The organism is Vannielia sp. ABF1_015 (genome assembly GCF_056160745.1).
In genome coordinates, this window is record NZ_JBSWXT010000003.1 from 1 (window position 1) to 55677 (window position 55677).

The following is a 55677-nucleotide window of genomic DNA, read 5'->3' on the forward strand; positions in this document are numbered from 1 at the left end:
AGATCTACATTTGTCTGGGATTGGGGGAAGGGGAGGGTGGGTAGAAGAGAGGGGGGGGGGGGGGCGCGCCGCCCCCCCTGCGCCGCACGACAATCTTCACCAACCGCGCCACACCCCCTTGCCCCTGCCCGCGCCATCCCTATAACCCACGACAATTTGCACCGACCCGGGGATGACCATGCCGAAGAGAACCGACATCAAATCCATCATGATTATCGGTGCAGGCCCCATCGTTATCGGGCAGGCCTGCGAGTTCGACTACTCCGGCGCACAGGCCTGCAAGGCGCTGCGCGAAGAGGGCTACCGGGTCATCCTGGTCAACTCCAACCCGGCCACCATCATGACCGACCCGGAACTGGCCGATGCCACCTACATCGAGCCAATCACCCCCGAGGTCGTCGCCAAGATCATCGAAAAAGAGCGCCCCGACGCACTGCTGCCCACCATGGGCGGCCAGACCGGGCTGAACACCTCGCTCAAGCTCGAAGAGATGGGCGTGCTCGAAAAATTCGGCGTCGAAATGATCGGCGCCAAGCGCGAAGCCATTGAAATGGCAGAAGATCGCGCGCTCTTCCGCGAAGCGATGGACAGGATCGGGCTGGAAAATCCCAAGGCCACCATCATCACCGCGCCGGAGCGCGAGGGCAACAGCCGCGACCTTGAGGCCGGGGTGCAAATGGCCCTCGCCGAGCTGGAGCACATCGGCCTGCCCGCCATCATCCGCCCCGCCTTCACCCTTGGCGGCACCGGCGGCGGCGTGGCCTACAACCGCGAAGATTACATCCACTACTGCCGCACCGGCATGGATGCCTCCCCCGTCGGCCAGATCCTCGTCGACGAGTCGCTGCTCGGCTGGAAAGAGTTCGAGATGGAGGTGGTGCGCGACAAGGCCGACAACGCCATCATCATCTGCTCGATTGAAAACGTCGATCCGATGGGCGTGCACACAGGCGATTCTATCACTGTCGCCCCCGCCCTCACCCTGACCGACAAGGAATACCAGATCATGCGCAACGGCTCGATCGCCGTGCTGCGCGAGATCGGCGTCGAAACCGGCGGGTCGAATGTGCAATGGGCGGTGAACCCCGAAGATGGCCGCATGGTCGTGATCGAGATGAACCCCCGGGTCTCCCGCTCCTCCGCGCTGGCCTCCAAGGCCACCGGCTTCCCCATCGCCAAGATCGCCGCCAAGCTGGCCGTGGGCTACACGCTGGACGAGCTCGACAACGACATCACCAAGGTCACGCCGGCCTCCTTCGAGCCGACCATCGACTACGTTGTCACCAAGATCCCCCGCTTCGCCTTCGAAAAATTCCCCGGCGCCAAGCCCGATCTCACCACGGCGATGAAATCCGTTGGCGAGGCGATGAGCATTGGCCGCACCATCCACGAGTCGATGCAAAAGGCGCTCGCCTCGATGGAAACCGGCCTCACCGGCTTTGACGAGATCGACATCCCCGGCGCACCCGACGCCGCCGCCGTGACCAAGGCGCTGTCGGAAAAAACGCCCGACCGTATCCGGGTGATCGCCCAAGCCATGCGCCACGGCCTCTCGGATGATGATATTCAGGCCGCCACCGCGTTTGACCCGTGGTTCCTCGCCCGCATCCGCGAAATCGTCGAAGCCGAAGAACAGCTGCGCCGCGACGGGCTGCCTTTGGATGAGGCCGGGCTGCGCCACATCAAGATGATGGGCTTCACCGATGCCCGCCTCGCCAAGCTGACGGGCCGGGACGAGGCCAACATCCGCCGCGCCCGGCTCAACCTCGGCGTGGTGGCCTCGTTCAAGCGGATCGACACCTGCGCCGCCGAGTTCGAGGCGCAGACGCCCTATATGTATTCCACCTACGAGCACCCGGCGATGGGCGAGGTGGAATGCGAGGCGCGGCCCTCGGATGCCAAAAAGGTGGTGATCCTCGGCGGCGGCCCCAACCGCATCGGCCAAGGCATCGAGTTCGACTATTGCTGCTGCCATGCCTGCTTCGCCCTCACAGGGCAGGGCTATGAAACCATCATGGTCAACTGCAACCCGGAGACGGTGAGCACCGACTATGACACCTCCGACAGGCTCTACTTCGAGCCCCTCACCTTCGAGCACGTGATGGAGATCCTGCGCGTCGAGCAGGAAAAGGGCACCCTGCATGGCGTCATCGTCCAGTTCGGCGGCCAGACCCCGCTGAAGCTGGCCAACGCGCTGGAGGCAGAGGGCATCCCGATCCTCGGCACCACACCCGACGCCATCGACCTGGCCGAAGACCGCGAGCGCTTCCAAGACCTCGTCAACCGCCTTGGCCTCAAGCAACCCAAAAACGGCATCGCCCATTCCGACGCCGAGGCCCTCTCCATCGCCGCCGACATCGGCTTCCCGCTGGTGATCCGCCCCTCCTACGTGCTGGGCGGCCGCGCCATGGAGATCGTCCGCGATCAGGCCCAGCTTGAGCGCTACATCAAGGAGGCCGTCGTCGTATCGGGTGACAGCCCCGTCCTGCTCGACAATTACCTCTCCGGCGCCACCGAGGTTGACGTGGATGCGCTCTGCGACGGCGAAAACGTCCATGTCGCCGGCATCATGCAGCACATCGAGGAGGCCGGGGTCCACTCGGGCGACAGCGCCTGCTCCCTCCCGCCCCACACCCTGAGCGCCGAGGTCGTTGACCGGCTGATCGAGCAGACCAAGGCACTCGCCGTGGCACTGCACGTCGTCGGGCTGATGAACGTGCAATTTGCGGTCAAGGCCAACGCGCAGGGCGAAAACGAGATCTACCTCATCGAGGTCAACCCCCGCGCCTCGCGCACCGTGCCCTTCGTGGCCAAGGCCACCGACAGCGCCATCGCCTCCATCGCCGCCCGCCTCATGGCCGGCGAGAAACTGGCCGATTTCCCCCTCGCCGCGCCGCACAAACCGGTCGATGACAGCACCCCCATCCCGATGGGAGACCCGCTCTCCCTCGCCGATTTCCGCACACCGTGGTTCTCGGTCAAAGAGGCCGTGCTGCCCTTCGGCCGCTTCCCCGGCGTCGACTCGCTGCTGGGGCCAGAGATGCGCTCCACCGGTGAAGTGATGGGCTGGGATCGCTCCTTCCCCCGCGCCTTCCTCAAGGCCCAGCTCGGCGCAGGCACCATCCTGCCCCAACCGGGAGCGGGAAAGGTGTTCCTGTCGATCAAGGAAGACGACAAGACCGACACGCTGATCGAAACCGCGCAAACCCTGCACGACCTCGGCTTCCCCCTCATCGCCACCCGCGGCACCGCCAGTTTTCTTGCCGAGCACGGGTTGGAGGCCGAAGTGGTGAACAAGGCCTACGAAGGCCGCCCCCACGTGGTCGACGCGATGAAGAACGGCGAAATCTGCCTTGTGATGAACACCACCGAAGGCGCACAATCCGTCGAAGACAGCCGCTCCATGCGCGCCGTCTGCCTCTCCGACCGCATCCCCTACTTCACCACCCTCGCCGCAAGCCACGCGGCGGCGCTGGCAATGAAGTCGCGCGGCGAAGGCGACATGGCAGTGCGCTCGCTGCAAGAGGCGTGACACGATCCAAATGAGCGCCTTCGGCGCACACTATCTATTTAGTGTGCCTCCGGCGGGAGATATTTGAAGCAAGAAAATGGGCGGGGTGCGCGGTTTGGCGGGCCGGGCGGCACTCGCTTCACACCCCCTCCTCACTATCCCCATACCGCACCCGTCGGCGGGTCTTGAAGGCCACCACCTTCTCGGGCCGCAGGATGTAGTCGTTCACGTCCGGCCCCTCGATCACCTTGGCCAGCCGCATGTGCATGAAGGCGCGCAGCACCCGGTTGATGCGGGGCTGGTAGCCCTGCCCCAGCGCCTTGAAGAACTTCACCACATCCGCATCCAGCGCAATCGTCACCCGCGTTCGCTTCGGGTCGCGCCGGTCTTCGTCCTGCCAGATCTCGTGCCATTCGGGCGGGCAGCCGCGGATGTCCCAGAGGTGGTCGTGGATGTCGTGTTCGATCATCCTCAAGGCATCGACACCATAAAAGAAGTTCTGGCGCTCGGTCTTGGTCATCTTGATCGGATCAATCGGCATCGGGCATCTCCTTTGCCCGCCAGTTTTGCGGCAAATGGTTAATTCCGATTCGAGGGGCCGCGCGGTGAATTCTCGTAGGTATCGGATGTGCATGGGTTGTGCATGGGATGTGGCTGTGATCTTTCCGCCACTGACCCCGTCAAATGCCAATGGTAAACGAAGCGCATGGCAAAGCTGTATTTCCATTACTCCACCATGAACGCCGGCAAGAGCACCATCCTGCTTCAGGCCTCCCACAACTACATCGAGCGTGGGATGCAGACTTACCTGCTAAATGTGGCCTTCGATGACCGCTCCGGCACGGGCACCATCGGCAGCCGGATCGGGCTGGAAGCGGCGGCCGATACCTTCACCTCCGATGAAGATCTCTACACCAAGATAGACGCCCGCCTCGCCAGCGGCCCCTGCGCCTGCATCTTCGTCGATGAAGCGCAGTTTCTGACGACCGAGCAGGTTTGGCAGCTGGCCCGCGTAGTGGATGATCTCGGCGTGCCCGTCATGTGCTACGGGCTGCGGGTGGATTTTATGGGCAAACTCTTCCCCGGCTCCGCCGCCTTGCTTGCCCTGGCCGACGAGATGCGCGAGGTGCGCACCATCTGCCACTGCGGCCGGAAGGCGACGATGGTGGTGCGCATGGGCGAAGATGGCGAGGTGCTGCGCGAGGGCGATCAGGTGCAGATCGGCGGCAACGAAACCTACCTCAGCCTCTGCCGCCGCCACTGGCGCAGCGCGATGGGCCGCTAAAACATCCGCCCGCCGATGGGCACATCCTTGTCCGGCCCAAGCAGCACAACCTCGCCCTCGGCATCCGGAATCCCCAGCACCAGCGCTTCCGACATGAAGGGGCCGATCTGCCGGGGCGGAAAATTCACCACCCCGATCACCTGTTTGCCCAACAGCGTCTCCGGGTCGTAATGCACGGTGATCTGGGCCGAAGATTTCTTCACCCCGATCTCCTCGCCGTAGTCGACCCACAGCTTGATCGCCGGTTTGCGCGCCTCGGGAAAGGGCTCCGCCTTCACCACGCGCCCAACCCGGATATCCACCTTCATGAAGTCGTCGAAAGAAATTTCACTCACGATCTCAAATCCTTGGCCCGTTTCGTCGCCGCGTTCACGGTGCGCTGCATGAGGTCTTGCAGCTCTCCCATCAGCACCTCAAGCCCGGCCTGTGTGGTGCCATTGGGCGAAGTCACATTCACCCGCAGCTGCTCGGCGCTCGCCGCATCCTGATGGGCCAACTCCCCTGCTCCGCACACCGTCGCACGGGCCAGTTTCATCGCCATCTCCGGCGCAAGCCCCTGCGCTTCGCCCGCAGCCGCCAGTGCCTCGATCATGTGAAACACATAGGCCGGCCCCGAGCCGCTCACGCCGGTGACCGCGTCGATCTGGTCTTCGTTCTCCAGCCGCACCACCTCGCCCACGGCGCTCAGCAAATCGCAGGCCATGTCGAGTTGGGCCGTGCTCACCCTTCCATTGCCGATCACCGCCGAAATGCCGCGCCCCACGGCGGCAGGGGTATTGGGCATCGCCCGCACCACCGGCACATCACCCAGCGCATCTTCGAAAGCTGCAATCGGTGTGCCCGCGGCGATGGAAACAAACACCGTATCCCCGCCCAAGGCCTTGAGCGCAGGCAGCGCATCGCCCATCATCTGCGGCTTCACCGCGATGATAGCCACCGCCGGGCTGGCAGGCAAATCCGTGTTGAGATTCACGCCCTTGAGCGATTTCAGCCAGTCAGAAGGTGCGGGGTCCAGCACAGTGACGGCCTCTTGCGGCAGCCCGTCTGCCAGCCACCCGGCCAGCATCGCCCCGCCCATCTTGCCACAGCCCAGAAGCACTAATCCGCGCGCGTTGAGATCTTCCGTCATGTTACGGCCTCGCTGATGTGTGGCGCGAGACTACTGCGCAACAGCGGGGGTGCAACCGCGTTTAACGCCCTTGGTAGTAGGGGATTGCCCAGGCGATCAACAACCCGATCGCAATCACGGCGTTACCGGCGACCCAGAGCAGCTGGGAGAGTATCAGGTGGATATCTTCTCCGAAGGGGAAGGTATTGCGTGGAGGCGTGCCAAAGCCGCGTAGCCTGAGCCATTCTATGAGCATCCAAGCCAGGACCGGCAGATTGAAGAGGGCCAGAATGCACCCTGCAATGAACCGGAACCTTTTGCGCCTTCGGGTCGCGTCAGGCGCGTCCATAGGCCTCCGCAATCGCCACCTGCATGGCGTCTTTCGCGGGGCGGTCGCCCCAGACAACAAGCTGCATCGCCGGGTAGAAGCGCTCGGCCGCGCTCACCGCAGCACCGATCAGCTTGTCGATCTGCTCGGGATGGGCCATCTGCCCGCCGCCCATGACGAGGCCATAACGGTAAACCATCAGCTTTTGTTCGGCCCAGAAGGTGAAGGCCCCGGCCCAGCACATGTCGTTCACGCTGTTAAGCACTTCGTAAAGGGCACCGTGCTTATCTTCCGGCGGCTCCATCTCGAAGGTGCAGATCAGGCGAAGGGTTTCATCATAGCCGGACCAGGCGAGGGTGATCGAGTAGGTGCGCCACTGGCCTTCGACCGCCATGGCGATCTGATCGTCAGCGATGCGGTCAAAATCCCAGGCGTTGTGCTCCGCCAGCGTCTCGACGATGTCGATCGGGTGAAGATCCTCGGATTCCAAGTAAGTTTCGGAAAGTGACATGCCCGGCCCCTTCTATGGTTCGTTCTGCTAGCTCTGCGGCTGCCAGAACTTGTTGCCTGCTCTAGGTCCGGTGGGGCTCCCCACCGCCCTTACTAGATATCGTGCGCGGGATCACTTGCCTGTGTAAAGCCAAATCTTGCGGCATACGGCAATAAGTTGTGGACAACTCTTGAGCAGACACGAAATGCAGGGAGGTGCCCCTGCGGAACGCGGGTCGGGCAAACAAAAACGGCGCCCCGAGAGGCGCCGCTCATCATCAAAGCTGAGGCCTGTGCTACTTCGAAGCCGCTTCCAGCGCGTCGAGCCGGGCCTTGAGCGCCTCGTTCTCCTCGCGGGCCTTCTGCGCCATGGCACGCACGGCATCAAATTCTTCGCGGGTCACAAAGTCCCGATCCACCAGCCACCGGTCCATCCAGCCGCGCAGCGCCGTCTCCGCTTCATCCTTCGCGCCCTGGGCCACACCCATGGCATTCGTCATCAGTTGCGAAAGGTCGTCGAAAATCTTGTTACGGGTCTGCATGGGGCCTCCTCTTAGGGCTGGGTCGCAGGTGCCCCTCATATGGGGGGCCTTGGGCCGATTAGCAAGGTTGACACTGCCCGCCCGGCGCGGCCAATTGCGCCCATGCAGGCGCTTATCCCCTTCCCCGAGATCGACCCGGCGATCTTCACGCTTGAGCTCTTCGGCTTATCCTTTTCGCTCCGCTGGTACGCACTGGCCTATATCGCCGGCATTCTGGCGGGCTGGCGCATGGGCATTGCCCTCGGCACCCGCGCAACCCTCTGGCCCGGCAACACCGCTCCGCTCACCCGTGAAAAGGGTGACGACATGGTTACATGGATCGTGCTGGGCATCATCCTCGGCGGGCGCATGGGCTACGTGCTGTTCTACAAGCCCATGTTCTATTGGGAAAACCCCGACCAGATCATTCGGCTCTGGGATGGCGGCATGGCCTTTCACGGCGGGCTCTTGGGCGTGGTCATAGGGGTCTGGATCTTCTGCGCCCGTCACGCGATCCCCAAGATGAATATCGCCGATCTGCTCGCCGTCTGCGTGCCGCCCGGGCTGTTCTTCGGGCGCGTCGCCAACTTCATCAACGCCGAGCTCTACGGGCGGCCAACCGATGTGGCCTGGGGCGTAAAGTTCCCCTCCATGTGCCATGATCCGATCCGGCAGGGCTGCGAGGTGGCGGGTGAATGGTTCTACTACGGCACCGAAGTCGCGCGGCACCCTTCGCAGCTTTACGAGGCCGGGCTGGAAGGGCTGCTGCTTGGGCTGATCTTGCTGATCATGGCGCTGCGCGGCTCCTTCAAGATACCGGGGCTGACGGTGGGCGTCTTCTTCCTTGGCTATGGCGTTTCGCGCTTCATCGTCGAGTTCTACCGGCTGGCGGATGAGCAATTCATGACGCCTGACAACCCGGCAGGCTACGTGATGCGGCTGGGCGAATGGGGCATCACCAAGGGCCAGCAACTCAGCCTGCCGATGGTGGCGCTGGGGCTCGGCCTCATCCTCTACGCGCTTCTCCGCCAGAGGCGCACTGCCCCGGCATGACGCCGCTCGCCGCAAAGCTGGCCGCCCGGATAGAGGCCGACGGGCCAATCGGGGTGGACGCCTTCATGCAGGCCTGCCTGACCGATCCCGAGCACGGCTATTACACCACCCGCGACCCTCTCGGCGCGGCGGGTGACTTCATCACAGCGCCGGAAATCTCCCAGATGTTCGGCGAGCTTATCGGCCTCTGGCTCGCGCAGGTCTGGACAGATCACGGCGCCCCCGGTGCCTTCGTGCTGGCCGAGCTGGGGCCGGGCCGGGGCACCTTGATGGCCGACGCCCTGAGGGCTGCCAGCCGCGTGCCGGGCTTCGCCGAGGCCGCACAGCTCGTGCTGGTAGAGGCCTCGCCACAGCTGCGCCAAGCCCAGGCGGAACGGCTTGAGCCCTACACCCCGCAATGGGCCCCGTCCGTCGACGCCCTGCCCGAAGGCCCGCTCTTCCTCGTTTCCAACGAGTTCTTCGACGCGCTCCCTATCCGCCAGTTCATCCGTACCGAGGCGGGCTGGGCCGAGCGCTGCATCGGCCTGCAAGACGGCGCGCTCAGCTTCACCTCCCGCCCGGCTGAGGCCCCCGAGCTTGCCTTCCGCGAGGCCGACACCGCCCCCGGCGAGATCGTCGAAACCTGCGCGCCCGCCACCGAGATCATCAGCCAGATCGGCCAACGCCTCGCCCGTCACCGCGCCGGGGCCGCGCTGCTAATCGACTACGGCGCGCCCCTCTCGCGCGGCGACACGCTGCAAGCCCTCAAGGCCCACCAGCCGATCTCCGCGCTGGCCACACCCGGCGAGGCAGACCTGACGGCCCATGTCGACTTCGGCTCACTCGCCGCCGCCCGTGGCTCCGCCGAAGCCGCGCCGCTCACACCGCAAGGCGTGTTCCTTGAGCGGCTCGGCATAACCCAGCGCGCGCAGTCCTTGGCGGCCCGCTTGACCGGCGAAGCGCTTGCTTCCCACATCGCCGCGCATCGCCGCTTGACCCACCCCGACGAAATGGGGAGGCTCTTCAAGTGTCTCGCACTTCATCCCACCAGCACGGCGACGCCGCCGGGGTTCTGAGCAAATGACCCTCGAAATCATCACCGCCCCTGCCCTCGCGCCCGCGGCCCATGGCTTCTTCACCCGTAAGGGCGGGGCCTCCTCGGGCGTGTTTGAAGGGCTCAACTGCGGGGGCGGCTCTTCTGACCTCTCCGATGCTGTTGAACTCAACCGGTCTCGCGTGGCCGGGGCGATGGATGTACCGCCCGACAACCTGTTGACCGTCCATCAGGTGCATTCGCCCGATGTGGTCACGGTCACCGAGCCGCTCTCGGGAGACAAGCCGAAGGCCGATGCCCTCGTTACCGCCACCCCCGGCCTCGCCATCGCCATCCTCACGGCCGATTGCCAGCCTGTCCTGTTCTGCGATGCCGAGGCGGGCGTTGTCGGCGCGGCGCACGCAGGCTGGCGCGGGGCGCTATCCGGGGTGCTCTCGGCCACTGTCGAATCCATGGAGGCGCTTGGAGCAAAGCGCAAAAACATCGCCGCCGTCATCGGCCCTTCCATCAGCCAACGCGCCTATGAGGTTGGCCCGGAGTTCTTCGAAGACTTCATGGCAGAAAGCCCGGAGTTCTCCCGCTTCTTTGCCGGGGGCCAAGGCGACCGGATGCAATTCGACCTGCCCGGCTTCGGCCTCCACATGCTGCGCGAAGCGGGCGTTGGCGCGGCAGAATGGACAGGGCACTGCACCTATTCTGACCCGGGGCGATTCTACTCCTACCGCCGCACGACCCACCGGGGCGAGGCCGATTACGGGCGACTCATTTCCGTGATCCGCCTCTGATCGGGGCATGATTGGGGCAGCCCCCGCCAAGCGCTCGCCACAATAGCGAACCGAAACAATGCCCGCCGTGCCGCGCCACTGTTTCGCCACCTCGCCAGACCCCAATTTTGCATAGGCAGAGCACACTCGGCTCGTCCTGCCAGATTTCACTCTTCAAGCGCCCAAAACTTTCTGAAAATTCTCCAATGCCGCCCAAACAACGCCCCAGTTGCGGGTGAGATTGTTCTCAATCGGGCAACAAGCCCACAGGCACAGAGCGACAAGACGAGCAGGAGTTGAAGACAGATGAAGATGCGTTGGATCAAGCAATCGACCATGTCAGCCGAGGCGCTGAAGGTGCAGATGCCTTGGGAACGTGGCGCACGCCGCGCCAAGATGATCGCCCGCCGCGAGGCGCGGATGAGCCGGCTTAATCTTCTTACGGCCTGATCGCCGCTTAACGAGTTTCCCTCGCCGGGTCGTTTCCCCCCCGGCAAAAAGACAGCCCGCCGGTCCTCCCCCGGCGGGCTGCCTGATTCTGGGCGCGTGCCATCCGCGATGGAATCAAAATGTGGCAAGCCGCGCCACGGAGCCGAAACAGTTGCGCCGATCTCGCCCGATTGGCCCGCGCGCCGCGCCAAATCGCTCCCTTTCTTTGACAGTACGCGCCTTTTGTCGCCACTTTCCTCCTCAAGACAAATCCTTCTGCGCTCTTTGGTGGGGGCCAGGCAGATGTGATCGAACCGAAAGGTGCTATCGCATGGTGTACCCTCGCCATCCCGTCGCTGGCCTCGCGACGGACGCAACGCGCCCTCAGAGAGAAATCTCGGGGCAAACCTCCTGGGCGTCCCAACCGGACGCTCGCTCGAAACCTCGGCGGGTGATGCCTCTCACCCGCCGCTTCGAGGTTTCCTATCTCGCTTCCAACGGTGATGTAGACGAGTTTCAGCGGGTGGCCCCGGCCACCCCACTATTTGAAGATGCATTCTCGGCGCTTGGCCGGGGAGCGCTGATCTCCACGGTCGATGGCCTCACGGCCGTGGAAGACCTCTTGCCCGGCACCTTCGTGGAAACCTCGGATGGCCCGCAAAAATTGCTGTGGGTCGGCTCGATGATGGTGTTTCCCGAAAGCGGCGAACTGGCCGCACGGGCACCGGGGCGCGAGCCTCAGAAGATGGTGCGCGTGGCCACCGATACCTTCGGCCTCGGCCGCCCCGCACCCGATCTGATGCTCGGCCCAAGGGCGCGCCTGCTCTACCGCAGCTCAGCCTGTGTGCACATGGTCGGCACCGAAGAAGCCTTCGCCCCGGCCCATGCCTTTATTGATGGCGTCAACGTCATCGAGATTTCTCCGATGTCGCCGCAAAAGGTCTGGCAGCTGTGCTTCGACGGCCAGCAAACCTTCTATGCCAATGGTGTGGAGGTGGAGAGCTTCCATCCGGGGCTGAAGTCAGAAGCCATGCATGACCGTGAGATGGCCGCACTTTTCCTCGCGCTGTTCCCCCACATTCAGCAGTTCGACGACTTCGGGCAAATGCGGGTGCCGCGCCTCACCGCTTTTGAAGTGGAAAACCTACGCGCCGCCTGACCAGCCGCCCGCACACCATCAAGCATTCGGCCTCGTCTTCCCGGCGGGGCCGTTGCCGTTTCAGGGGTCAGGCGGTTTTGGCCAGCCGCTCTTCGAGCACGTCAAACGGCACACCCGGGTCATCCTTGGCGCAGCGGATCACCAGCGAGGTCTTCACGCTGGCCACATTCGGCGCGGTCAGCAGCTGCCCGGTCAGAAAACTCTGGAAGCTGGAAAGATCGGGGGCGACGCACTTCAGGATAAAGTCGATCTCCCCATTGAGCATGTGGCACTCCCGCACCAACGGCCAGTCGCGGCAGCGCTGCTCAAAGGCGGCCAGATCGGCCTCGGCCTGGCTGTTGAGGCCAACCATCGCAAAGACCTGCACCTCAAAGCCCAGCTCCCGGCTGTCGACATCGGCATGATAGCCCTTGATGTAACCCGCCTCTTCCAACGCACGAACACGGCGCAGGCAGGGCGGAGCCGAGATGCCCACCTTCTCGGCGAGGGCAACATTGGTCATTCTCCCGTCGGCCTGAAGCTGAGCGAGGATGTTCCGGTCGATCTCATCAAGTTTCGATGTGGCCATCTTCTCCCCCGATTTGCGGTTTTGTATGCTGAGGCGGGAGAACACGCAAGAATGTTTCATGTTTGCGCAAGAAACAGAACAGCTGTCCTTGCAGAGCGCGCCTGCCCTTTCTCTCCGCCCCGCTGAGGCCTATATGCCCTGAGGCATTCGATTCCACACCAGCAAGGGGGCCGCGATGAGCGAGACGCGCCACACCAAAACCCTGATCATCGGCTCCGGCCCGGCGGGCTACACGGCGGGGGTCTATGCCTCCCGCGCGATGCTTTCGCCGATCCTGGTGCAGGGCATTGAGCCCGGCGGGCAGTTGACCACCACCACCGAGGTCGAAAACTGGCCCGGCGATACCGAGGTTCAAGGCCCCGACCTGATGGTGCGGATGGAGGCCCACGCCAAAGCGATGGGCTGCGAGATCATCGGCGACATCATCGTTGAGCTGGACACCGAGAGCCGCCCCTTCGTGGCCAAGGGCGACTCGGGCAACATCTACACCGCCGACTCGGTCATTCTTGCCACCGGCGCACGCGCCAAGTGGCTGGGGCTGGAGAGCGAGGAGAAGTTCAAAGGCTTTGGCGTTTCCGCCTGCGCCACCTGTGACGGCTTCTTCTATCGTGGTCAGGAGATCGTGGTGATCGGCGGCGGCAACACCGCCGTGGAAGAAGCGCTCTTCCTCACCAACTTTGCCAGTAAGGTCACGCTGATCCACCGCCGCGACGAGCTGCGTGCCGAAAAGATCCTGCAGGACCGGCTGCTGAAGAACCCCAAGATCGAAACCCTGTGGTTCCATGAGCTTGAGGAAGTTGTTGGCGAGGACAACCCGCTGGGCGTGGAGGGCATCCGCGTGCGCCACACCAAAACCGGTGAGATCACCGAGATCCCGGCCAAGGGTGTGTTCGTGGCCATCGGCCATGCGCCCGCGACAGAGTTGGTGAAGGGCAAGCTGGAGCTGCACAACGGCGGCTACGTCAAGGTCACGCCCGGCAGCACGGAAACCTCGGTGCCCGGCATTTTCGCCGCTGGCGACCTAACCGATCACAAGTATCGTCAGGCTGTGACCTCCGCTGGCATGGGCTGCATGGCCGCACTGGACGCCGAGCGTTGGCTGGCCGAACAGGGCGAGGCCGCCGAGCCTGACCCGCAAGCAGCAAACGAGCCTGCAAGCGCCTGACGCTTTTCAGAGACGCATCAAACAAGGGCGCGGTCCGGAAACGGGCAGCGCCCTTTTCTCTAGGCGGGCCGCCAAGTTGTTGTCGCCGTGTTAACCCGGATTTTACCCCGCTCACGCAAGATGCCCTCAAGCGATGGGCAAGGCTCTCCTCCGCAGCAGCGCAGCAATTCGGCAACAACCTGTCCGTGCGACAACTTGGGCCTTTCGTGAACAGAGAAAGAGTGACATGTGTTCATCGTTGAACACACCTTGAGTCGCCTGCCTCCGCCATGACCGCGCAAACGGATAAGCCCCAACTCCCAAACGAGGACCAGCTGTTCTTGCTGCTGCGTCAGCTCGAACGGGCACCGGACGCCAGCCAGCGCAGCATTGCCGAGGCGCTCAAGGTCTCTCTCGGCAAACTCAACACCCAACTGCGCGCCACCGCCGCCGCAGGCCTCATCACCATGGAAGAACGCGCCGGCCCCGATCGTCGCCAACGCTTTGCCTATGCCCTCACCAAAGCCGGGCAGGCCAAGAAAGAACGCCTGATTGATGCGTTCCTCTCTCGAAAATTCGCTGAATACACCGCTCTTCACGCCGAACTCACGGGTTCGGTGAGCGACCTGATACCACTGAAATACAGGAGCACCCTGATGCAGAACAACCTCGCCCCGATTCCGGAGCTCTACGTCTCTTACGAATCCGCCCAGAAGCTGAAGGTCGAAGCCGCCGAGCTGACCTCGCATGACCTCACCCCGCGCCAGATCTGCGACCTTGAGCTGCTGATGAACGGCGGCTTCAACCCGCTCAAAGGCTTCCTCTCCGAAGAAGATTACAACGGCGTCGTCGAAAACATGCGCCTCGCCGATGGCTCCCTGTGGCCGATGCCGATCACGCTGGACGTAAGCGAAGCCTTCGCTGACACCATCGAACTCGGCCAAGACATCGCCCTGCGCGACCAAGAGGGCGTGATCCTCGCCACCATGACCGTGACCGACAAGTGGGAGCCCAACAAGGCCCGCGAAGCCGAGAAGGTGTTTGGCGCCGATGACTCCGCCCACCCGGCTGTGAACTACCTGCACAATCAAGCTGGCAAGATCTATCTCGGCGGCCCCGTCACCGGCCTGCAACAGCCGATCCACTATGATTTCCGCGGTCGCCGCGACAGCCCCAACGAACTGCGCGCCTACTTCCGCAAGCTCGGCTGGCGCCGCGTGGTTGCGTTCCAAACCCGCAACCCCCTACACCGCGCCCACCAAGAGCTGACCTTCCGCGCCGCCAAGGAAGCCCAGGCCAACCTGCTGATCCACCCGGTCGTCGGCATGACCAAGCCGGGCGACGTCGATCACTTCACCCGCGTGCGCTGCTACGAGGCCGTGCTCGACAAATACCCAGGTGCCACGACCACGATGAGCCTGCTCAACCTCGCCATGCGCATGGCTGGCCCGCGTGAGGCCGTGTGGCACGGGCTGATCCGCGCCAACCACGGCTGCACCCACTTCATCGTGGGCCGCGACCACGCCGGACCCGGCAAGAACTCGGCTGGCGAAGATTTTTACGGCCCCTATGACGCGCAGGAGCTGTTCCGCGAGCACCAGAGCGAGATCGGCATCGAAATGGTCGACTTCAAGCACATGGTCTGGGTGCAGGAGCGCGCGCAATACGAGCCGATGGACGAGATCACCGACAAGGACAAGGTGACCATCCTCAACATCTCCGGCACCGAGCTGCGCCGCCGTCTGGCCGAGGGCCTCGAAATCCCCGAGTGGTTCTCGTTCCCCGAGGTGGTCAAGGAGCTGCGCCGCACCCGCCCGCCGCGGGCCAAGCAGGGCTTCACCGTGTTCTTCACCGGCTTCTCCGGCTCGGGCAAGAGCACCATCGCCAACGCGCTTATGGTCAAGCTGATGGAAATGGGCGGCCGCCCGGTGACGCTGCTCGATGGTGACATCGTGCGCAAAAATCTCAGCTCCGAGCTGGGCTTCTCCAAGGAGCACCGCGACCTGAACATCCGCCGCATCGGCTACGTGGCCAGCGAGATCACCAAGAATGGCGGCATCGCCATCTGTGCGCCCATCGCACCCTATGCCACCACCCGCCGGGCGGTGCGTGAGGATGTGGAAGCCTATGGTGCCTTCGTCGAAATCCACGTGGCGACCAGCATCGAAGAGTGCGAGCGGCGCGACCGCAAAGGCCTCTACAAGCTGGCACGCGAGGGCAAGATCAAGGAGTTCACCGGCATCTCCGATCCTTACGACGTGCCCGAAAACCCCGAACTGCGGGTCGAGACAGAGGGCACCGATGTGGACAACTGCGCCCATCAGGTGCTGTTGAAGCTCGAACAGATGGGCCTCGTCGCCGCAGTCTGATCGACAGAAAACCCGATGAAGCCCCCGGCCTATGGCGCGGGGGCTTTTTCATGCCGTTCGATGGTGCGATTGCCCTGCGGCGCAGTCTGATAGGGGGGCCGACAACCCTACAGCCAAAGTCAAATGTGCGGAGTTGATGCGCGATCAATATGGGGTTTGGGCACCCTGAAGGCTCAGTGCACCGGCACGGGGGCCATGTCGTGCTGTCGGGCCAGAACAAAGGCCAGCTCGCGGCCCTGAACCAGCGCCAGACGCTCGCCCTCATCGTTATGCACGGCGTAAATGTCGCCCGCAGCCTGCGCTTGGTCGCGCACCTCGTCAGGCAGGTCTTGTACCTCGACCTTGCGCACGTAAACGATGGGCCGCTCGCCATCTTCCATGATTTGTTCAGCAAACTTCGTGTCCATCACACGTCTCCTTTGCAGGTTGTCCGTCCCTCGGACCAGCCCGGTCAGCCGCGATCTATCTTGATCGTCTGAACCACCGTTTCGGGCGCGGCGCGGTTGAGATCCACGTGCAAGAGCCCGTTTTCCAGCTTCGCCCCAGCGACCTCCACGCCTTCGGCCAGCACGAAACTGCGCTGAAACTGCCGGGCGGCGATACCACGGTGCAAAAACACCCGCCCGTCATCGTCGTCCGCCTGACGGCCGCGAATGACAAGCTGTGAATCCTCAACCGTGATCGACAGATCCTGTTCCGAAAAACCTGCCACCGCGAGCGTGATCCGATAGGCGTTTTCCCCGGATTGCTCGATATTGAAGGGAGGGTAGCCCTCGTTGCCGGTCTTTGCCGTGCGCTCGACCAGCCTTTCAAGCTGCTCGAAACCGAGGAGAAACGGGTGAGACCCGAGTGTGAGTTTGCTCATCTGGCACTGCCCTTTTGCTCAAGCGACGATGCGGAATGCGGCCCCATGCTGGCGACCACAGAGGAAATATGGGGATTGAAGCCGCTTCGGGCAAGGGCTGGCCATTGAGCGAAGCCGGAAAATGCATATGATCGGCGCACTTGCCACCAATTTGAAGATCCAGCCCGATGAACGCTCCCGGCGAAATGAGCCATGAAGAGGTGCTCCGCGTAAAGCTGGAGGTGCTCAAACGCGAGCATCGTGAGCTCGACGAGGCGATCAAGGCGATTCAACTCAAGGGCACGGGAGATACCTTCACCCTACAGCGGCTGAAGAAGAAGAAACTGGCGCTGAAGGATGAGATTTCGCGGATCGAAGACGAGCTTTACCCCGACATCATTGCGTAAGCCTGCGGCGCGGCTATAAAGGCCGCTCTTTAGCCGGAAGAGGAGCCTTGAAGCATGGCAAATCCAGTAGTTGGCATCATCATGGGCAGCCAGTCCGACTGGCCAACGATGAAGCATGCCGCCGATGTGCTGGACGAGCTCGGGGTAGCCTATGAGGCAAAGATCGTTTCGGCGCACCGCACACCCGACAGGCTCTGGACCTACGGCAAAGAAGCTGCCGCACGTGGCCTGAAGGTCATTATCGCGGGCGCGGGCGGCGCGGCGCATCTGCCCGGCATGATGGCCAGCAAAACGCGGGTGCCCGTGGTGGGCGTTCCAGTGCAGACACGGGCCCTGAGCGGTGTCGACAGCCTCTATTCGATCGTGCAGATGCCGCGCGGCTTTCCGGTTGCGACCATGGCGATTGGCGAGGCGGGCGCGGTGAACGCGGGGTTGATGGCGGCAGGCATTCTGGCCGTGTCGGATGAGGCGCTGGCCGAGCGGCTGGACACATGGCGCGATGCCCTCTCGGCGTCTATCCCCGAGGAGCCGCGTGATGAGTGAGCCGCTGGCACCGGGATCGACCATTGGCATTCTGGGCGGCGGGCAGTTGGGGCGCATGCTCTCGGTCGCCGCCGCAAGGCTTGGCTACAAGGCACATATCTTCGAGCCGGGCGCGGCCCCGGCAGGCGATGTGGCGGCGCAGGTGACGCAGGCGGGATATGATGACGAGGCGGCACTGAGGGCCTTCGCCGAGAGCGTCGATGTCATTACCTACGAGTTTGAAAACATCCCCACCGCCGCGCTCGACGTGCTGGAGGCGATCCGCCCAATCCGCCCCGGGCGCGAGGCGCTGCGGGTCAGCCAAGACCGGCTGACGGAGAAGGAATTTCTGCGCGGGCTGGGGCTGGAAACGGCCCCCTTCGCACCCGTGGCTTCCGATGCCGAGATGGCCGAGGCGGTGGCGACAATCGGCGCGCCCTCGATCCTCAAAACCCGCCGGCTCGGCTATGACGGCAAAGGGCAGGCGCGGCTGAAGTCGGCGGAAGATGCGCCGACGGCATGGGCCGCGATGGAAGGTGCCGAGGCGGTTCTGGAAGGCTTTGTCGACTTCTCGCTAGAGGTTTCAGTAATCGCCGCGCGGGGCCTGACGGGCGAGGTTGTCTGCTTCGACCTTGGCGAAAACGTCCACAAATCCGGCATTCTGGCCACCACCACGGTTCCGGCCAAGCTGCCGCCCCGGCTGGCGCTGGATGCCGCGCTGCTGGCGGGCAAGATCCTTAATGCGCTGGATTACGTGGGCGTCATGGGCGTGGAGCTTTTCGTGACGCCGGGCAAGCTGATCGTGAACGAGATCGCCCCGCGCGTGCACAATTCCGGCCATTGGACGCAGAACGGATGCGCGGTGGACCAGTTCGAACAGCACATTCGCGCCGTGGCCGGATGGCCGCTGGGCGATGGCAAGCGGCACTCGGACGTGGAGATGGAAAACCTCATTGGTGACGACATCCTGCGGGTGCCGGAGATCGCCAAAGAGCCTCACGCCGCGTTGCACCTTTACGGCAAGGCCGAAGCCCGCCCCGGACGCAAGATGGGGCATGTAAACCGGGTAAAGCCGGCTACTCGCTGATCTCTTTCAGCCCCAACGCGACGGCATCAGCATAGCCGAGGGCGGGGTCGAAGGCCCCGCTATCAAGGAAGGTCAGCACCTGCGCCATGACGAGGGGGTTGGTCATCATGAAGGTATGTGTGACCGGAAGCGCGATGTGATCGGCCTCGCCCTCCACATGGGTGTGCTTGACCGCAACCTTGCTGTCATCAGGGCCGGGAATGATCGACGAATAGACCGGGTTGAAGCTGAGGGTGCCCGCGATGATACCGGGGCCAAACCACGCCGGGCCGAGCGTATTGGGCAGGCTGGTCGCGTCAGTTCCAAGCTGGTCGCCTGCCGGCCCGTTCAGCGCATCAAAGAGCGCCCAGTCGGAGAGGGTATCAACCAGCTCGCTGCCCTCGTTCGGCGGGCCCATCATCACCACATGGCCAAGCCGCGCGGGGCGGGCCTCTTCCAGCCAAAGGCGCAGCAGGATGCCGCCCATGGAGTGGGTGACAAAGTGCACCTGCGCGCTTTCGCAGGCGGCATAGGCTGCCGGAACGGCTGCAACCAGTTCCTCCACCGGCTGGCGGGTGGAGGGATAGCCCTTGTTGACCACGTTATAACCCGCCTCGGTGAGCGCCAGCTCAAGCGGCGCCATCGAGCCGGTGCCGCGAGCGAGGCCATGGAGCAAGACAACACAGTCTTTCGCGGCAGCTGGAGCAGCGGTAAGGGCAAGAGCGAGGGCAAGGATCAGTCGCATCGTACTCAGATAGGCACTGCTCTGCCCCCTTGCCACCACCGCGCCGCAACGTCACGTTGCGGCCATGCCAATCCGCCTCGCGACCCGCGCCATCATCGTTCAGGACAACCGCCTGCTTATCGTCAACGCCTGGGCCGACCCGAAGAACCCGCTTTGGTGCGCACCCGGCGGCGGGGCCGAGATGCACAGCTCGCTGCCCGACAACCTCGCCCGCGAGGTGCATGAAGAAACCGGGCTAACCGTAAGCGTAGGCCCACCCTGCCTTGTGAACGAGTATCACGAGGAGGCCACGGGCTTTCATCAGGTCGAAATCTTCTTTCGCTGCAAGGTCTTGGCCGGTGAGCTGCGTGATGATTGGGAAGACCCCGAGAAGGTGGTGACCAAACGGCGCTGGGTGACGGCCGAAGAGCTGGCCACGCTGCCCCACAAGCCCGGAAGCCTGGGTGACGTGGCCTTCAACCGCGGCTTTGGGTACGATCCGCTGGAGCCGCTGGCGCGGTGACGACCAAGGCGATGCCACCAAGCACCACGGCACTGGCGAGCAGGAGCGCAAGGCTCAGCGTTTCGCCCAGCAGCAGGGCCCCGGCAGCCAGCGCGATGACTGGCACTGAGAGCTGAACAACGGCAGCGGTGGTGGTTTCGACACGGGGCAGCAGCGCGTACCAGAGCGCATAACCAAGGCCCGATGTCACACCCCCGGCGATAACGGCCAGCAGCACGCCCCCCGGCGCAGGCCAGCCGGGCAGTGCAAAAACCACGGCCAGCACCATAAGCGGCAAGCACCACAGGAAGTTGGCAGCCGTTGCGGCGAGCGGATCGGCAGCACCCTTCCCCGCAAGGGAGTAAACACCCCACCCAACACCTGCGACCACCATCAAAGCCGCCCCGGTGAGGTCAACCGACAGGCTGCCACCGGGCCAGAGCAGCCAAGCCAGCCCGGCAAAGGCAAGCCCCGCCCCGGCAAGGCGCTGCGGCCCGAGAGGCGCCCCACGCAGTGCCGCCGCGGCAAACATGGTGATCTGCACCACGCCGAAGAGGATAAGCGCCCCGAGCCCGGCCCCAAGGGTGAGATAGGCCAGCGAAAAGCCGAGCATATAGGCGGCGAGCGAGAGCGCCCCGGCCCATGGGAGGGGGCGGAGCGAAAGCCCCCTGCCCTTGCCTCGAAGCGCAAGCACCAGCCAAAGCATGGCGGCACCCGAGGCAACGCGCAGCAGGGCAAAGCCCAGCGGGTCAATCCGGCCGCTATCAACCGCCGCGCGGTTGAGCAAAGAGTTGGCAGCAAAAGCGGCCATGGTGAGGGCGATCAGGAGGGCAAGGCGCATGGGGCTCAGTAGCCTGCAGATGCGCAAAGAAAAAGGGCCACCCGAAGGTGGCCCTTTCCCGTATTCGAAAGCCGGGCTGGCTTACATCATGCCGCCCATGCCGCCCATGCCGCCCATGTCGGGGGCACCGCCGCCGGCACCCTCTTTGGAGGGCTTGTCGGCAACCATCGCCTCGGTGGTGATGAGCAGGCCGGCCACGGAAGAAGCATCTTCCAGCGCGGTGCGGACCACCTTGGCGGGGTCGATCACGCCGAATTTGAACATGTCGCCATATTCTTCGGTCTGAGCGTTGAAGCCGAAGGCCTTGTCGTCACTTTCGCGGATCTTGCCAGCCACGACGGAACCGTCGACGCCGGCGTTCTCGGCGATCTGACGCAGCGGAGCTTCGAGCGCCTTGCGCACGATGGCCACACCGGCGTTTTGGTCAGAGTTTGCACCGGTCACACCGTCGAGCGCCTTGGCGCCCTGGATCAGGGCCACGCCGCCACCGACGACAACGCCTTCCTGAACGGCAGCGCGGGTCGCGTTGAGCGCGTCATCGACACGGTCCTTGCGCTCTTTCACTTCCACTTCAGTCATGCCGCCGACGCGGATCACGGCAACACCACCGGCCAGCTTGGCCACGCGCTCTTGCAGCTTCTCACGGTCGTAGTCGGAGGAGGTCTCTTCGATCTGCTGACGGATCTGGGAAACGCGGGCCTCGATTTCGGACTTCTCGCCATGGCCGTCCACGATGGTGGTTTCGTCCTTGGTGATGGTCACGGTCTTGGCGGTGCCGAGCATGTCCATGGTGACGTTCTCGAGCTTCATGCCGAGGTCTTCGGAGATCACCTGACCGCCGGTCAGAATGCCGATGTCCTGCAGCATGGCCTTGCGGCGATCGCCGAAGCCCGGTGCCTTGACGGCAGCGATCTTCAGGCCGCCACGCAGCTTGTTGACCACGAGAGTGGCCAGCGCTTCGCCTTCAACGTCTTCAGCGATGATGAGGAGCGGCTTCTGCGACTGGATCACCTGCTCGAGCAGCGGCACGAGCGGCTGAAGCGAAGTCAGCTTCTTCTCGTGAAGAAGGATCATGCAGTCTTCCAGCTCCGCGATCATCTTGTCGGGGTTAGTGACGAAGTAGGGGCTGAGGTAGCCACGGTCGAACTGCATACCTTCAACAACTTCGGTCTCGGTCTCGAGGCCCTTGTTCTCTTCAACGGTGATGACACCCTCGTTGCCGACCTTCTGCATCGCATCAGCGATCTGCTGGCCGATCTCGGCTTCGCCGTTGGCGGAGATGGTGCCGACCTGAGCCACTTCGGCGGAGTCGTTCACTTCGCGGGCGGCGTCCTTGATGGCCTGAACCACTTTGGAGGTCGCGAGGTCGATGCCGCGCTTGAGGTCCATCGGGTTCATGCCAGCGGCAACCGACTTCATGCCTTCTTTGATGATGGCCTGAGCCAGCACGGTGGCGGTGGTGGTGCCGTCACCGGCTTCGTCGTTGGTGCGAGAGGCAACCTCTTTCACCATCTGGGCGCCCATGTTCTCGAACTTGTCTTCGAGCTCGATCTCTTTGGCGACCGAAACACCGTCTTTGGTGATGCGGGGCGCGCCGAAGCTCTTGTCGAGCACAACGTTACGGCCTTTGGGGCCGAGGGTGACTTTGACCGCATCGGCAAGGATGTTGACACCCTTCAGCATGCGGTTGCGGGCGTCGGTATCAAACTTGACGTCTTTTGCCATTTTACAATTCTCCTATGTCTCTGAGGACGTTGGTGAAATTCGGGTGACTTAGGCGATCACGCCCATGATGTCGGACTCTTTCATGATCAGCAGCTCTTCGCCGTCGATCTGAACTTCGGTGCCCGACCATTTGCCGAACAGCACACGGTCGCCGGCCTTCACATCGGGGGCGATGCGCGAGCCGGCATCGTCACGTGCGCCAGCACCAACGGAAATCACTTCGCCTTCTGCGGGCTTTTCCTTGGCGCTATCGGGAATGATGAGGCCGCCGGCGGTCTTTTCGTCGGATTCGACGCGGCGGACGACAACACGGTCATGAAGCGGGGTAAATGCCATCTCTGAACGCTCCTTCGTTCGAGGTTAATCTTGCTGTTAGCACTCACCTTGGGAGAGTGATAACGCAGCCGATGTAAGGAGGAGGTGAGTGGGAGTCAACCAAAGCTTTGCGGAAATTTCGCCCTATCCGCGCTCGTCCTTGGGAGAGCAGACAACAACATAGGTCGTGATGGATGTCACCTGCGGCAAGGCGCCCAGGATGTCGGTGTGAAATGCCTTGAAGCTGGCGATGTCTTCGACCTCGACGCGCAGCAGATACTCGATGGTTCCCGTCACGCCATGCACCTCGCGCACCTGCGGCGCGTGCAGCATGGCGCGCTCGAAGTCTTCCTGCGCCGTCTTGGTATGCACGGACAACCCGACGCCCAGCATCGCCACGAAGCCCTTGCCCATGGCCACCGGGTCGAGCACGGCGCGATAGCCCTTGATGACGCCGCTGCGCTCCAGCTCCTGCACCCGGCGCAGGCAAGCGGAGGGCGAGAGGCCCACGCGCTCCGCCAGATCGGTGTTGCTGATGCGGCCATCGCGGCTAAGTTCGCGCAATATTCGGCGATTTATGTCGTCAACCTTCGTCATTTGTTGCGCATTATTCGCCATAAGACCGGAAAAACGCAAGCACCTGCCGCAAGACCGCGGCGATAGTTGCGCCATGACAGATTCGCTCCTCCTCGCCCTCATCGGCTTTGCCTTCGTCAGCACCGCCACGCCAGGCCCCAACAACATGATGCTGCTCGCCTCCGGCGCCAACTTCGGCTACCGCCGCTCGCTCCCGCATATGCTGGGAATCGTGGTCGGGATGCTGGTGCTGTTTTCGGCCGTAGGCCTCGGGCTTTCGGCGGTGTTCGAGGTGCTTCCGCAGGCCGGGCTGGTGCTGAAGGTTGTGGCGGTGGGATATATGCTCTGGCTGGCGTGGAAGATCGCCAACGCAGGCGCGCCGCGAGAGGCCAGCGCCGAGGGACGCCCGCTCACACTGCTACAGGCGGCGGGCTTCCAATGGGTGAACCCGAAGGCCTGGACAATGGCGCTCTCTGGCCTGTCGCTTTACGCGCCCGACCATAGCCTGCCTGCCGTGGCAGCCGTCATATTCGCCTTCGCGCTGGTCGCCCTCCCCTCCATCAGCCTCTGGACGGCGCTTGGCCAGCAGATCCGCCGGTTTCTCACCTCCCCAGCCCGGCTGCGCGCGTTCAACATCACCATGGCCGTGCTGCTGGTGGCCTCGCTCTACCCGGTGCTGCGCTAAGGCGTCGCGTTGGCGGCGGGTGACAACGCCCCCTGCCCCGCCTATAAGGCCCGCGACTCCTCCTCAAGACACGCAGGCATGATATGACGATCAAGGTTTTTGGCCATAAATCCCCCGACACCGACAGCACCGGCTCCCCGCTTATCTGGGCGTGGTACATGAGCGCGCATCGCGGCCAGCCCGCCGAGGCCGTGCTGCTGGGCGAGCCCAACACCGAGGCCGCCTTCGTGCTGAAACGCTGGGGTTTCGAGCAGCCCTCGATCATCGACGGGGTAAGCGAGGGTGAGCAGGTGGTGATCGTTGACACCAACAACCCCGCCGAGCTGCCCGATGCGATCAACGAGGCCGATATTCTGCAGATCATCGACCACCACAAGCTGACCGGCGGGATCGAGACAAAGGGGCCGATCGACATCACCATCAAGCCGCTGGCCTGCACCGCGACCATCATGCACAACCTGATGGGCGAGAATGCCGCCAAGATGCCCGAGGGGATCAAGGGGCTGATGCTGTCGTGCATCCTGTCGGACACGCTGGAGTTCCGCTCGCCCACCACGACCGAGCAGGACAAGGCACTTGCCGAAGAACTGGCCGCCGATCTGGGCATCGACCTGAGCGCCTATGCCTCGGAGATGTTTGAAGCCAAGAGCGATGTGTCGGCGTTTTCGGATGCCGAGCTGCTGCGGATGGACAGCAAGGAATACCCGGTGGATGGCACCAAGTTCCGCGTGTCGGTGCTGGAAACCACCGCGCCCAAAATCGTGCTGGACCGCAAGGACTCGCTGATGGAAAGCATGAAGGCCGTGGCCACCGAAGATGGCGTGGACCAGGTGCTGCTCTTCGTGATCGACATTCTGGCCGAAGAGGCCACGCTGCTGGTGCCGAACGATCTGGTGAAGACCGTGGCCGAAAAGAGCTTTGGCGCGACTGTTTCGGGTGACACCGTGGTGCTGCCCGGTGTGATGAGCCGCAAGAAGCAGATCATCCCTTCGCTCAAGGTCTGAGGCGTGAGCCGGGTCATCGAGAACCTTGCGGAGGTCGCGCATCAGTATGACGCGGCCTTCGTTGATCTCTGGGGCTGTGTCCACAATGGTGTGACCGCCTTCCCCGAAGCCGTTGCTGCGCTTCAGCAATTTCGCGCCGCCGGAAAGAAGGTGGTGCTGCTGACCAACGCCCCCCGCGCCCGCGCCGAGGTGCAAAAGCAGCTTGGCCAATGGGGCGTTCCCGATGACGCATGGGATGTGATCGCCACCTCGGGCGACTCTGCGCGCGCGGCGATGTTCCGTGGGGCCGTGGGCAGCAAGGTGTGGTTCATCGGGCAACCCTTCGACCAGACCTTCTTTGACCCCCTGCACATTGTGAAAGACCCGGTCGCCGCTGAGCAGGTGACGCTGGAAGAGGCCGAGGGGATCGTGTGCACTGGCCCGTTTGATCCGTTTGCCGACCCCGAGGAGATGCGGGGGCGGTTCCTTTATGCCAAGCAGAAGGGCATGAAGCTGCTTTGCGCAAACCCCGATATCGTGGTTGACCGGGGCGAGAGCCGCGAGTGGTGCGCGGGCGCGCTGGCCAAGCTTTATACCGAGATGGGGGGCGAGAGCCTTTACTTCGGCAAGCCGCATCCTCCGATCTATGACCTCGCCCGCGCGAGGCTGGCAGAGGTCGGCGGCGATCCTGCCGGGCCGATCCTGTGCATTGGCGACGGGGTGCTGACCGATGTGAAGGGCGCGATGGGCGAAGGGCTGGATTGCGTGTTTATCTCGGGTGGCCTTGGCGCACTGGAGACGGGCACCGCGCCCGGCGGTCAGCCTGTGCAGGAGAAGCTCGACGAATATCTCGCGCATCACCAAATGGCGACGACCTATGCCATCGGCTTCCTGCGGTAACCCTGCAAGCCCTTGATATAAAACTGGTTAATTGACTTCGGTCTCGATATACCGCCGCCCGAGTTCCTGCGCGCCGCGGCGGTGAATCACCGTGCCGCGATACGCTCCCCAAGGCCAGCCGGACGCCGGGGTGCGCTTGCCATAGGCGCGGAGCACGAAGGGTTGGGCCTTTTCCAGCACGTCCACATGCCGCCCGATCTCCCCCTCCGGACCTTCAAACACAATCTCGATCTCGTCACCGGCCTGCCCGGCAAAGGCATAGCCCCAAACGACCATGGCCGGCGTTTTGGGTGAAGTAACGGGGGCGGTGCGCAGGCCCGCGCGCACCTCTGAGATTGCCGGAACCTTGCTTGTAAAGCCCACCGCGATCAGCCCGCCCGGCACATAGGCGGGCGGCTCAAGCCAAAGCCCCTCGCGCCCGCCCGGCGTGGCGCGCGGGGCCGCTTCCTCACCCGTTCCGGCCATGGCGCAAGAGGCGGCAGGGCCGGGCTCCGGCGCAAAAGGGTCTACCTTCTGGTCGCCATTGCGCACTGTGAGATGCACATGCGGGAAGGAGGCGCGGCCCGACATGCCGATGAGCCCGAGTGGCGTGCCCATGGCAACGCGTTGACCTTGCTCCACCACAATCGACCCCTCCCGAAGGTGGCAATATTGGGTGGCCCAACCATCGCCATGGTCGATGGCAACGCCATTGCCACAGTCCCGGCCCTCAAGATCGGGGGCGTTCGGATCCTGAATGGAGATGTCCGGCATGCCGTCACGTGTGCCGATCACGGTGCCGGGCGCGGCGGCGACGACGGTGACACCGGCGGCCACCTGCTCCAGCGTGGCCACGGCAAAATCAGTGCCGCCATGGCCATCATTGGCAAGCGTGCCGCAGCCATGATCCTGCACCTCGCCCTCATCGGGATCGCGATCGAAATATTGTTGGATATAACAAGTGTGGCCAAGCGCGCAGTCAACCGGAAGCCCCAGCAGCGGCGGATCTGCGAGAAGGGGAGCGGGCATCAAGGCCAGTGCCCCGGCGCCGATGCGCAAAAGGAGCGCCCGGGGGCGCTCCTTGATGTCTCGTATCCGGCTCGTCATTCCGCCGTGAGCAGCGGTGGCTTCTTGTGCGACCCGATGCGGGCCTTGGCCGGCTCTTCCATCCGCAGGTCGATCTCGCCATTCTTGACGCCCACCTTGACGATTCCGCCCTTGGTGAGCCGCCCGAAGAGAAGCTCTTCGGCGAGCGGCTTCTTGATGTGCTCTTGGATCACCCGGCCCAGCGGGCGGGCACCCATCTTGTCATCATAGCCTTTGTCGGCGAGCCATTCGGCGGCCTTCGGCGTCAGCTCTATGGTCACGTCACGGTCCATCAACTGGGCCTCAAGCTGGAGCACGAACTTCTCGACCACGGAAAGGATCGTGTCCTTGCCGAGCGGCGCGAAGCTGATCACCGCATCCAGACGGTTGCGGAACTCCGGCGTGAAGGTGCGCTCGATGGCGGCTTCATCTTCGCCGGTGCGCCGGTCACGCCCGAAGCCGATGGCTTCCTTGGCTTGTTCGGCAGCCCCCGCGTTGGAGGTCATGATCAGGATCACGTTGCGGAAATCGGTCGTCCGGCCGTTGTGGTCGGTCAGCTTGCCGTGGTCCATCACCTGCAGGAGGATGTTGTACACATCCGGGTGCGCCTTTTCGATCTCGTCGAGCAGAAGCACACAATGCGGGTTTTGATCCACGCCATCGGTCAGCTGACCACCCTGGTCGAAACCCACATAACCCGGAGGCGCGCCGATGAGCCGTGAGATTGCGTGCTTTTCCATGTACTCAGACATGTCGAAGCGCAGCAACTCCACACCAAGCTGGCTGGCGAGTTGCTTGGCCACCTCGGTTTTGCCAACGCCGGTCGGGCCAGCGAAGAGGTAGTTGCCGATGGGCTTTTCAGGCTCACGCAGGCCAGCACGGGCCAGCTTGATTGCCGAGGAGAGCGCGGTGATCGCATTGTCCTGCCCGAAGACGACCCGCTTGAGCGAGGCCTCCAGATCTTTCAGCACGGTTGCGTCATCCTTGGAGACGTTCTTGGGCGGGATGCGGGCGATCTTGGCCACGACCGCCTCGATCTCCTTGGCGCCGATGGTCTTGCGACGCTTGGATTCCGCCACAAGATGCTGCGCCGCGCCAGCCTCGTCGATCACGTCGATGGCCTTGTCGGGCAGCTTGCGGTCGTTGATGTAACGGGCCGAAAGCTCGACAGCCGATTTGATCGCGTCGGCGGTGTATTTGATGTCGTGATGATCCTCGAAGTAGGGCTTGAGGCCCTTGAGGATTTTCACGCTGTCTTCGACCGTGGGTTCGCTGACGTCGATCTTCTGGAAGCGGCGGCTGAGCGCGCGGTCCTTCTCGAAGTGCTGGCGGAACTCCTTGTAAGTGGTGGAGCCCATGCAGCGCAGCTTGCCGCCCTGCAGCGCAGGCTTCAGCAGGTTCGATGCATCCATTGCCCCGCCGGAGGTGGCCCCGGCGCCGATGACGGTGTGGATCTCGTCGATGAAGAGCACCGCGTCGGGGTGCTTTTCAAGGTCGGTCACCACGGCCTTCAGCCGCTCTTCAAAGTCGCCGCGATAGCGGGTGCCTGCGAGCAGCGCGCCCATGTCGAGCGAATAGATGGTGGATTGCGAGAGAACCTCGGGCGTTTCACCCTGCACGATCTTGCGCGCAAGGCCCTCGGCGATGGCGGTTTTGCCAACGCCCGGATCGCCCACCAGCAGCGGGTTGTTCTTGCGGCGGCGGCAAAGCACCTGAATGCAACGCTCCACCTCGTGCTCGCGCCCGATCAGCGGATCGACATCGCCATCCTTCGCCTTGGCGTTCAGATCGACGCAATACTTGGAAAGCGCGCTCTCTTTCTCTTCAGGCTCGGCATTCACCGTTTCGGGGGCGGCCTCTTCCTCCATGTCGGTCGCGCCGGAAACCGAGCGGGTTTCCCCGAAGGCCGGATCCTTGGCGACGCCATGGGCGATAAAGTTGACCGCATCATAGCGGGTCATGTCCTGCTCTTGCAGGAAGAAGGCGGCGTTGCTTTCGCGCTCGGCAAAGATTGCCACGAGCACGTTGGCACCCGTCACCTCGGTGCGGCCGGAGCTTTGCACGTGGATCGCGGCGCGCTGGATTACCCGCTGGAAGGCGGCGGTGGGCACGGCTTCGGAGCCTTCGATCTCGGTAACGAGAGTCGACAGGTCTTCATCAATGAAGTCGTTAAGAGTGCTGCGAAGTTCGTCCAGATCGACAGAGCAGGCCTGCATCACCTTGGCGGCGTCAGGCTCGTCGATCAGCGCCAGCAGGAGATGCTCCAGCGTGGCAAGCTCATGGCGGCGGGCATTTGCCAGCGCGAGAGCTGCGTGAATTGCTTGCTCTAGGGTGTTCGAAAACGATGGCACGTGGCGTGCTCCTTTCCCTGGTGGCCTAGGATGGTTCCGGCCCGTCCTCGACCGTGGCCTCATATGATTAAAGTTCGGTGGAAAACCCGAACCTTCAAGTCTTTTCTGAGAGTTTTTTTGCCCGAGACCCGAAATTGCACAAATTGTGATCGGGCTGCACGGGCGATTTGAGCGGCCCCTCTGAGCCGCTGGCGGCACTATAGGGCGACCGTTTCAGAAAGCATCCTTCCGCCGCCGGATTTCGGCGAATACCTCCACGTCAGGCGCGTCTTTCATGGCCAGTGTGGCCCGAATGCCCGCATCAGAGGTGCGCAGAAACGGGTTTGTCGCTAGCTCCTCTGCCAGAGAAACCTGTGCCGTAGGCTCACCGGCCTCACGCTGGGCCGCCACTTTTTTAACCCGTTCTTGAAGCGCCGTGTTGTCCGGGTCGATGGTGAGAGCGAATTTGGCGTTGCCCGTGGTATATTCATGCCCGGAATAGACCATTGTTTCCGGCGGCAGGGCTGCGAGCTTCTGGAGCGAGTCGTGCATCTGCTCCATCGTCCCCTCAAATACCCTCCCACAGCCGAGTGCCATCAGGCTATCCGCGGTGAAGAGCGCGCCCGCATTCGGAAAGTGGAAGGCCATGTGGCCCAGCGTGTGGCCGGGCACGTCGATCGGCACGGTATAGCCCTCGCCCTCGCCGCCGTTCATCCCTTCGGTCAGCCCCATGTCGAGCGGCGGCAGCTTGGCCTCCTCCGCCTTGGGGCCCATCACCTTGAGCCCGTATTTCTCCCGCAGCTCCTCCACCCCGCCAACATGGTCATGGTGATGGTGGGTGATCATCAACACCCCGGGTTTCCAGCCTTTTTCCTCCAGCGCATCAATGATCGGCCCGGCCTCGGGTGCGTCGATGAGGCAAACGCCATCAGGCCCTTTGACCACATAGGCGTAGTTGTCGGAGAGGCAGGGGACCGTGAGGACTTCGAGGGGCATGGCGTTTCCTTTGGGCGCTGGTATGGTCTTGCCAGATTGACCCAAGAGCGGACCACCGGCAACCGATGCATCTGGACGTTCTCGACCTGAGAAACTTCTACTATCGCACCCAGTTAGGGCGCGTGGCCCAGCGGGCAATCCGCGATCAGGTCACCGCGCTCTGGCCTGAGGCGAAGGCGCAGAGCGTTGTGGGCTATGGTTTTGCCACGCCGCTGCTGCGGCCCTACCTTGCCGAGGCGCGCAGGGTGATGGCGTTGATGCCGGGGGCGCAGGGGGTGGCGCATTGGCCGGCGGGTGGGGCCAACCATTCGGTGCTGGTGGAAGAGACGCTCTGGCCCGTCACGACCGGACAGGTCGACAAGCTCATCTGCCTTCACGGGCTGGAAACAACCGACAATCCGGGCAAACTTCTTGAGGAAATTCATAGGGTTCTGGGCCCCGGGGGGCGGGCGATGTTTATCGTGCCGAACCGGGCCGGGCTCTGGGCGCGGCGCGATGTGACGCCCTTTGGCTTTGGCCGGCCCTATTCGCTGGGGCAATTGGAGGCGCAGTTGCGGGCAAACGGCTTTGTGCCCGAGCGCCATCTGGCCGCGCTGTTCAGCCCGCCGAGCCACCGGCGCTTTTGGGTCAAGTCCTCGAATTTCTGGGAAAAAACCGGAAGAAAGGTCTCCAGCTACCTGGCCGGGGGCGTCTTTATTCTTGAAGCCAGCAAGCGGGTTTATGCGCCCGGCGGGGAGGCGCGCCCGAGGCGGCAGCGCAAGCCGCTGGAGGTGCTTGAACCGGCGGGCGCCAAACCGGCCTGACGCCGCGCACCGCGATAGCGTGCGATGCGTTACCGGCACCTCATGTGCAATAGCGCAGAGGCACAAGTGATGCACATCTTATGCACACCCCATACCTACGCGTATGCGCCGCAGCGCAGAATAACGAAAGTTAACGCCGCTGCGCCGCGCCCGGACCGCAAAAACTTCCGGACGCCCGCTCCCGCCTGCGCCCGCCGCGGCCGCCCGTGCCGTTAACGAGTGTGTTTGCACCTGCGGAGAGCTCAGGGCGCGTCGATTGCCTTGCGCAGAGGGCAGGCTGTGGGCCGAGCAGATCCAATGGCGGACGACGGAGGCGGCTGCGGACGCGGCCAAGGCAATCGCGACGGTGCCGGACAATGCGCCGTTTTCGACCGCCATCGACCTGGGCGACGGTCGGCCTGGCGCGGTCATTTGGTTATCGGCGTTAACCAAGCGGCAGGGACGACCGGTGACGGGGCGAGGCCTTCGAGGGGCACCTCGGCAGGGCGATGGGTGCGGGATGCAGCGGGCAAGCACCTGTCTGGCAAGGATATTTCACTCGGCTGCAAGCGGGCGGCGGCGGGTATCCGCTCGACAAGAGATTCCCTCGATACAGCGGCGACCAAATGACACCAAACTGTCGCAGGCCACACAACCTACTGATAATGCTCAATTTTGCGGCAAAAATATCACCGGTTAAAGCAGTTGCGACCCTAGAAACCGTCTGCTAGATACCCCTCGACTTCGGGGGGCGCCGGGAACGGCAATGCCCGATCTATGCCCAGAGCCCACATAAGCGGGCCTTAATGACAACGAGGGGTGGACGTGTCCGAGACGGCTTCGATATCCGCAAGCATCGCCGCGCGCTACGCATCAGCGCTCTTCGACCTCGCCAAGAGCGACAAGAAACTCAATGAACTGAGCTCCGACGCCGATACGCTGGGCGCCGCTCTGGATGACAGCGATGCGTTTCGCGAGCTGATCTCCAACCCGGTCTACTCCCGCTCCGAACAGGAAGCTGGTGTGACGGCGGTGGCCAAGAAGATGGGGCTCGCCGATCTGACCACCTCGACGCTCGGGCTGATGGCGCAAAACCGCCGTCTCTTCGCCCTGCCCCAGCTGGTGAAATCGCTCAAGGCGATGATCGCCGAGGAAAACGGCGAAGTGACTGCAGAGGTCACCTCGGCCAAGGCGCTCACTGACGCACAACAAAAGACTCTCGCCGATACCCTCGCCAAGAAGGTCGGCAAAGATGTGAAACTCGACATGCACGTCGATGAAGCCCTGATTGGCGGCCTCGTCGTGAAGCTCGGCTCGCAGATGATCGACAGCTCGATCCGTTCGAAGCTGTCTTCCCTCCAGAACGCAATGAAAGAGGTCGGCTAATGGCTCTCCAAGCTGCGGAAATTTCCGCAATCCTCAAGGACCAGATCAAGAATTTTGGCCAGGAGGCCGAAGTTGCCGAAGTCGGCCGCGTGCTCTCCGTCGGTGACGGTATTGCCCGTGTGCACGGCCTCGACAACATTCAGGCCGGTGAAATGGTCGAATTCCCCGGCGCGATCCGGGGCATGGCTCTGAACCTTGAAAGTGACAACGTCGGTGTCGTGATCTTCGGCTCTGACCGCGACATTAAAGAAGGCGACACCGTCAAGCGGACCAACGCCATCGTGGACGTGCCGGTTGGCGAAGCCATGCTGGGCCGCGTGGTTGACGCGCTGGGTGCTCCGGTTGACGGCAAAGGCGCCATTGAAGCCTCCGAGCGCCGCATCGCGGACGTGAAGGCCCCCGGCATCATCCCGCGTAAGTCGGTGCATGAGCCGATGGCAACCGGCCTCAAGTCGGTTGACGCCATGATCCCGATTGGCCGTGGCCAGCGCGAGCTTGTCATTGGCGACCGTCAGACCGGCAAAACCGCCGTGGCGCTTGACGCGATCCTGAACCAGAAGTCCTACAACGACGCTGCGGGCGACGACGAGAGCAAGAAGCTCTACTGCGTTTACGTGGCTGTCGGCCAGAAGCGCTCGACCGTGGCGCAGCTGGTGAAGAAGCTCGAAGAGACCGGCGCGATCGAATACACCACTGTTGTGGCCGCGACCGCCTCTGACCCGGCACCGATGCAGTATCTGGCTCCCTACACCGCGACCTCGATTGCCGAGTTCTTCCGCGACAACGGCCGCCACGCGCTGATCATCTATGATGACCTTTCCAAGCAGGCCGTCTCCTACCGCCAGATGTCGCTGCTGCTGCGTCGTCCGCCCGGCCGTGAAGCCTACCCCGGTGACGTTTTCTACCTTCACTCTCGCCTGCTGGAGCGTTCGGCAAAGCTGAACGAAGACCACGGCGCTGGTTCGCTGACCGCTCTGCCGATCATCGAAACCCAGGGCGGCGACGTTTCGGCCTTTATTCCGACCAACGTGATCTCGATCACCGACGGTCAGATCTTCCTTGAGACCGAACTGTTCTATCAGGGCATCCGCCCCGCCGTGAACACCGGCCTCTCGGTGTCTCGTGTGGGTTCGTCCGCGCAGACCAAGGCGATGTCTTCGGTTGCTGGCCCGGTGAAGCTGAGCCTCGCGCAGTACCGCGAGATGGCCGCCTTTGCCCAGTTCGGCTCCGACCTTGACGCCGCCACCCAGCGCCTGCTGGCCCGTGGTGCGCGCCTGACCGAACTGATGAAGCAGCCTCAGTACAGCCCGCTGACCAACGCCGAGATCGTCTGCGTCATCTATGCAGGCACCAACGGCTACCTCGACAAGGTTGACGTCTCCGAGGTGGGTCGCTTCGAAGCCGGGCTGCTGGCGCACCTGCGTGGCAAGCACGAAGATCTTCTTAAGGACATCACCGACAATGACCGCAAGGTGAAGGGTGAGCTTGAGGACAAGATCAAGGCGGCTCTGGACGAATTCGCCAAAGATTTCGCTTGAGGCTGGCCGGGGAGATAGCTCATGCCGAGCCTAAAGGATCTTAAAAATCGGATCGAGAGTGTCAAAAGCACTCGGAAGATCACCAAGGCCATGCAGATGGTGGCCGCCGCAAAACTGCGGCGGGCACAGGAAGCTGCCGAGGCGGGACGCCCCTATGCCGAGCGGATGAATGCCGTGATGGCGGGGCTTGCCGGCGCATCGGCGGGTTCGGATTCTGCGCCGCGCCTGCTGGCCGGAACCGGCGACGACAAGGTGCATCTGCTGGTGGTGATGACTGCCGAGCGGGGCCTTTGCGGCGGTTTCAACAGCTCGATTGTCAAACTTGCGCGCACCCATGCGCAGCAGCTTCTCAAAGACGGCAAAGAGGTGAAGATCCTCACCGTCGGCAAGAAGGGCCGCGAGCAGCTGAAGCGTGACTTTGCCGATCTGTCGGTAGGTCATGTGGACCTCAGCGGCGTGAAGTCGCTAGGCTATGGCGATGCGCAGGGGATTGCCCGCGACGTGCTGACCCGCTTCGATGCGGGTGAGTTTGACGTGGCGACGATCTTCTATTCGGTCTTCCAGAGCGTCATCAGCCAGGTGCCGACCGCCTTGCAGATCATCCCCGCCGCCTTCGAGGCAAGCGAGGACGCTGCCGAGGAAGCTGGGACGACCTATGATTACGAGCCCGAGGAAGAGGCCATTCTGGCCGATCTCCTCCCGCGCGCCGTGGCAACGCAGATCTTTACTGCGCTGCTGGAAAACGGGGCATCGGAACAGGGGGCCCGGATGAGCGCGATGGACAACGCCACGCGCAACGCGGGCGAAATGATCGACAAGCTGACGATCCAGTTCAACCGCTCCCGCCAGGCCGTGATCACCAACGAGCTGATCGAGATTATTTCGGGCGCCGAGGCGCTCTGACGAAGAGGAAACGAAAATGGCTAACGCAAAAGGCAAAGTGGCTCAGGTCATCGGCGCTGTCGTTGACGTGCAGTTTGACGATGATCTGCCGGCGATTCTGAACGCGCTGACCACCGAGAACAACGGCAAGAAGCTGGTGCTCGAAGTGGCCCAGCACCTTGGCGAAAACACCGTGCGCACCATCGCGATGGACGCCACCGAGGGCCTCGTGAGGGGCCAGGAAGTGACCGACACCGGCGCCGCAATTCAGGTGCCCGTGGGCACCGCAACGCTGGGGCGTATCCTCAACGTGATCGGCGAGCCGGTTGACGAAAAGGGCCCGGTGGAAGCAGACGAATTCCGCCCCATCCACGCCCCTGCCCCCGACTTCGCCGACCAGTCGACCGAAGCCGAAGTGCTGGTGACCGGCATCAAGGTGATCGACCTGCTGGCCCCCTACGCCAAGGGCGGCAAGATTGGCCTGTTCGGCGGTGCCGGCGTGGGCAAGACGGTTCTCATTCAGGAACTCATCAACAACATCGCCAAGGTGCACTCGGGCCTCTCCGTGTTCGCTGGTGTGGGTGAGCGGACCCGTGAGGGCAACGACCTTTACCACGAGATGATCGAATCCGGCGTTCTCAACCCCGACAACCTGCCGGAATCGAAGATTGCCCTGTGCTTCGGCCAGATGAACGAGCCTCCCGGAGCCCGTGCCCGTATCGCGCTGACCGGCCTGACCCTGGCCGAGCAGTTCCGCGACGCGACCGGCACCGACGTGCTGTTCTTCGTGGACAACATTTTCCGCTTCACTCAGGCCGGTTCCGAGATGTCGGCGCTTCTGGGTCGTATCCCCTCTGCTGTGGGCTATCAGCCGACGCTGGCAACCGACATGGGCGCCATGCAGGAGCGGATCACCTCGACCAAGAACGGTTCGATCACCTCGATCCAGGCCGTCTACGTGCCTGCGGATGACCTTACCGACCCGGCCCCGGCAACCACCTTTGCCCACCTCGACGCGACGACCGTGCTTAACCGTGCGATCTCGGAGCTTGGCATCTACCCCGCCGTGGACCCGCTGGACTCCACCTCGCGCCTGATGGACCCGCTGATCGTGGGTGAAGAACACTACCAGGTGGCCCGTGACGTGCAGGGTATCCTCCAGCGCTACAAGTCGCTGCAGGACATCATCGCAATTCTCGGCATGGACGAACTCTCGGAAGAGGACAAGCTGACCGTGGCCCGCGCCCGGAAGATCCAGCGTTTCCTCAGCCAGCCGTTCGACGTGGCCAAGGTGTTCACCGGTTCCGACGGCGTTCAGGTGCCGCTGGAAGACACCATCAGCTCGTTCAAGGCAGTTGTGGCCGGCGAATACGACCACCTGCCCGAAGGCGCCTTCTACATGGTTGGCGGCATCGACGAAGTGAAGGCCAAGGCCGAAAAGATGGCTGCGGAAGCCGCCTAAGAGCTTGCGCCCCCTGCCCCGAAAGGGCGCGGGGGGCGATTTCAACTAACAGGAGCCTGCAATGGCCGACACCATGCAATTCGATCTGGTTTCGCCCGAGCGCCGTCTGGCCTCGCTGGCGGCGAAGGCGGTGCAGATCCCGGGTGCCGAAGGCGACCTGACGGCGATGCCCGACCACAGCCCGATGATCACCACCCTGCGGCCCGGCATTCTGACCGTGACCGCCGAGGATGGTGCCGAAAGCAAGTTTGCCGTGATCGGCGGCTTTGCCGAGATCACCGCAGAGGGCACCACCGTTTTGGCCGAGCACGCTGTTCCGGCTGAGGAAATGACCTCCGAAGCTCTGGACCAGTTTATGGCGGATGCTGCAGCCGCGCGTGACAATGGTTCGCCTGAAGATCTGGACTCTCTGGCCAAGGCGGCAGCCGACATTGCCGCACTGGGCAACGATCTTGGGCTTTCGGTGCGCACCAACGCCTGAGCCTAGGCATATCAGAATTTTCATGGCCCCGACGAGAAATCGCCGGGGCCATTTACGTTTTGGTTCCAATTTTCGCCCAAATCCTCTTTTATCGGTGGACTAGGGAAGACGGGTTTAGACAGACGGAATGAAACGCTTGCGAAATCACCTTGTCGGGGTCGACGAGGGCTCTGTTGTGATGTTCTCGGATTTCGAGGACGGCGGCGAGATGTGGACGGGCACCGGCCCGCGCCAATCGCGCCGGGCCATCAGCTTTGCAGAAACCTTCCGCAGCCTGCCGACTGTGGTGGTGAACCTTGCCATGTGGGACATGGACCAGAAGACCAACCAGCGCGCGGATATCTCGGCAGAGAACATCACCGAAGAAGGCTTCGAGATTGTTTTTCGCACGTGGGGCGACACCCGGGTGGCGCGGGTGCGGGCAAGCTGGATGGCGCTCGGCGAATTGCGCCACGAGGACGATTGGGAGATGTATTGAGCGCGGTAGTGGTGGGTTAGCACCCACCCTATGGCGCGCGGCGGAAGGCGAGATGTCTCCCCTCCCCCGCCCTCGGCCTCAGACGTCGGTGCCGTAGAAGCCTTCGTAGATCGGCACCAACGTGTTGTGATCGAAGAGCGACGACACCGATGTGCCCGACCAGATGTTGAGGATCGCCTGGGCGAACATCGGGGCGGTGGGCACGATACGGATGTTGGGGCAGGCCTTGACCGCCTCGGTTGGCTCGATGCTGTCGGTGATCACGAGGCTCTTCATCACCGAATTGGTGATCCGCTCCACGGCCGGGCCGGAGAGGACGCCGTGGGAGATGTAGCTGTGCACCTCGGTGGCGCCGTTTTCCATCAGGATTTCGGCGGCCTTGCAGAGGGTGCCGGCGGTATCGCAGATGTCATCCACGATCACGCAGACCTTGTCTTTCACGTTGCCGATCACCGTCATCTCGGCAACTTCGCCGGGCTTTTCACGGCGCTTGTCGACGATGGAAAGCGGCGCGCCGATCCGCTGGGCCAGCTCGCGGGCCCGGGCCACGCCGCCCACGTCGGGGCTGACAACCATGACGTCGGCGAGCTTTTCGCGCATGTGGTGCTTGATATCGAGCGCGAAGATCGGCGAGGCGTAGAGGTTATCGACCGGGATATCGAAGAAGCCCTGAATCTGCGCGGCGTGCAGATCCATCGTCAGCACCCGCTCAATGCCCGCCTCGTGGATGAGGTTGGCCACCAGCTTGGCCGAAATCGGCGTGCGGGCCTTGGTGCGCCGGTCTTGCCGGGCATAACCGAAGTAGGGGATTACCGCCGTCGTCCGCGCCGCCGAGGAGCGCTTGAGCGCATCAGCCATGATGAGCAGTTCCATCAGGTTGTCATTGGCCGGGTTGGAGGTGGATTGGATGATGAACATGTCCTCGCCGCGGACGTTCTCATAGACCTCGACGAAGATTTCCTGATCGTTGAACCGCTCGACCCGCGCATCGACCAGCCCCACGGTCATGCCACGATGCATCGACATCCGCCGGCAGATCGAGGTGGCAAGCGGCAGGTTGGCATTGCCGGACATCAGTTTGGGTTCGGTCGGATTGGGCATCGCGTGTCCCCTCGCGCGTGGCAGAATCGAAAAGTTGACACCCCATAGCACCGGCCTACGGTCAGGGCCAGAAACGCGCGAGCCCGGGAGGTGCAAATGCCGCATATTGATTACTTTTTCTCCACGATTTCCCCCTTCACCTACCTTGCCGGAATGCGGTTGGAGGAGATCGCTGGGGCGACGGGGGCGAGCATTGCCTACAAGCCGGTGGATATCATGGCGCTTTTTGCCCGCACCGGCGGCACTCCGCCGGGTGAGCGGCACGAGAACCGCAAAGCCTACCGGATGCAGGAGCTCCAGCGGGCGGCGGCCAAGGCCGGCCTGCCGATGAACTTCACCCCGGCGCATTTCCCGACCAATGCCGCGCCGTCGAGCTACGCGCTGATCGCGGCGCAATCGGAGAGCGGCGGCGATGTGGGCGCGCTGGCGCACGGCCTGCTGCGCGCCTGCTGGGCCGAGGAAAGGGACATTGCGCAGGACGATGTGATTCAGGCGTGCCTCACGGCTGCGGGCTTCGACCCGGGGCTGGCCGACAGGGGGCTGTTGGCGGGCGCGGAGACCTATGGGCGCAACCTCGACGAGGCAGTGGAGAAAGGCGCCTTCGGCTCTCCCTTCTACGTGGTCGATGACGGTGCGCTGTTTTGGGGCCATGACCGGCTGGACGACCTTGAGGCACATCTGAAAGCATGAGGTCCGCGCTGGTTTGGCTGAATTGGGCCTCGGTCGCCACCCACGCGCTGGCAGCCTGCGTGCTGCTGGCGCTCGGGCTTTATCTGGCCGCCACATCCGAGGGCAGTGGCGGCTATGCGCTGGCCGCTCTGGCCTTCGCGCTGGCGGCGGTTCTGGCATGGCTCACCCGCAACGAACTGGCCCGGGCCAGACGCGCCGCGCCCAACGTGCTCACCGCGCCAAGGCCAGCCCCCGCGCCACCTCCCTCGCCCAACCCGGCCACGCTGGCCTGGCTGGACGCGCGGCGCGAGGTGCTGTGCAGCTACGGCGTGCTCTCCAGCACGCGGCTGCCCGAGACCGTCCGGAACGATCCGCCGGAGGCCGACATCTTTGGGCTTGGCGACATGGTGCTGCGGACTGCCGAGGCCGGGGACGAGCCCAATCTTGCCGTCCAACGCGAGCAGGTGGAAATGACGGAAGAGACCTACCGCCGCCTGCTGACCGATTTCGCCGATATGCTGGGCAGCCCTGCCCTGGATGAGATCCATCTGAACCCCAATCGCCTCAGCTTTCGCCTCGATGGCACCACCACGCAGATCGAGGCCGACTTCCCGCCCAAGTATCTCGCCCAAGAGGCCCTCGCACACTCCGCCCGGCTGCTGGAAAGAGCCGCGGAGGGCGGGCGCAGGCTCTATCGCCTTCCGGCAGATATGGCCCTCGTCGTCACGGCCCTGACACCCCAAGACGCGGCCCGGCTGGATGCCGAACTGCGCAGCCAAAACCACGGCCTCACCGCCCTTGCGGATGGCTGAACGCAAATGGGGCAAGCTCGCCCCTGCCTCATTTTCTTGCTGAAAATACTCATTCCGCCCTCTCCACGCGCACCACGCTCGCCGGGCCGACTGACCGCCGCCGCAGCGGCGCGAGGGCGGGCGGGTGGGGAGCGACGTTGCGGCGGCGGTCAGTCGGCCCAGTTCACCCCGGTGAGGTCATTGGCCTGGGTCGGGGCGTTCTCCCAGAGGCCCTCGATTTTGGCATTGGCCACACCCGTCTTGGGCAGCTGGAAGAGGTAGCCGTTGACGAAATCTTCCGCGATCTTGGTCTGCGCGGATTTCAGGATCTCCGAGCGCGCATCCGGGCCGGTGGTGCCCTCGAGCAGGGTCATCATGCTTTTGAAGTCCGGGTCGGCATACTGGAAGTAGTAGTCGTCACGGGCATAGATGTTGATGTCGAGCGGCTCGGTGTGGCTGACAATGGTCAGGTCGAAATCACGGCCCTTGAACACCTGTTCGAGCCATTGCGCCCATTCCATGTTGGTGATCTCGGTCTCGATGCCCACGTTGCGCAGCTGGGCGGCGATGATCTCGCCACCGCGGCGGGCGTAGGCGGGGGGCGGCAGGGCGAGGCGCAGCTTCAGCCCCTCGACCCCGGCTTCGGCCAGCAGCGCTTTGGACGCCTCCGGGTCGAATTCCGACATTTCCATCAGGTCCACGTAGTCCGGGTTATGCGGGGCGAAGTGGGTGCCGATGGGGGTGCCATAGCCGTTCATCGCGCCGTCGATGATGTCTTGCCGGTTGATCGCATGGGCGATGGCTTCGCGCACCTTCACGTTGTCGAGCGGCGGCTGGGCGTTGTTCATCGCGAGGATCGTCTCACCCTCAGTGGAGCCGATAATCACCTTGAACTGCGGGTTGCCCTCGAATTGCGGCAGGGTTTCCTGCGCGGGGAAGTTGGGGAAGGCATCGACATCGCCGGCCATCATCGCGGCGAAGGCGGCGTTGGGATCGGAGATAAACTTGAAGGTGGCGCTGGCCAGCGCCGGGGCCTCGCCCCAGTAGTCGGCGTTGCGCGTCAGGCTCACACGGTCGCCCTGCACCCATTCGGAAAAGGTGAAGGGGCCGGTGCCAACGGGCTTGGTGGCAAGGTCGGCGGCACTTTCCTCGCCCACCATCACCGCATCACCCCATGCCATCTTGAAGGGGAAGGCGCCATCGGGCTGGCTGAGGGTTACGGTTACGGTTGTCGGGTTTACCGCTTCGACGCTTTCGATCCCGGCAAACAGCGCCTTCTGGGCGTTGGTGCTGTCTTCGGCGCGGGCGCGATTGAGCGAGAACACGACATCATCGGCGTTGAAGGCGGTGCCGTCGTGGAAGGTGACACCCTCTTGCAGCGTGAAGGTGTAGCTGGTGCCATCGTCCGAGACCTCCCAGCTTTTGGCCAGCGCGGGCACCACCGAGCCATCGGCGGCAAAACGGGTGAGGCCTTCGAAGACGTTGGCATAAACCACTTCGTCGATGGCCGCCGCTGCGCCGCCTGTCGGGTCGAGGTTGGGCGGCTCGAGCACCATGCCGAGGGTGATGCTGTCTTGCGCCAGTGCGGGCGTGGCGAGGAGCGTGGCGGCGAGAAGGGTTGTGCGAAGGGTCATGGGGCTGGAGCCTCCCTGGGTGGTTTCCTTCAGGTTAACCGGCCCAAGCGCGGCTGCATAGGCGGTTTAGCGGGCAAGCAGCTCGGCCAGCACGAGGGCCATGACGCTGGCGCTGTCGACCATATCCTGCACGCCCACCCATTCATCAGGCTGGTGGGCGAGGTCCAGAATGCCGGGGCCGTAGGCGATGCAGTTGGAGAGCTTGCCGATGCGGTCGATGTGCTTTTGGTCGTAGGTTCCAGGGCTGACGACGTAATCGGGCTGGCGGGCGAGCACCTTTTCAATCGCTGCCGCCGTGGTGCGCACGATGGGGGCATCTTCGGGGGCCATCGTGGGCTGCACCTCGAAAAGATCGCGGATTTCGTAGGTAAAGCTGGGGCGCGCGGCTTTAACCTTTTCCATCAGCGCGGTGACCTCGCCTTTCACCTCGGCGAGCTCTTCCTCGATGAGAAAGCGCCTGTCGATCACGATGCGGCAGCTGTCGGGCACGCAGGGCGCGGGCAGGCCGGTGTAATCTGCCGGGTGGTCAGCCTCGCCGCCGTGGATCGAGTTGATGTTGAGCGTGCTTTCGCGTGCGCCTTCGGGCACCACCGGCATTTCGGTGTGCTTGGTGGCGAGCAGCGGAAAGAGCGTGGCCTCCATCTCCGCCAGCACGGCGCCCATGTGGCGCACGGCGGAGTCTCCGAGGAAGGGCATGGAGCCGTGGGCGATGCGGCCGAAAGTTTCGATCTCGGCCCACCAGACGCCGCGATGGCCAAGGCAGATGCGGTCCTTGTTGAGCGGTTCGGGGATGATGACGTGCTGCACCCGCTCGGGGCTGAACCAGCCGCGCTCGGCGAGGTAGGCGACGCCGCCGTAGCCGCCGGATTCCTCATCCGCCGTTGCGGAGATTTCGACCGCGCCGGAGAAGTCGGGGCAGGTTTCGAGGAAGGCCTCGACGGCGATGATGGAAGCGGCGAGGCCGCCCTTCATGTCACAGGAGCCACGGCCATAGAGCTTGCCGTCTTTCACCTCGCCGCCAAAGGGGTCGACCGTCCAGCCACGGCCAACCTCGACCACGTCATGGTGGGAGTTGAAATGCACGCACTCCCCTGCCCGCTTGCCCTCGCGGCGGGCGACCACGTTCCAGCGCGGGTATTCGGTGCTGTCGGCGGGGGCGCCCTCGGCGCGGATCATCTCCACCTCGAAGCCCTGCTTGCCGAGGCGTTCTGCCAAGTAGGAACAAATGGCGCGGTAGTGCTGGCCGGGCGGGTTGAGCGTGGGGATTTGCACGAGGTCGCGGCAGAGCGCCACCAGCTCACCCTCGCGGGCGCGGATGGCTTCGGTAAGTCGGGCGTCGAGATCGGGTGGCATGGCGGCAGGTTAGGCAGATCGACCTGCCGCCACAACGCCCGATCGCCTACTCGGCCGGTGCGGGGCGCTCAGGCGTGCGCCCGGCGGTGCTGCGGGCGTCGATCTCCACGTCATCTTCGGGGTGAAAGGCCTCCAGCTCGGGACGGGTGCCGATGTTGATGTGGTCGATCTCCTCCTCCGCGAAGCCCCGGATCAGCGAGGGGATCATCATGCAGACCAGCACGAAGATCGGCAGGCCGACCACGGTGATGACCTGTTGCAGCGCCGTCAGGCCCGCCTCTCCGGCGAGGATGATGAGCATCGCGGCCACCAGCCCCTCGGCGGCACCCCAGAACACCCGCTGCCCCACCGGGCCGGGGGTGGGCTTGCCGGTGCAGAGCATATCGACCACCAGCGAGGCGGAGTCGGACGAGGTGGCAAAAAAGATCGCCACGATCACCACGGCGAAGCCCTGAATGAACTCGGTGAAGGGGAAGTGCTCGAAGAAGGCGAACATGGCCAGCGGCACGCTTTCGGCCACGGCGGCGCGGATCTCGCCCGCGCCCTCGCCCAGCGAGGCGCGCGCGGCCAGCCCCAGCCCGTCGAACTCCATCGCCTGCCAGCCGAAGATGGAGAACCAGACGAGGGTGAAGAGCGAAGGCGCGAGCAGCACGCCGAAAACGAACTCGCGGATGGTGCGGCCGCGCGAGATGCGCGCCACGAAGAGGCCGATGAAGGGCGACCAGGTGACTGTCCACGCCCAGTAGAACACCGTCCAGCTGCCCTGCCAGCCCCATGGCGGGTTGTCGGGGTTCTCGTTGGCGAGCATGTCGTTCCAGAACATCAGGTGCGGCAGGTTCTCGAAGTAGAGGCCGAAGGTTTCGACGATGCCGCGCAGCAGGAAGAGCGTGGAGCCGAAGACGAGGACGAAGATCATCAGCCCCACGGCCATGCCGATGTTGAGGTTGGAGAGCACCTTCACGCCCTTGTCGAGTCCGACGACGATGGAGCCAACGGCGACCACGGTGAGCACCGCGAGGATCGTGACCTGCACACCCGGCCCGGTGCCCGAACCGGTGAGCGCATCGAGGCCCGCCGCGATCTGGCTGGACCCAAGGCCAAGGGAGACGGCGACGCCGAAGAGCGTGCCGAGGATGGAGGCAATATCAATCGCCTTGCCGACGGGGCCATGGATGCCCTCGCGCAGCAGCGGGTAGAACACGGAACTCACCCGCACTGGAAGCTCGTAGCGGTTGATAAAATAGGCAAAGGCCAAGCCCGGCAGGGCGAAGATCGCCCATGTGTGCAGGCCGAGGTGGTAGATGGCGATGGAGATGGCATCCTGCGCCGCCTCTTCGCTGTGGGGCGCAACGCCCGGCAGCGGCGGGTTGGCGAAATGCGAGATCGGTTCGGCCACGCCCCAGAACATCAGCACGGTGCCGATCCCGCCGGCAAAGAGCATCGTGAACCAGCTGAGGTTGGTATACTCGGGCCGCGAGCCCTTTGGCCCGAGCCGGATATGCCCGTGCCGGGAGCAGGCCGCCCAGATCAGGAAGCCCAGCCAGACATTGACGCCGAGGATGAAGAACCAGCCGAGGTTGGTGACGATCCACGCCCGCCCCGCTGCGAAGAAATCGCCAATGGAATCGGGCGCAATGACCAGCGCGAGCACGAAAAGCAGGGTCAGCCCTGCGGAGACAAAAAAGATGGTCGGATCGGTGCGCAGGCCAAGGCGGCTGGCTAGCTGGTGCAAGGATTTGTCTCCCAATTGTGTTCACGCGTTACGCAACCAACGGGAGAACGGCGCAGATGTTCCGGAATTCTTGGGCCATCGCCCTGCAAATGCCCCCGAAATGACCGCATTTGGCGCGTGACGATGCTTAACAAAACGCGTTAAAACCCCCACATAAGCCCCAGCACCATATGATTTGAGGACGCGAAATGGCTGATTTTGATGCGATGATCGAGAAATCCCAGGCCCAGGTGGCCGAGACCCAAGGCAAGATCCAGGAGCTTTCGAGCCGGATCGAGAGTGCCCGCCAGAAGATGGCGCAGGGGCAGGACATCCAGCTCGACATCGAGAACGCCACGCTGGAAGACGTGCACCAGCACACCGAGCTGATGAATGCCAATATTGCCGAGCTCATCATGGGCCTTGATGACGTGACGACGGGCTTCTCTGAGGACTTCTCGGAAATTCGCGACAAGACCGGCTGGGAAAGCTTCGTCGGCATCTTCTCCAAAGGCAAATCCGAGAGCCTGCGGCAAGAGCGCATCCGCACCGCCAACATCGACGACAAGCTTCAAGACCTGATCAGCAAGTCCGACGTGATCGTGAAGCTGCTCGAAAACCAGCTAATCGTGCTGAACGGCGAGAAGGAAAAGGTGGAGGCCAACCTTTCCACCACGCTGGACGAGCGCGAGGCCACGGTGGGTGAGCTGGAGGCGCTCAGGGCCGAGATTTCGGCGATGGACCCGAAGATCATCGAGCTGGAAAACAAGATCAGCGTCGAGCAGGACGCCGCCGAGCGCACCAAGCTGGAAACCGAACTGGCCGAGCTGAACGCCAAGTATAACGAGCAGGTGCAGCAGGAGCAGGTGAAGCTGGCCAAGAGCCAGACGCTGGAGCGCTACATCGAGAAGGGCAAAACCTGGGTCGATTCCCTGCAAAACCAGGCCGCGACCCAGATGGTGCTGATCAACAAGCTGCAGACAGACACCAAGCAGCGCGTGGTGCTCTATGATGCGCTCACCAAGTCGCTGAAGACCGCCCAGCAGCAGGACGTGGCCCACCGGATCAACGAGATCGGGGTGAAAACCGACCAGGAGGCGCAAGCCGCCATGGCCGGGATCGGTGCCGCGACCAACCAGCGGATGGCCGACATGATGGAAGCCCACGAAGATCACATGGTCTTTGCCCGCAAGGTGCTGGAGCAGAAGGCCAAGGCCGACGAACGCTTCGCCCGCCGCTTCGAGAAGATCGTGGAGAAGCACGACAAGAATATCTACGGGGACGTGTGATCTCTTTCGCTTTCTGCCGCTCCGGCGGCCCAGATACGACCGTGAAATGGTGGGTTTCACCCACACTGCGGGGCTGACATGACCGACACCAAGAAAGCCCTCACCGCCGACCACAAGCAGCTCACCGACGAGTTTGCGGCGCGGCGCTATTTCACCAAGTTCGAGGCGATCACCGGGCATCTGGCCAAGGTGGCGGCGGCGATGGAGGTGGAGGGGAGCCTTTCCAAGACCGAAGTGACCATTCTGGGCCGCTACATCGGCGGGCTGGCCAATGCTTTTGCAGCACTTGGAAACAAGTACCTGCTCACAGGCCGTGACGGCACGCCCTTCGGCAAGCTGGATTTCGACAGCCACGAGAGCGGCTTTCCGGTGTTTCAGGAAATGCTGACGATGGCGGTGGATGCGCAGCAGGCCGAGCGGCACCTGCGGGGCATGCCTTCGGCGGCGGAGCTGAAGGACGACATGATCCGCCAGATCGTCGGCGAGCTGACGATTCCGACCAAGCTGCAATACGCGATGGCGCAGCGCTTCTACTACGAGGCGCTGACCGACGGTGATATTTTTTGGGCGCGCAACGACCCCGAGGCGCTGTGGCAGCGCAGCGAGGGCGAGCGGCGGGTGTTTCTGATTCACTGGGCGATCTTCGACAGCCAGACCAACCTGCCGGTGATCTACCTGATGGAATGCGAGGACTCGGGCCGCACGACGCTGCCCAAGGACGAGCGGCGCTGGCCCTCGGCGCAGGCGCACCTGATGGCGCAGAGCTTCTCCGGCCTGAAGCTGCTGACCATCGCGCAGGGGTTTGACGAAGACTTCGACGACCTCCACCCCAAACGCATCCGGCGCTTCCACGTGGGGCCGATGTATTCTTCGGCCTACACCGTGCAATCGGGCCCGCTCTGCGAGGTGCTGCGCGAGGCGAAGGCACCGCAGGGGCAGGATTGGGCGCTGGCCTGGACCGAAGAAGAGCTGGTGAGCGAGCGGGTGCGCACGGAGAAGGCCGGGTGGTTCTCGTCCGTCGAGCGCGAGATCTTCACGCTTGATCCGTTCTCGGGCCGGGGGGCCGACACCGGGGCGACGCGCACGGAGCGGTCGATCATCATGCCCGAGCGGCCCTATCAGGTGCTGGCCGAGAAGAACCCGCCAGGGTTTACTGGCGTGCGGAAGTTTGTGGTGAGCCCCGGGGGCCGGGTGTTTTCCTACAGATAGAGTTTGGGCCTCCGGCGGGAGTATTTCCGGCAAGATAATGAGGCCGGGTTTTGAGAAGGATTTGAGCGATGAGCCTTTCAGCCAACGAGATGGAGCTTCGGGAAGAGGAGATCCGCAAGCATTACGAGGCGGCGGCCGAGATGCTGGAAGGGATCGACCACACGCCCCGGATTGCCAAGCCCAAGGAGGCAGCGGCCACGCCTGAGCGCTCATCCGGCATCGGCACGCGGCGGCGGTTTCGCAGCACCACACCGGGGCTGGTGACGCGCAGCACCGCCCGGCCCGAGGGCGTGCGGCTGGTGGAGCGGATCGAGGCGGCGGATGATGGTGACCCGCTGGTCTCGCCGACGCAAGCCACGGTGCTGCACGGGCTGCGCCGGGCGGTGGCGATTGCGCTGGCGACGGGAGAGGCGTTTTCTGAGGCGACCGGGCTGGTGGAGCTGAAGAAGGAGAACCTTGAGGGCCGCCTGCCCGAGACCCGCAAGGCCGAGTTTGGCGAGCTGCTCTCCGCCGAGGCGCTGGCGGTAATGTATTCCTTCGGCAATGCAACTAGCTTTTTGCTCGCCCCCTCGGCCAGCGAGGCCAGCGTGGAGATTGGCGCGGTGGAGGAGGTGCTGACAGACAACGCCCCCCTCGCCCTGCACGGCTGCCTCTGGGAGCTGGATCAGGAGCTGGCCACCTTTGCCGACGCGGAACCCAAGCTGGTGGCGACGGTGATGGCCTATGCCGAGCAGCTGATGGAGAAGGTGGCGCTGCGGGGCCAGTCCGCCCCCCGGATGGAGGCCTTTACCGGCGCCAAGTATCGCGTGGAGGCCGATGATCTGACGATTGCTGGCTTCACCCCAGCGCGGAAGGCCAAGGGCAGCACGCTGGTGATGCAGTTCAAGAAGCCCAACGAGGTCGTCGGCAACCATATCGCCAAGTATCAGGCGATGCGGCTGGCCAAGATGATCATGGCCTATGACTTCGACCGCAAGCTCAACCCCTTCGTCGAGCTGGGCGGCTTCATCTTCACCTTCATGGGCGATGGCGCGCCCGGGACGGGGAAGACGACCCTGATCCAGATGATGGCCGGGCTGGTGAGCGAGTATTGCGGTGTGGCGGGCTACCCTTTCCGCTACCAGAACTTCGGCATCGACAATATCGACAGCTACCAGGGCAAGTCCGGCCAGAACGCGAAGGCGTTTATCAACAACGTGCTCGATCCGGGCGTGATCGGTTTTGGCACGGTGGATGACATCGACCAGATCGCGGGCAAGCGGGGCGACCGGCAATCCAGCGCGGGCCAGCAGGAGGTGACGGCGGTGCTGATGGAGGCCTTTGCGGGGGCCAACACCGTGGTGCGCGGCAACTGCACGTTTGGCATGTTCTCGAACTACCCGGAGAATGTGGACGACGCCCTGCGCCAGCGGGCCGGGGCGCGGTTTCTTGTCGACGGGCCGCAGACGCGGGAGGATTACATCGACATTCTCTACCTGCTGATGGGCAAAAATCATTCGCTGCCTCTTGGGGATCACGAGGCCTATGCGGCGCAGGAGATCAAAAAGGCGGTGGCGGCGAGCTTCGAGGGGCACGGCAAGCCCCATGAGGCGGGGCTGCTGGAGGTCTACGACCGGGTGATCGGGCAGGTCGGCGAGCTGGACACGATTGCCAAGGTCGGCACCTATCTGAAAGCGATCCAGGAGGCGGACGAGCGGTTTACCGGCCGGGCGATCAAGAACATCACCGACGCGGTTAAGGTCCGCGCGATGGACTTCGAGCTGCCCGACGAGTGGATGGAGGAGCCGGAGCTGTTCCTCTTCAAACCCTACGACGAGAAGCTGGGGATGGTCGGCGAGCTGCGCCAGCCGATCACCATGGAGATGGTGATCCAGGAGGTGAACCGCTACGCGGACAGCGAGTTCCGCTACGCCGACAAGTCGGACGAGGTGGCCATCGAGGGGATGGTGCGCGACTTTGGGCGGCAGGAGGAGGCGAAGCGGCGGTATTTGGAGGGGAAGGGGTGACGCGAATAATAGTCTCCTTAGCTGTCTTAACCTCGTTGAGTGACGCAGCTTACGCGAAAGACAACTTCAACACTGAGGGCAGATTGGGCTACGCCCTGTGGGATTGTGCTGCACATGGCTTTCTAATGAAGGAGGTTCCGGAGTCCGCAGAAATTCTATTCAATACAGGTTTCGAGAAAATTGGGGCCTTCATCCAAGCAGCGAATGATGGAAGGCTGACGAAAGAGAACACCAAAGATGTTCCCATCGGGCTTTCTTGGTACTTCGTGCCCGGCCCCAGCATTGACTTCTCGTTGGGCTACATGTGGGCAAACTTCTCCAATCACGCTTACGACGAGACATGGCCGGACTTTGCGGAGCCATCCTTTGACGAACAGAAAGAGATTCAGCAGTTGAGAGCTATGCAAGCATATCAGGACAAAAACTGTGAATTGCTCGCAAAGTGAAAGGGAGGTTTGATTGGCAAGGGAATGGCCTTATTCACAATTCGCTGGTGCTCAAAAAGCGGGGAACAGTAATGCTCTCTGATCGATACCCCAGCCCGTCGGCAACGCCGGGCAGCGCCAAACTCGGCACCCAAGGAGCGGGCGTTTCGTGGAGCGCTGCGTTGCACGGCGAGGTTTTGCGAGACAGCGCCACCACGCATGGCTCTCCCCCGCCCCGCGCGGGTGGGGCGCTGCCCTTGTCGCTTGGCAGGTGAACAGGTGACGTCGGATTCCAGCACCACCGCTTGGGTCATTCTCCCCCTGCTCCTCGCCTTTGGCCCGGCCGTTGCGCTCTACGCGATCCATAGGTGGAGCGCGCGGCAGGGGCTCCGGTTCTGGTCGGTGACGTTGGCGGTTGTCTGGCTGGCGGTCGTCGCCGGGTTCATGCTGTTCGTCGGGGATGTTCTCATTGTTCGCTCGTCGGAGGGTGTTGCAACCTATGAGAACCCGGACATCTGGTTGCGGCTGAATTTCTCGGCGGTGTTTCTTCTGGCCATGGCGGCCTCCTATATTGGCGGCATCTGGCTGGGGGCTTGGGGGCGCAGGAGGGCGGGCGGTGATTGAAGGCGCAGCAACACGAAACGAAAAGGGACCGGAATGAAACGCCTCATCTCCCGCGGCCTGATGTTCGGCAACCTGATCGAAGTGGCCTCCCCGGCCCTGATCGACCGCTACAACCGTGCGCTCCATAAGCTCACCGGCAAGCGCACCGAACTGCCGGACTTCCATGTCGATATCTCCGGCTTCTCCCCCGAGATCGCCTTCGAGTTCGATGATCTGCTCTATCTCAACCCCAACGGGGTGAACCGGCAGTTCATCCTGCTGACCACGGCACAAAAGACCGCGCCGCTGCTGAACGCGAAATTCTCCATGAGCCGCGGCATCCTGCGGCAGTTCATCGAGGAGAACGAGAGCCAGCTCTTTGCGCTCACCTCCCGCGACGCGGTGCTGGGCGAGCTGGATAACACCGTGTTCGAGGTCAACACCCCTGCCCGGCTGTTCGACATCAAGAAGATCACCGTGCGGGCCGATACCACCTCGGGGCATGTGGAGCAGGCCGAGGCGCTCAGCGAGAAGATCGCCACCTTCAAGACCAAGCCGGATGCCTGGTGGGATGACGTGCTGATCGCCGAGATGATCGGGCTGGCCAAGCAGACCGGGGATGTGACGCGCAACCCGGTGACGTTCAAGGCGCCGAGCTTCACGCAGGGCAACTTCTGGACGGCGCATTTTGGGGGCTTGTACATCTTCCGCGATGTGGAGCACCCGGCGGTGATTTGCTGCGGCGAGAAGGAGCAGCTGGGCAAGGTGCCCTCGCCCTTTGTCTTCGACCTTGAGGACCGGGCCGGGATTGCGAAGTTTCTGGAGCTGAACGGGCTGGTGGAGCCGATCGTGAAGGCCAAGGGCACCGATGCGACGGCGATCCTGAAGCAGAAGATGGATTTCATCCTCGTCGATGTGGCGGCGACGCTGGGCAAGGATGTGCCTTCGCGCTCGCGTGGCGATTTGCGCAAGCTGGCGCAGGTGCTGGGCTCGGCGCTGCCGCCGGAATTTCATGCGCTGAACGAACTGGTGCGCTGGGCCGAGCAGGGTGGGAAGTGGCCGAAGATCACATCGAGCCATCCGGCGTATTTTTACACGCTGCGCGCCACCAACCACCCCGACCGCGACCTGATCAACCAGCTCCTCACCGAGCTTTCGCGGCTTGACGTGCGCCAGCTCTTCATCTGCCACAAGGAGCTGTTTTACGCGCTCTACCGGGCGTGGCCGGACAGCAAGAAGGAATTTGTGGCCGATTTCCTCGCCCGCGAATACGCGGTGGACAAGGAGGGGGCGCGGGCGGCACTCTTCGGGACCGGGGAAGACGCGATGGAAGAGCCAAGCCCACCGCCCGCGCAAAGGGTGAGCGATGAGCGCATCCGCATCGTCGGACCGTGGGGCGCGATCAGGAGGTAAGGCATGGGGTTGATACGGCTTGTTGTGGTGGGGTTCATCGTTTTGACGGTGATCTACTTCTGCATCTCGATCTACTCGCGCTCGGTGCGGCGCGAGAAGCTGGAAGAGGCCTGGGCAGAGGATCACCCCAGCGGGGGTGACGATGCCGCGCGCAGTGCCTATATCGAGAAGGGAATGGCCGAGTATCACTCGGGGCTGCGCAAGAAGCTGATATTGCTGGTCTATGTCATCCCGGTGATCGTCGTGGTGACGATCCTGTGGTTTACCAACGCCAACTGAGGGGCAACATGCGGATTTTGTGGCGAGCGATCAAATGGGCTTTCATCACCATGATCGCGCTGATCTTCCTTTACGTGCTGCCCCAGCATGACGTGGTGCGCATTACCGGCACCGAGGTGATCCGGCAGGACTTCTCCGGCTTCAACCGGATGTTCTATGCGCAGGCCGACAGCGGGGCCACGGAGATGGCCACCCGCGATGTGCGGTTTATCCAGACGGTGAAGCAGAAGAGCTTTCTGCTCGGGTTCATCCCCCGTGACAGCTATGGCGTGATGGTCTACCGCAACGAGGATTCCGGCTGGATCTGGCCGCCCTACTTCAAGTTCGACAGCTCGGATTTGCAGGCGGACGCGGCGGAATACATCTCGACCACGGCGAGCCCGCAATGGGTGCTGATCACCCACTATGGCTGGCGCAACCGGTTTTTCTCGATCTACCCGAACGCGATTGGCATCAAGCCCATCGACGGGCCGGAGCATTACTCGATCCCTTGGTTCAACATCTCGTTCTTCGTGCTGCTGGGAATCGCACTGCTCTTCATCCGGGCGATGTGGCGGCAGTTCCGCGAGCGCGCTTTGGATCCGACGCTGGATGCGGCGGAGGATCGCTGGGACCGGGTGGAGGCTGCGGCCAATGAAAAGAAGGCCGGCTGGCGGCGGTGGCTGGGAACGTGGAAGAGCAAGCCGCCGCGGTATTGAGGGGGATGGCACATGCCGCTCAATACTTGGGCCACAGCTATATTCTGTCTAACCGGTAAAAGGGACCGCCTTCAGCTCATGAAGGATTGAAGGTCTCCCTGAGTTAGTTACAGATCTACTCGCCGTAAGGGTCAATACCAGCCCGATTGGTTGCCAGAAGCACGAAAGCTGCGACAACCTCAGGCGTGATCCAAGTTTTCTCAGTCAGTTGAAGAACCCATCGAAGGATTTGTGTACTCGATCTACACTCGCTCAATGGGATGCTGTACTCAGACGGACCTTCGTTCATGGCGTCAAAGTCGATGACGATGTGATCGCCACTCACGGATATTATGCGGCGCAGTTTTTCAATTTTCGAGAGCGAGTGCTGCCGCGTTGCTTCCGGTGTGCTCATAGAATCCTCGAGTCTTAAACGGAGTATGGTTGAGGCTAGTCATACACGGGGTAGCTGTCACCTCTACCCGCTCGACACCTTGCAAAAAGGCGCGCGGGTCTTCCCGCGCGCCTCACTCTTCTCACTGAAACTGAAGGCTTACGCCTCGACGGTCTCTTTCTGCGCCTCGATGGTCTTCTGCGACCCACCGGCGATCTCGATGCGGCGGGGCTTCAGGGCCTCCGGCACTTCGCGCACGAGGTCGATGTGCAGCATGCCATCTGCGTGGGTTGCGCCCGTCACCTTGACGTGGTCGGCAAGGGTAAACCGGCGCTCGAAGGCGCGGGTGGCGATGCCACGGTGCAGGTAGGTTTTGCCCTCGTCATTGTCGGCTTTCTTGGCCGATACAATCAGGGCGCCTTCCTTCACTTCGACGTTCAGCTCAGCCTCCGAAAAGCCCGCCACGGCGATTGAGATGCGGTAGTCGTTCTCGTCGACTTTCTCGATGTTGTAGGGTGGGTAGGTCGGCTGGGTGCCGTCTGCGGTGAGGGCGCGGTCCATCAGGTCGGCGAAGCGGTCAAAGCCGACGGTGGCGCGGTAGAGGGGGGAAAGGTCGTAGTTACGCATGGGTATCCTCCATTGAGCGATAGATAAGCGTTTTCAGTCACATGCGCCTTCCTGCAGCGGACAGGCGCGGGATCGTGCGCGGGCCCGTTTGGCGCCCGTGCAGGAGATATGTGGGGAGGAAATTTTTGCGTTTCAAGGGGGGCTGGCTCGTCAAAGCCCGGGGGCTTTTCCTCGCCGGGGCGATGACGCCTCGAAGGGCGGAAGAGCGCGGCCCCTCAGGGCTTTACGAACTTGGGGCCATTGCCGGGGCGGACGAAGCGCGCGCCGGTGGAGGAGGTCGCCCCCACGCGCAGCCGTTTGGCCTGTGCACCCCCGGCTTGAGGGAACACGCCGCGCCCTGCCCGCAGATCGGCCCGCAGCTGGCGCACGGCGGGCTCGACGCGCATGCCGAGCGACAGCACCTTGCCATCTTCGCGCGCGCCTTTGGAGATGATCGACACAATCGCGGGACGGCCCGAGGACATCTCGAACACTGGCGCACCCGAAGAGCCGAAGGTGACATCGCAGGAGAAGGCCAGCGCGCCGATCCGCTCGCCCAGCACGCCGCAGGAGCGTTGCAGCGATAGAGCCTCTTCGCGGCCCTGCCCGTAGGAGGCGACTGAAACAGTGCCACCGGTGCGCACATTGCCGGAGAGCGCGTAGGGCGCGGCATTGGCGGCGGCAATCGGACGGTCGAGCTGGAGCAGCGCAACATCGGTGCGCAGCTGGCCGATCACATCATCGCTCACCGGCGCGTAGCCCGCCATCACCACGGCGCGCGCTCCCTGACGGGCGGCCACGTCTTGCCCGTCGCGGTAGCCCGCGCGGAAGGTGATGCGGCGCGGGTCGAGCCGGTTGCCTTCACGGTCGAAGAGGCAATGGGCCGCTGTCAGCACGAGATCGGTGGCGATGAGCGCGCCAGAGCAGAAGGAGCCGCGGCCAAGGTCGAGCCGCCCCACGGCCTCCCAGCCCAGCCCTTCGGAGCGCAGCGACAGGCGGCGCAGCGCGCTATCGGCAAAGGCAGGCGTGGCGAGGGCCAGCGCCAGCGCGGCGAAAAGGGTGCGGCGCAGCATCACGGCTTCACGAAGCGTGCGCCAATCTCGCGCCGCTCGCCGCTGTTTCCGCCGCCCAGAAAGCGCACCGTGCCGCCCGGGTTCAACGCGCCGCCGCCCGAGGAGAGCTGCTCCATCAGCACGCTCAGCACGGGCTCCAGCTCGGTGCCCAGCGCCACCGGGCGGCCCTGCATCGTGGCCTTGGCCGAAACCACCGAGGCCACCTGCGGCCCGCGTGCGCCGATGGTGAAGATTGGCGCGCCCGAAGAGCCGAAATCGACCGAGCAGGTGAACATCAACACACCGCCGCGCCGTTCCATCACCTCGCAGCCGCTTTCATAGGCGGGCGCTTCGGCCCGGTCTTGCGCATAGGAGATAACGCTGACGCTATCGCCCGCGCCCGGCGCATCGGCGGTGTCAAACGGGGTGACGCGGATGTTGCGGATTGGCCTGTCGAGCTGCAGCAGCGCAACGTCCAGCGCGACCCGGTCCAGCTGGTCGCGCCCTTCATACACATAATCCGGATGGGTCACCGCCCGGCGCACACCGCGATAGGCCTCTGCCCGCCCGTTGCGCCAACCTGCGCGAAACTCCACGCCCGACATATCCACGCGCGCGCCGGTATCCATCTCGTAAAGGCAATGCGCCGCCGTCAGCACCAGATCAGGCGCGATGAGAGCGCCGGTGCAAAAGCTCTTGCGCCCCATTTCCAGCCGCCCGACGGCTTCCCAGCCGCGCCCCTGGTCACTGGTGGCAAGGCTCGTCAGGCCGTTTTCCTGCGCGCTGGCAGGGAGGCTGGCAAGGGCGAGGAGCCCGGTGAGGGCAGAGAGGAAAGCGTTGCGCATGGCGGTCCCGGTCTGGTTCGGGGGCCTGCTTAGCGGTGGGGTTGGGCGATATTGTGGCGGCTCTGGCGCTGGCCGCGTGATCGTTGCAGGAAAGCCTCGTCAATTGACATCGGGGCAAAGCGCCGGAGGCTTCGGCCCGCCGGTGGCCCAATCCAGCAGTTCGACGGTGTGCACGATGGGCGTGGCGGTGCCCGAGCCGATCTGCATCATGCAGCCGATGTTTCCAGCGGCGATGATATCGGGCCGTTTGGCCTCCAGCGTTTGCACCTTGCGGGCCTTCAGCTGGCCCGAAATCTCCGGCTGCATCAGGTTGTAGGTGCCCGCCGAGCCGCAGCAGAGGTGGCTGTCGGCGGGTTCCACCACCTCGAA

58 protein-coding genes (1 of these 58 only partly in view) are annotated in these 55677 nt (G+C 63.5%); 33 read left to right on the forward strand and 25 right to left on the reverse strand.

Annotated elements, in window-relative coordinates; genetic code table 11:
- Positions 1–178: 178 nt before the first annotated feature.
- A complete protein-coding gene (gene carB / locus ACXAG6_RS17165) occupies positions 179–3532 on the forward strand; it encodes a carbamoyl-phosphate synthase large subunit (protein WP_475339086.1) in 3354 nt (1117 codons plus the stop codon).
- Between the two features lie 118 nt (positions 3533–3650).
- On the opposite strand, the gene ACXAG6_RS17170 is transcribed toward carB, so the two are convergent.
- Positions 3651–4052: a BrnA antitoxin family protein gene (locus ACXAG6_RS17170; protein WP_475339087.1), complete on the reverse strand. Its 402-nt coding sequence runs from the start codon at positions 4050–4052 to the stop codon at positions 3651–3653.
- Positions 4053–4217: 165 nt separating this feature from the next.
- On the opposite strand from ACXAG6_RS17170, the gene ACXAG6_RS17175 reads away from it, so the two are divergent.
- Positions 4218–4796 carry a thymidine kinase gene (locus ACXAG6_RS17175; RefSeq protein ID WP_475339089.1) on the forward strand — a complete coding sequence of 193 codons (579 nt, stop codon included), beginning with the start codon at positions 4218–4220 and terminating at the stop codon, positions 4794–4796.
- On the opposite strand, the gene ACXAG6_RS17180 is transcribed toward ACXAG6_RS17175, so the two are convergent.
- From ACXAG6_RS17180 to ACXAG6_RS17200, 5 genes are all read right to left on the reverse strand, one after another.
- Complete coding sequence (locus tag ACXAG6_RS17180) at positions 4793–5131, reverse strand: tRNA-binding protein (RefSeq protein WP_475339090.1); 339 nt, start codon at positions 5129–5131, stop codon at positions 4793–4795. The genes ACXAG6_RS17175 and ACXAG6_RS17180 overlap by 4 nt on opposite strands.
- On the reverse strand, positions 5128–5925 hold the full coding sequence (proC, locus tag ACXAG6_RS17185; RefSeq protein ID WP_475339091.1) for a pyrroline-5-carboxylate reductase: 798 nt from the start codon (positions 5923–5925) through the stop codon (positions 5128–5130). The genes ACXAG6_RS17180 and proC overlap by 4 nt, the downstream gene beginning before the upstream one ends.
- 61 nt (positions 5926–5986) lie before the next feature.
- The gene (locus ACXAG6_RS17190) at positions 5987–6160 is read right to left on the reverse strand and encodes a hypothetical protein (RefSeq protein WP_475339092.1); all 174 of its coding nucleotides are present in this window, start codon (positions 6158–6160) and stop codon (positions 5987–5989) included.
- A 79-nt stretch (positions 6161–6239) separates the two neighbouring features.
- Positions 6240–6743 (reverse strand): type III secretion system chaperone family protein, encoded by a 504-nt coding sequence (locus tag ACXAG6_RS17195; protein WP_140015368.1) that lies wholly within the window; start codon positions 6741–6743, stop codon positions 6240–6242.
- A gap of 274 nt (positions 6744–7017) precedes the next feature.
- On the reverse strand, positions 7018–7263 hold the full coding sequence (locus ACXAG6_RS17200) for an accessory factor UbiK family protein (protein WP_140015369.1): 246 nt from the start codon (positions 7261–7263) through the stop codon (positions 7018–7020).
- 102 nt (positions 7264–7365) lie between these two features.
- On the opposite strand from ACXAG6_RS17200, the gene lgt reads away from it, so the two are divergent.
- The 5 genes from lgt to ACXAG6_RS17225 all read left to right on the forward strand — a co-directional run bounded on the left by lgt (position 7366) and on the right by ACXAG6_RS17225 (position 11680).
- Positions 7366–8295, forward strand: coding sequence for a prolipoprotein diacylglyceryl transferase (gene lgt / locus ACXAG6_RS17205; protein ID WP_475339094.1), 930 nt, complete (start codon positions 7366–7368; stop codon positions 8293–8295).
- The gene (locus ACXAG6_RS17210; RefSeq protein ID WP_475339095.1) at positions 8292–9350 is read left to right on the forward strand and encodes a class I SAM-dependent methyltransferase; all 1059 of its coding nucleotides are present in this window, start codon (positions 8292–8294) and stop codon (positions 9348–9350) included. Before lgt ends, ACXAG6_RS17210 begins: the two co-directional genes overlap by 4 nt.
- Before the next feature lie 4 nt (positions 9351–9354).
- Complete coding sequence (gene pgeF, locus ACXAG6_RS17215) at positions 9355–10113, forward strand: peptidoglycan editing factor PgeF (protein WP_475339097.1); 759 nt, start codon at positions 9355–9357, stop codon at positions 10111–10113.
- A 285-nt stretch (positions 10114–10398) separates the two neighbouring features.
- The gene (locus tag ACXAG6_RS17220; protein ID WP_475339098.1) at positions 10399–10542 is read left to right on the forward strand and encodes a hypothetical protein; all 144 of its coding nucleotides are present in this window, start codon (positions 10399–10401) and stop codon (positions 10540–10542) included.
- Positions 10543–10975: 433 nt separating this feature from the next.
- Entirely contained in the window at positions 10976–11680 is a 705-nt protein-coding gene (locus ACXAG6_RS17225; protein WP_168223046.1) for a Hint domain-containing protein, read from the forward strand.
- Positions 11681–11747: 67 nt separating this feature from the next.
- On the opposite strand, the gene ACXAG6_RS17230 is transcribed toward ACXAG6_RS17225, so the two are convergent.
- On the reverse strand, positions 11748–12248 hold the full coding sequence (locus ACXAG6_RS17230; RefSeq protein WP_140015374.1) for an Lrp/AsnC family transcriptional regulator: 501 nt from the start codon (positions 12246–12248) through the stop codon (positions 11748–11750).
- Between the two features lie 175 nt (positions 12249–12423).
- Here ACXAG6_RS17230 and trxB point away from each other — a divergent pair, with 175 nt between their 5' ends.
- Together trxB and ACXAG6_RS17240 are read left to right on the forward strand one after the other, a co-directional pair.
- Positions 12424–13413 carry a thioredoxin-disulfide reductase gene (gene trxB, locus ACXAG6_RS17235; protein ID WP_475339099.1) on the forward strand — a complete coding sequence of 330 codons (990 nt, stop codon included), beginning with the start codon at positions 12424–12426 and terminating at the stop codon, positions 13411–13413.
- Positions 13414–13682: 269 nt separating this feature from the next.
- Entirely contained in the window at positions 13683–15761 is a 2079-nt protein-coding gene (locus ACXAG6_RS17240) for a bifunctional sulfate adenylyltransferase/adenylylsulfate kinase (RefSeq protein ID WP_475339101.1), read from the forward strand.
- 173 nt (positions 15762–15934) lie between these two features.
- On the opposite strand, the gene ACXAG6_RS17245 is transcribed toward ACXAG6_RS17240, so the two are convergent.
- Positions 15935–16168 carry a DUF1150 family protein gene (locus ACXAG6_RS17245; protein ID WP_475339102.1) on the reverse strand — a complete coding sequence of 78 codons (234 nt, stop codon included), beginning with the start codon at positions 16166–16168 and terminating at the stop codon, positions 15935–15937.
- 44 nt (positions 16169–16212) lie between these two features.
- Positions 16213–16626: an Hsp20 family protein gene (locus ACXAG6_RS17250; protein ID WP_140015378.1), complete on the reverse strand. Its 414-nt coding sequence runs from the start codon at positions 16624–16626 to the stop codon at positions 16213–16215.
- A 167-nt stretch (positions 16627–16793) separates the two neighbouring features.
- On the opposite strand from ACXAG6_RS17250, the gene ACXAG6_RS17255 reads away from it, so the two are divergent.
- The 3 genes from ACXAG6_RS17255 to ACXAG6_RS17265 are packed head-to-tail and all read left to right on the forward strand — an operon-like array spanning position 16794 to position 18621.
- The gene (locus ACXAG6_RS17255; RefSeq protein WP_140015379.1) at positions 16794–17012 is read left to right on the forward strand and encodes a YdcH family protein; all 219 of its coding nucleotides are present in this window, start codon (positions 16794–16796) and stop codon (positions 17010–17012) included.
- 54 nt (positions 17013–17066) lie between these two features.
- Positions 17067–17555 (forward strand): 5-(carboxyamino)imidazole ribonucleotide mutase, encoded by a 489-nt coding sequence (gene purE / locus ACXAG6_RS17260; RefSeq protein WP_140015380.1) that lies wholly within the window; start codon positions 17067–17069, stop codon positions 17553–17555.
- Positions 17548–18621 (forward strand): 5-(carboxyamino)imidazole ribonucleotide synthase, encoded by a 1074-nt coding sequence (locus ACXAG6_RS17265; RefSeq protein ID WP_475339103.1) that lies wholly within the window; start codon positions 17548–17550, stop codon positions 18619–18621. The genes purE and ACXAG6_RS17265 overlap by 8 nt, the downstream gene beginning before the upstream one ends.
- Here ACXAG6_RS17265 and ACXAG6_RS17270 read toward each other — a convergent pair.
- Entirely contained in the window at positions 18611–19345 is a 735-nt protein-coding gene (locus ACXAG6_RS17270) for an esterase/lipase family protein (RefSeq protein WP_475339105.1), read from the reverse strand. The genes ACXAG6_RS17265 and ACXAG6_RS17270 overlap by 11 nt on opposite strands.
- A 64-nt stretch (positions 19346–19409) precedes the next feature.
- On the opposite strand from ACXAG6_RS17270, the gene ACXAG6_RS17275 reads away from it, so the two are divergent.
- The gene (locus tag ACXAG6_RS17275; protein WP_475339106.1) at positions 19410–19847 is read left to right on the forward strand and encodes an NUDIX domain-containing protein; all 438 of its coding nucleotides are present in this window, start codon (positions 19410–19412) and stop codon (positions 19845–19847) included.
- On the opposite strand, the gene ACXAG6_RS17280 is transcribed toward ACXAG6_RS17275, so the two are convergent.
- The 4 genes from ACXAG6_RS17280 to ACXAG6_RS17295 form a co-directional block, all read right to left on the reverse strand.
- Positions 19801–20667 carry a DMT family transporter gene (locus ACXAG6_RS17280; RefSeq protein WP_475339107.1) on the reverse strand — a complete coding sequence of 289 codons (867 nt, stop codon included), beginning with the start codon at positions 20665–20667 and terminating at the stop codon, positions 19801–19803. The two genes, ACXAG6_RS17275 and ACXAG6_RS17280, sit on opposite strands and share 47 nt — an antisense overlap.
- A gap of 81 nt (positions 20668–20748) precedes the next feature.
- Positions 20749–22392, reverse strand: a complete 1644-nt coding sequence (groL, locus tag ACXAG6_RS17285) for a chaperonin GroEL (protein ID WP_475339109.1) — start codon at positions 22390–22392, stop codon at positions 20749–20751.
- Positions 22393–22440: 48 nt separating this feature from the next.
- Positions 22441–22728, reverse strand: a complete 288-nt coding sequence (locus ACXAG6_RS17290; RefSeq protein WP_140015385.1) for a co-chaperone GroES — start codon at positions 22726–22728, stop codon at positions 22441–22443.
- Positions 22729–22851: 123 nt separating this feature from the next.
- Positions 22852–23304 (reverse strand): Lrp/AsnC family transcriptional regulator, encoded by a 453-nt coding sequence (locus tag ACXAG6_RS17295; RefSeq protein WP_475339110.1) that lies wholly within the window; start codon positions 23302–23304, stop codon positions 22852–22854.
- 73 nt (positions 23305–23377) lie between these two features.
- On the opposite strand from ACXAG6_RS17295, the gene ACXAG6_RS17300 reads away from it, so the two are divergent.
- The 3 genes from ACXAG6_RS17300 to ACXAG6_RS17310 all read left to right on the forward strand — a co-directional run bounded on the left by ACXAG6_RS17300 (position 23378) and on the right by ACXAG6_RS17310 (position 25851).
- Entirely contained in the window at positions 23378–23968 is a 591-nt protein-coding gene (locus tag ACXAG6_RS17300) for a LysE family translocator (protein WP_475339112.1), read from the forward strand.
- 83 nt (positions 23969–24051) lie between these two features.
- Positions 24052–24972, forward strand: a complete 921-nt coding sequence (locus ACXAG6_RS17305; RefSeq protein ID WP_475339113.1) for a manganese-dependent inorganic pyrophosphatase — start codon at positions 24052–24054, stop codon at positions 24970–24972.
- Between the two features lie 3 nt (positions 24973–24975).
- Positions 24976–25851, forward strand: coding sequence for a TIGR01459 family HAD-type hydrolase (locus tag ACXAG6_RS17310; RefSeq protein WP_475339115.1), 876 nt, complete (start codon positions 24976–24978; stop codon positions 25849–25851).
- 27 nt (positions 25852–25878) lie between these two features.
- Here the strand turns inward: ACXAG6_RS17310 and ACXAG6_RS17315 are convergent, their stop codons facing one another.
- The 3 genes from ACXAG6_RS17315 to gloB all read right to left on the reverse strand — a co-directional run bounded on the left by ACXAG6_RS17315 (position 25879) and on the right by gloB (position 30242).
- A complete protein-coding gene (locus ACXAG6_RS17315; RefSeq protein ID WP_475339116.1) occupies positions 25879–26859 on the reverse strand; it encodes a M23 family metallopeptidase in 981 nt (326 codons plus the stop codon).
- A 74-nt stretch (positions 26860–26933) separates the two neighbouring features.
- The gene (gene clpA, locus ACXAG6_RS17320) at positions 26934–29267 is read right to left on the reverse strand and encodes an ATP-dependent Clp protease ATP-binding subunit ClpA (RefSeq protein ID WP_475339117.1); all 2334 of its coding nucleotides are present in this window, start codon (positions 29265–29267) and stop codon (positions 26934–26936) included.
- A gap of 213 nt (positions 29268–29480) precedes the next feature.
- A complete protein-coding gene (gene gloB, locus ACXAG6_RS17325) occupies positions 29481–30242 on the reverse strand; it encodes a hydroxyacylglutathione hydrolase (protein ID WP_475339118.1) in 762 nt (253 codons plus the stop codon).
- A 65-nt stretch (positions 30243–30307) separates the two neighbouring features.
- Between gloB and ACXAG6_RS17330 the strand changes: the two genes are divergently transcribed.
- The 7 genes from ACXAG6_RS17330 to ACXAG6_RS17360 all read left to right on the forward strand — a co-directional run bounded on the left by ACXAG6_RS17330 (position 30308) and on the right by ACXAG6_RS17360 (position 37251).
- Entirely contained in the window at positions 30308–31045 is a 738-nt protein-coding gene (locus ACXAG6_RS17330; RefSeq protein WP_140015393.1) for a methyltransferase domain-containing protein, read from the forward strand.
- A 798-nt stretch (positions 31046–31843) separates the two neighbouring features.
- On the forward strand, positions 31844–32410 hold the full coding sequence (locus tag ACXAG6_RS17335) for a F0F1 ATP synthase subunit delta (RefSeq protein WP_140015394.1): 567 nt from the start codon (positions 31844–31846) through the stop codon (positions 32408–32410).
- Positions 32410–33948: a F0F1 ATP synthase subunit alpha gene (gene atpA, locus ACXAG6_RS17340; RefSeq protein WP_475339120.1), complete on the forward strand. Its 1539-nt coding sequence runs from the start codon at positions 32410–32412 to the stop codon at positions 33946–33948. Before ACXAG6_RS17335 ends, atpA begins: the two co-directional genes overlap by 1 nt.
- Positions 33949–33969: 21 nt before the next feature.
- Entirely contained in the window at positions 33970–34851 is an 882-nt protein-coding gene (locus ACXAG6_RS17345; protein WP_475339121.1) for a F0F1 ATP synthase subunit gamma, read from the forward strand.
- A gap of 16 nt (positions 34852–34867) precedes the next feature.
- Positions 34868–36292, forward strand: a complete 1425-nt coding sequence (atpD, locus tag ACXAG6_RS17350) for a F0F1 ATP synthase subunit beta (RefSeq protein ID WP_140015397.1) — start codon at positions 34868–34870, stop codon at positions 36290–36292.
- 61 nt (positions 36293–36353) lie between these two features.
- Positions 36354–36773, forward strand: a complete 420-nt coding sequence (locus tag ACXAG6_RS17355; protein ID WP_475339123.1) for a F0F1 ATP synthase subunit epsilon — start codon at positions 36354–36356, stop codon at positions 36771–36773.
- Between the two features lie 127 nt (positions 36774–36900).
- The gene (locus tag ACXAG6_RS17360; RefSeq protein ID WP_140015399.1) at positions 36901–37251 is read left to right on the forward strand and encodes an H-type lectin domain-containing protein; all 351 of its coding nucleotides are present in this window, start codon (positions 36901–36903) and stop codon (positions 37249–37251) included.
- Positions 37252–37329: 78 nt separating this feature from the next.
- Here ACXAG6_RS17360 and ACXAG6_RS17365 read toward each other — a convergent pair whose 3' ends face one another.
- Positions 37330–38352, reverse strand: a complete 1023-nt coding sequence (locus ACXAG6_RS17365; protein ID WP_140015400.1) for a ribose-phosphate pyrophosphokinase — start codon at positions 38350–38352, stop codon at positions 37330–37332.
- A gap of 96 nt (positions 38353–38448) precedes the next feature.
- Between ACXAG6_RS17365 and ACXAG6_RS17370 the strand changes: the two genes are divergently transcribed.
- Entirely contained in the window at positions 38449–39042 is a 594-nt protein-coding gene (locus tag ACXAG6_RS17370; protein ID WP_475339125.1) for a DsbA family protein, read from the forward strand.
- A complete protein-coding gene (locus ACXAG6_RS17375; RefSeq protein ID WP_475339126.1) occupies positions 39039–39833 on the forward strand; it encodes a hypothetical protein in 795 nt (264 codons plus the stop codon). Before ACXAG6_RS17370 ends, ACXAG6_RS17375 begins: the two co-directional genes overlap by 4 nt.
- 149 nt (positions 39834–39982) lie before the next feature.
- Here ACXAG6_RS17375 and ACXAG6_RS17380 read toward each other — a convergent pair whose 3' ends face one another.
- The 3 genes from ACXAG6_RS17380 to ACXAG6_RS17390 all read right to left on the reverse strand — a co-directional run bounded on the left by ACXAG6_RS17380 (position 39983) and on the right by ACXAG6_RS17390 (position 44531).
- Positions 39983–41446, reverse strand: a complete 1464-nt coding sequence (locus ACXAG6_RS17380; RefSeq protein ID WP_475339128.1) for an ABC transporter substrate-binding protein — start codon at positions 41444–41446, stop codon at positions 39983–39985.
- A gap of 66 nt (positions 41447–41512) precedes the next feature.
- Positions 41513–42799, reverse strand: coding sequence for an acetylornithine deacetylase/succinyl-diaminopimelate desuccinylase family protein (locus tag ACXAG6_RS17385; protein ID WP_475339129.1), 1287 nt, complete (start codon positions 42797–42799; stop codon positions 41513–41515).
- A gap of 46 nt (positions 42800–42845) precedes the next feature.
- Positions 42846–44531, reverse strand: coding sequence for a BCCT family transporter (locus tag ACXAG6_RS17390; protein WP_475339130.1), 1686 nt, complete (start codon positions 44529–44531; stop codon positions 42846–42848).
- A gap of 188 nt (positions 44532–44719) precedes the next feature.
- On the opposite strand from ACXAG6_RS17390, the gene ACXAG6_RS17395 reads away from it, so the two are divergent.
- From ACXAG6_RS17395 to ACXAG6_RS17430, 8 genes are all read left to right on the forward strand, one after another.
- On the forward strand, positions 44720–45799 hold the full coding sequence (locus ACXAG6_RS17395) for a hypothetical protein (protein WP_475339131.1): 1080 nt from the start codon (positions 44720–44722) through the stop codon (positions 45797–45799).
- A gap of 78 nt (positions 45800–45877) precedes the next feature.
- Entirely contained in the window at positions 45878–47008 is a 1131-nt protein-coding gene (locus ACXAG6_RS17400) for a hypothetical protein (protein WP_475339132.1), read from the forward strand.
- 68 nt (positions 47009–47076) lie between these two features.
- Complete coding sequence (locus ACXAG6_RS17405; protein WP_475339134.1) at positions 47077–49014, forward strand: AAA family ATPase; 1938 nt, start codon at positions 47077–47079, stop codon at positions 49012–49014.
- A 35-nt stretch (positions 49015–49049) separates the two neighbouring features.
- A complete protein-coding gene (locus ACXAG6_RS17410) occupies positions 49050–49460 on the forward strand; it encodes a hypothetical protein (RefSeq protein ID WP_475339135.1) in 411 nt (136 codons plus the stop codon).
- A gap of 258 nt (positions 49461–49718) precedes the next feature.
- On the forward strand, positions 49719–50063 hold the full coding sequence (locus ACXAG6_RS17415; protein WP_475339136.1) for a hypothetical protein: 345 nt from the start codon (positions 49719–49721) through the stop codon (positions 50061–50063).
- 33 nt (positions 50064–50096) lie between these two features.
- A complete protein-coding gene (locus tag ACXAG6_RS17420) occupies positions 50097–51455 on the forward strand; it encodes a DUF6638 family protein (RefSeq protein ID WP_475339138.1) in 1359 nt (452 codons plus the stop codon).
- Positions 51456–51458: 3 nt separating this feature from the next.
- Complete coding sequence (locus ACXAG6_RS17425; RefSeq protein WP_140015414.1) at positions 51459–51734, forward strand: hypothetical protein; 276 nt, start codon at positions 51459–51461, stop codon at positions 51732–51734.
- Positions 51735–51742: 8 nt separating this feature from the next.
- Positions 51743–52432 carry a DUF1523 family protein gene (locus ACXAG6_RS17430; RefSeq protein ID WP_475339139.1) on the forward strand — a complete coding sequence of 230 codons (690 nt, stop codon included), beginning with the start codon at positions 51743–51745 and terminating at the stop codon, positions 52430–52432.
- Between the two features lie 532 nt (positions 52433–52964).
- Here the strand turns inward: ACXAG6_RS17430 and ACXAG6_RS17435 are convergent.
- From ACXAG6_RS17435 to glcF, 4 genes are all read right to left on the reverse strand, one after another.
- Positions 52965–53432 carry an Hsp20 family protein gene (locus tag ACXAG6_RS17435; protein ID WP_475339140.1) on the reverse strand — a complete coding sequence of 156 codons (468 nt, stop codon included), beginning with the start codon at positions 53430–53432 and terminating at the stop codon, positions 52965–52967.
- 215 nt (positions 53433–53647) lie between these two features.
- A complete protein-coding gene (locus ACXAG6_RS17440; protein ID WP_475339141.1) occupies positions 53648–54484 on the reverse strand; it encodes a trypsin-like serine peptidase in 837 nt (278 codons plus the stop codon).
- A complete protein-coding gene (locus ACXAG6_RS17445; protein ID WP_475339142.1) occupies positions 54484–55308 on the reverse strand; it encodes a trypsin-like serine peptidase in 825 nt (274 codons plus the stop codon). Before ACXAG6_RS17445 ends, ACXAG6_RS17440 begins: the two co-directional genes overlap by 1 nt.
- Before the next feature lie 99 nt (positions 55309–55407).
- On the reverse strand, positions 55408–55677 hold the 3' portion of the coding sequence (gene glcF / locus ACXAG6_RS17450; protein ID WP_475339144.1) for a glycolate oxidase subunit GlcF. The gene runs 1092 nt beyond the window's last position; only the last 270 of its 1362 coding nucleotides appear in the window; the start codon falls outside the window, past its right edge — the gene reads right to left on this strand; its stop codon occupies positions 55408–55410.

Bases quoted from the DNA above. Each gene is read 5' to 3' on its own strand.
- ACXAG6_RS17300 (WP_475339112.1), top strand. From the start codon at position 23,378: ATGACAGATTCGCTCCTCCTCGCCCTCATCGGCTTTGCCTTCGTCAGC.
- ACXAG6_RS17265 (WP_475339103.1), top strand. From the start codon at position 17,548: ATGAGTGAGCCGCTGGCACCGGGATCGACCATTGGCATTCTGGGCGGC.
- ACXAG6_RS17420 (WP_475339138.1), top strand. From the start codon at position 50,097: ATGAAACGCCTCATCTCCCGCGGCCTGATGTTCGGCAACCTGATCGAA.
- ACXAG6_RS17305 (WP_475339113.1), top strand. From the start codon at position 24,052: ATGACGATCAAGGTTTTTGGCCATAAATCCCCCGACACCGACAGCACC.
- ACXAG6_RS17380 (WP_475339128.1), bottom strand. From the start codon at position 41,446: ATGACCCTTCGCACAACCCTTCTCGCCGCCACGCTCCTCGCCACGCCC.
- ACXAG6_RS17220 (WP_475339098.1), top strand. From the start codon at position 10,399: ATGAAGATGCGTTGGATCAAGCAATCGACCATGTCAGCCGAGGCGCTG.
- ACXAG6_RS17290 (WP_140015385.1), bottom strand. From the start codon at position 22,728: ATGGCATTTACCCCGCTTCATGACCGTGTTGTCGTCCGCCGCGTCGAA.
- pgeF (WP_475339097.1), top strand. From the start codon at position 9,355: ATGACCCTCGAAATCATCACCGCCCCTGCCCTCGCGCCCGCGGCCCAT.
- ACXAG6_RS17445 (WP_475339142.1), bottom strand. From the start codon at position 55,308: ATGCGCAACGCTTTCCTCTCTGCCCTCACCGGGCTCCTCGCCCTTGCC.
- ACXAG6_RS17175 (WP_475339089.1), top strand. From the start codon at position 4,218: ATGGCAAAGCTGTATTTCCATTACTCCACCATGAACGCCGGCAAGAGC.
- ACXAG6_RS17360 (WP_140015399.1), top strand. From the start codon at position 36,901: ATGAAACGCTTGCGAAATCACCTTGTCGGGGTCGACGAGGGCTCTGTT.
- ACXAG6_RS17370 (WP_475339125.1), top strand. From the start codon at position 38,449: ATGCCGCATATTGATTACTTTTTCTCCACGATTTCCCCCTTCACCTAC.
- ACXAG6_RS17375 (WP_475339126.1), top strand. From the start codon at position 39,039: ATGAGGTCCGCGCTGGTTTGGCTGAATTGGGCCTCGGTCGCCACCCAC.
- ACXAG6_RS17295 (WP_475339110.1), bottom strand. From the start codon at position 23,304: ATGACGAAGGTTGACGACATAAATCGCCGAATATTGCGCGAACTTAGC.
- ACXAG6_RS17430 (WP_475339139.1), top strand. From the start codon at position 51,743: ATGCGGATTTTGTGGCGAGCGATCAAATGGGCTTTCATCACCATGATC.
- groL (WP_475339109.1), bottom strand. From the start codon at position 22,392: ATGGCAAAAGACGTCAAGTTTGATACCGACGCCCGCAACCGCATGCTG.
- ACXAG6_RS17275 (WP_475339106.1), top strand. From the start codon at position 19,410: ATGCCAATCCGCCTCGCGACCCGCGCCATCATCGTTCAGGACAACCGC.
- ACXAG6_RS17400 (WP_475339132.1), top strand. From the start codon at position 45,878: ATGACCGACACCAAGAAAGCCCTCACCGCCGACCACAAGCAGCTCACC.
- lgt (WP_475339094.1), top strand. From the start codon at position 7,366: ATGCAGGCGCTTATCCCCTTCCCCGAGATCGACCCGGCGATCTTCACG.
- atpA (WP_475339120.1), top strand. From the start codon at position 32,410: ATGGCTCTCCAAGCTGCGGAAATTTCCGCAATCCTCAAGGACCAGATC.
- ACXAG6_RS17270 (WP_475339105.1), bottom strand. From the start codon at position 19,345: ATGCGACTGATCCTTGCCCTCGCTCTTGCCCTTACCGCTGCTCCAGCT.
- ACXAG6_RS17345 (WP_475339121.1), top strand. From the start codon at position 33,970: ATGCCGAGCCTAAAGGATCTTAAAAATCGGATCGAGAGTGTCAAAAGC.
- ACXAG6_RS17245 (WP_475339102.1), bottom strand. From the start codon at position 16,168: ATGGACACGAAGTTTGCTGAACAAATCATGGAAGATGGCGAGCGGCCC.
- carB (WP_475339086.1), top strand. From the start codon at position 179: ATGCCGAAGAGAACCGACATCAAATCCATCATGATTATCGGTGCAGGC.
- proC (WP_475339091.1), bottom strand. From the start codon at position 5,925: ATGACGGAAGATCTCAACGCGCGCGGATTAGTGCTTCTGGGCTGTGGC.
- ACXAG6_RS17230 (WP_140015374.1), bottom strand. From the start codon at position 12,248: ATGGCCACATCGAAACTTGATGAGATCGACCGGAACATCCTCGCTCAG.
- ACXAG6_RS17210 (WP_475339095.1), top strand. From the start codon at position 8,292: ATGACGCCGCTCGCCGCAAAGCTGGCCGCCCGGATAGAGGCCGACGGG.
- ACXAG6_RS17330 (WP_140015393.1), top strand. From the start codon at position 30,308: ATGCATCTGGACGTTCTCGACCTGAGAAACTTCTACTATCGCACCCAG.
- ACXAG6_RS17225 (WP_168223046.1), top strand. From the start codon at position 10,976: ATGCCTCTCACCCGCCGCTTCGAGGTTTCCTATCTCGCTTCCAACGGT.
- ACXAG6_RS17385 (WP_475339129.1), bottom strand. From the start codon at position 42,799: ATGCCACCCGATCTCGACGCCCGACTTACCGAAGCCATCCGCGCCCGC.
- ACXAG6_RS17440 (WP_475339141.1), bottom strand. From the start codon at position 54,484: ATGCTGCGCCGCACCCTTTTCGCCGCGCTGGCGCTGGCCCTCGCCACG.
- ACXAG6_RS17425 (WP_140015414.1), top strand. From the start codon at position 51,459: ATGGGGTTGATACGGCTTGTTGTGGTGGGGTTCATCGTTTTGACGGTG.
- ACXAG6_RS17240 (WP_475339101.1), top strand. From the start codon at position 13,683: ATGACCGCGCAAACGGATAAGCCCCAACTCCCAAACGAGGACCAGCTG.
- ACXAG6_RS17315 (WP_475339116.1), bottom strand. From the start codon at position 26,859: ATGCCCGCTCCCCTTCTCGCAGATCCGCCGCTGCTGGGGCTTCCGGTT.
- ACXAG6_RS17355 (WP_475339123.1), top strand. From the start codon at position 36,354: ATGGCCGACACCATGCAATTCGATCTGGTTTCGCCCGAGCGCCGTCTG.
- ACXAG6_RS17405 (WP_475339134.1), top strand. From the start codon at position 47,077: ATGAGCCTTTCAGCCAACGAGATGGAGCTTCGGGAAGAGGAGATCCGC.
- ACXAG6_RS17395 (WP_475339131.1), top strand. From the start codon at position 44,720: ATGGCTGATTTTGATGCGATGATCGAGAAATCCCAGGCCCAGGTGGCC.
- ACXAG6_RS17250 (WP_140015378.1), bottom strand. From the start codon at position 16,626: ATGAGCAAACTCACACTCGGGTCTCACCCGTTTCTCCTCGGTTTCGAG.
- ACXAG6_RS17255 (WP_140015379.1), top strand. From the start codon at position 16,794: ATGAACGCTCCCGGCGAAATGAGCCATGAAGAGGTGCTCCGCGTAAAG.
- ACXAG6_RS17195 (WP_140015368.1), bottom strand. From the start codon at position 6,743: ATGTCACTTTCCGAAACTTACTTGGAATCCGAGGATCTTCACCCGATC.
- purE (WP_140015380.1), top strand. From the start codon at position 17,067: ATGGCAAATCCAGTAGTTGGCATCATCATGGGCAGCCAGTCCGACTGG.
- ACXAG6_RS17365 (WP_140015400.1), bottom strand. From the start codon at position 38,352: ATGCCCAATCCGACCGAACCCAAACTGATGTCCGGCAATGCCAACCTG.
- atpD (WP_140015397.1), top strand. From the start codon at position 34,868: ATGGCTAACGCAAAAGGCAAAGTGGCTCAGGTCATCGGCGCTGTCGTT.
- ACXAG6_RS17170 (WP_475339087.1), bottom strand. From the start codon at position 4,052: ATGCCGATTGATCCGATCAAGATGACCAAGACCGAGCGCCAGAACTTC.
- trxB (WP_475339099.1), top strand. From the start codon at position 12,424: ATGAGCGAGACGCGCCACACCAAAACCCTGATCATCGGCTCCGGCCCG.
- ACXAG6_RS17190 (WP_475339092.1), bottom strand. From the start codon at position 6,160: ATGCTCATAGAATGGCTCAGGCTACGCGGCTTTGGCACGCCTCCACGC.
- ACXAG6_RS17435 (WP_475339140.1), bottom strand. From the start codon at position 53,432: ATGCGTAACTACGACCTTTCCCCCCTCTACCGCGCCACCGTCGGCTTT.
- ACXAG6_RS17200 (WP_140015369.1), bottom strand. From the start codon at position 7,263: ATGCAGACCCGTAACAAGATTTTCGACGACCTTTCGCAACTGATGACG.
- ACXAG6_RS17280 (WP_475339107.1), bottom strand. From the start codon at position 20,667: ATGCGCCTTGCCCTCCTGATCGCCCTCACCATGGCCGCTTTTGCTGCC.
- gloB (WP_475339118.1), bottom strand. From the start codon at position 30,242: ATGCCCCTCGAAGTCCTCACGGTCCCCTGCCTCTCCGACAACTACGCC.